General features: G+C 40.2%; 53 protein-coding genes (1 of these 53 running past the window's edge). 26 read left to right on the plus strand and 27 right to left on the minus strand.

Annotated elements, in window-relative coordinates:
• Positions 1 to 1,160 precede the first annotated feature (1,160 nt).
• Entirely contained in the window at positions 1,161 to 1,805 is a 645-nt protein-coding gene (locus QUE46_RS09415) for a hypothetical protein (protein WP_286244563.1), read from the minus strand.
• A gap of 105 nt (positions 1,806 to 1,910) precedes the next feature.
• On the opposite strand from QUE46_RS09415, the gene QUE46_RS09420 reads away from it, so the two are divergent.
• Positions 1,911 to 2,792, plus strand: a complete 882-nt coding sequence (locus QUE46_RS09420; RefSeq protein ID WP_286244564.1) for a helix-turn-helix transcriptional regulator — start codon at positions 1,911 to 1,913, stop codon at positions 2,790 to 2,792.
• On the opposite strand, the gene QUE46_RS09425 is transcribed toward QUE46_RS09420, so the two are convergent.
• From QUE46_RS09425 to QUE46_RS09470, 10 genes are all read right to left on the minus strand, one after another.
• Positions 2,781 to 4,058: an NAD(P)/FAD-dependent oxidoreductase gene (locus tag QUE46_RS09425; protein ID WP_286244565.1), complete on the minus strand. Its 1,278-nt coding sequence runs from the start codon at positions 4,056 to 4,058 to the stop codon at positions 2,781 to 2,783. The genes QUE46_RS09420 and QUE46_RS09425 overlap by 12 nt on opposite strands.
• An 18-nt stretch (positions 4,059 to 4,076) precedes the next feature.
• Positions 4,077 to 4,385, minus strand: a complete 309-nt coding sequence (locus tag QUE46_RS09430; RefSeq protein ID WP_286244566.1) for a 2Fe-2S iron-sulfur cluster-binding protein — start codon at positions 4,383 to 4,385, stop codon at positions 4,077 to 4,079.
• Between the two features lie 39 nt (positions 4,386 to 4,424).
• A complete protein-coding gene (locus QUE46_RS09435; protein ID WP_286244567.1) occupies positions 4,425 to 5,597 on the minus strand; it encodes a cytochrome P450 in 1,173 nt (390 codons plus the stop codon).
• A 202-nt stretch (positions 5,598 to 5,799) separates the two neighbouring features.
• A complete protein-coding gene (gene aldA / locus QUE46_RS09440; RefSeq protein WP_286244568.1) occupies positions 5,800 to 7,248 on the minus strand; it encodes an aldehyde dehydrogenase in 1,449 nt (482 codons plus the stop codon).
• Between the two features lie 4 nt (positions 7,249 to 7,252).
• The gene (locus QUE46_RS09445; protein ID WP_055014411.1) at positions 7,253 to 8,017 is read right to left on the minus strand and encodes an SDR family oxidoreductase; all 765 of its coding nucleotides are present in this window, start codon (positions 8,015 to 8,017) and stop codon (positions 7,253 to 7,255) included.
• Between the two features lie 11 nt (positions 8,018 to 8,028).
• Positions 8,029 to 9,051 carry a zinc-binding dehydrogenase gene (locus QUE46_RS09450; protein WP_016709222.1) on the minus strand — a complete coding sequence of 341 codons (1,023 nt, stop codon included), beginning with the start codon at positions 9,049 to 9,051 and terminating at the stop codon, positions 8,029 to 8,031.
• A gap of 10 nt (positions 9,052 to 9,061) precedes the next feature.
• Positions 9,062 to 10,171, minus strand: a complete 1,110-nt coding sequence (locus tag QUE46_RS09455; protein ID WP_286244569.1) for a mandelate racemase/muconate lactonizing enzyme family protein — start codon at positions 10,169 to 10,171, stop codon at positions 9,062 to 9,064.
• A gap of 176 nt (positions 10,172 to 10,347) precedes the next feature.
• Positions 10,348 to 11,334 carry an SMP-30/gluconolactonase/LRE family protein gene (locus QUE46_RS09460; RefSeq protein WP_286244570.1) on the minus strand — a complete coding sequence of 329 codons (987 nt, stop codon included), beginning with the start codon at positions 11,332 to 11,334 and terminating at the stop codon, positions 10,348 to 10,350.
• Positions 11,324 to 13,645, minus strand: a complete 2,322-nt coding sequence (locus QUE46_RS09465; protein WP_286244571.1) for an agarase — start codon at positions 13,643 to 13,645, stop codon at positions 11,324 to 11,326. The genes QUE46_RS09460 and QUE46_RS09465 overlap by 11 nt, the downstream gene beginning before the upstream one ends.
• A 140-nt stretch (positions 13,646 to 13,785) precedes the next feature.
• Complete coding sequence (locus QUE46_RS09470; protein ID WP_286244572.1) at positions 13,786 to 15,123, minus strand: RICIN domain-containing protein; 1,338 nt, start codon at positions 15,121 to 15,123, stop codon at positions 13,786 to 13,788.
• 1,003 nt (positions 15,124 to 16,126) lie between these two features.
• Here QUE46_RS09470 and QUE46_RS09475 point away from each other — a divergent pair.
• Positions 16,127 to 17,776: a diguanylate cyclase gene (locus tag QUE46_RS09475; protein WP_286244574.1), complete on the plus strand. Its 1,650-nt coding sequence runs from the start codon at positions 16,127 to 16,129 to the stop codon at positions 17,774 to 17,776.
• Between the two features lie 246 nt (positions 17,777 to 18,022).
• A complete protein-coding gene (locus QUE46_RS09480; protein WP_286244575.1) occupies positions 18,023 to 18,679 on the plus strand; it encodes a carbonic anhydrase in 657 nt (218 codons plus the stop codon).
• 89 nt (positions 18,680 to 18,768) lie between these two features.
• On the opposite strand, the gene QUE46_RS09485 is transcribed toward QUE46_RS09480, so the two are convergent.
• Positions 18,769 to 19,653: a LysR family transcriptional regulator gene (locus tag QUE46_RS09485; protein WP_286244576.1), complete on the minus strand. Its 885-nt coding sequence runs from the start codon at positions 19,651 to 19,653 to the stop codon at positions 18,769 to 18,771.
• Positions 19,654 to 19,752: 99 nt separating this feature from the next.
• On the opposite strand from QUE46_RS09485, the gene QUE46_RS09490 reads away from it, so the two are divergent.
• Complete coding sequence (locus QUE46_RS09490; RefSeq protein WP_286244577.1) at positions 19,753 to 20,376, plus strand: glutathione S-transferase; 624 nt, start codon at positions 19,753 to 19,755, stop codon at positions 20,374 to 20,376.
• 214 nt (positions 20,377 to 20,590) lie between these two features.
• Positions 20,591 to 20,845 carry a hypothetical protein gene (locus QUE46_RS09495; RefSeq protein ID WP_286244578.1) on the plus strand — a complete coding sequence of 85 codons (255 nt, stop codon included), beginning with the start codon at positions 20,591 to 20,593 and terminating at the stop codon, positions 20,843 to 20,845.
• A 470-nt stretch (positions 20,846 to 21,315) separates the two neighbouring features.
• Here QUE46_RS09495 and QUE46_RS09500 read toward each other — a convergent pair whose 3' ends face one another.
• A complete protein-coding gene (locus QUE46_RS09500; RefSeq protein WP_286244579.1) occupies positions 21,316 to 23,406 on the minus strand; it encodes a pyridoxamine 5'-phosphate oxidase family protein in 2,091 nt (696 codons plus the stop codon).
• 368 nt (positions 23,407 to 23,774) lie between these two features.
• Between QUE46_RS09500 and nirB the strand changes: the two genes are divergently transcribed.
• The 4 genes from nirB to QUE46_RS09520 all read left to right on the plus strand — a co-directional run bounded on the left by nirB (position 23,775) and on the right by QUE46_RS09520 (position 29,092).
• Positions 23,775 to 26,351, plus strand: coding sequence for a nitrite reductase large subunit NirB (gene nirB / locus QUE46_RS09505; protein ID WP_286244580.1), 2,577 nt, complete (start codon positions 23,775 to 23,777; stop codon positions 26,349 to 26,351).
• On the plus strand, positions 26,338 to 26,691 hold the full coding sequence (gene nirD, locus QUE46_RS09510) for a nitrite reductase small subunit NirD (protein ID WP_286244581.1): 354 nt from the start codon (positions 26,338 to 26,340) through the stop codon (positions 26,689 to 26,691). The genes nirB and nirD overlap by 14 nt, the downstream gene beginning before the upstream one ends.
• An 11-nt stretch (positions 26,692 to 26,702) precedes the next feature.
• The gene (gene cobA, locus QUE46_RS09515; RefSeq protein WP_286244582.1) at positions 26,703 to 27,569 is read left to right on the plus strand and encodes a uroporphyrinogen-III C-methyltransferase; all 867 of its coding nucleotides are present in this window, start codon (positions 26,703 to 26,705) and stop codon (positions 27,567 to 27,569) included.
• Between the two features lie 269 nt (positions 27,570 to 27,838).
• Positions 27,839 to 29,092 (plus strand): nitrate- and nitrite sensing domain-containing protein, encoded by a 1,254-nt coding sequence (locus tag QUE46_RS09520; RefSeq protein WP_286244583.1) that lies wholly within the window; start codon positions 27,839 to 27,841, stop codon positions 29,090 to 29,092.
• A 31-nt stretch (positions 29,093 to 29,123) separates the two neighbouring features.
• Here the strand turns inward: QUE46_RS09520 and lepB are convergent, their stop codons facing one another.
• From lepB to aceK, 4 genes are all read right to left on the minus strand, one after another.
• Positions 29,124 to 29,774 carry a signal peptidase I gene (gene lepB / locus QUE46_RS09525; RefSeq protein ID WP_286244584.1) on the minus strand — a complete coding sequence of 217 codons (651 nt, stop codon included), beginning with the start codon at positions 29,772 to 29,774 and terminating at the stop codon, positions 29,124 to 29,126.
• A gap of 139 nt (positions 29,775 to 29,913) precedes the next feature.
• Positions 29,914 to 30,168 carry a DUF2999 family protein gene (locus tag QUE46_RS09530; RefSeq protein ID WP_004586776.1) on the minus strand — a complete coding sequence of 85 codons (255 nt, stop codon included), beginning with the start codon at positions 30,166 to 30,168 and terminating at the stop codon, positions 29,914 to 29,916.
• 104 nt (positions 30,169 to 30,272) lie between these two features.
• A complete protein-coding gene (locus QUE46_RS09535; protein WP_286244585.1) occupies positions 30,273 to 31,235 on the minus strand; it encodes a zinc-binding dehydrogenase in 963 nt (320 codons plus the stop codon).
• Between the two features lie 51 nt (positions 31,236 to 31,286).
• A complete protein-coding gene (gene aceK / locus QUE46_RS09540) occupies positions 31,287 to 33,062 on the minus strand; it encodes a bifunctional isocitrate dehydrogenase kinase/phosphatase (protein WP_286244586.1) in 1,776 nt (591 codons plus the stop codon).
• A gap of 240 nt (positions 33,063 to 33,302) precedes the next feature.
• Between aceK and QUE46_RS09545 the strand changes: the two genes are divergently transcribed.
• Positions 33,303 to 34,250 (plus strand): LysR family transcriptional regulator, encoded by a 948-nt coding sequence (locus QUE46_RS09545; protein ID WP_286244587.1) that lies wholly within the window; start codon positions 33,303 to 33,305, stop codon positions 34,248 to 34,250.
• A gap of 1,108 nt (positions 34,251 to 35,358) precedes the next feature.
• Entirely contained in the window at positions 35,359 to 35,790 is a 432-nt protein-coding gene (locus QUE46_RS09550) for a hypothetical protein (RefSeq protein ID WP_286244588.1), read from the plus strand.
• A 12-nt stretch (positions 35,791 to 35,802) separates the two neighbouring features.
• Here QUE46_RS09550 and icd read toward each other — a convergent pair whose 3' ends face one another.
• Complete coding sequence (icd, locus tag QUE46_RS09555; protein WP_286244589.1) at positions 35,803 to 37,053, minus strand: NADP-dependent isocitrate dehydrogenase; 1,251 nt, start codon at positions 37,051 to 37,053, stop codon at positions 35,803 to 35,805.
• Between the two features lie 166 nt (positions 37,054 to 37,219).
• Between icd and QUE46_RS09560 the strand changes: the two genes are divergently transcribed.
• The gene (locus QUE46_RS09560) at positions 37,220 to 38,023 is read left to right on the plus strand and encodes a hypothetical protein (protein ID WP_286244590.1); all 804 of its coding nucleotides are present in this window, start codon (positions 37,220 to 37,222) and stop codon (positions 38,021 to 38,023) included.
• Here QUE46_RS09560 and QUE46_RS09565 read toward each other — a convergent pair.
• Positions 38,020 to 38,565 (minus strand): dienelactone hydrolase family protein, encoded by a 546-nt coding sequence (locus QUE46_RS09565; RefSeq protein WP_286244591.1) that lies wholly within the window; start codon positions 38,563 to 38,565, stop codon positions 38,020 to 38,022. The two genes, QUE46_RS09560 and QUE46_RS09565, sit on opposite strands and share 4 nt — an antisense overlap.
• Positions 38,566 to 38,935: 370 nt before the next feature.
• Here QUE46_RS09565 and QUE46_RS09570 point away from each other — a divergent pair, with 370 nt between their 5' ends.
• Both QUE46_RS09570 and QUE46_RS09575 read left to right on the plus strand, forming a co-directional pair.
• A complete protein-coding gene (locus QUE46_RS09570; RefSeq protein ID WP_024033460.1) occupies positions 38,936 to 39,103 on the plus strand; it encodes a hypothetical protein in 168 nt (55 codons plus the stop codon).
• Positions 39,104 to 39,234: 131 nt separating this feature from the next.
• The gene (locus QUE46_RS09575; protein ID WP_286244592.1) at positions 39,235 to 40,095 is read left to right on the plus strand and encodes a transporter substrate-binding domain-containing protein; all 861 of its coding nucleotides are present in this window, start codon (positions 39,235 to 39,237) and stop codon (positions 40,093 to 40,095) included.
• A gap of 26 nt (positions 40,096 to 40,121) precedes the next feature.
• On the opposite strand, the gene QUE46_RS09580 is transcribed toward QUE46_RS09575, so the two are convergent.
• The 5 genes from QUE46_RS09580 to QUE46_RS09600 form a co-directional block, all read right to left on the minus strand.
• The gene (locus QUE46_RS09580; RefSeq protein WP_286244593.1) at positions 40,122 to 40,700 is read right to left on the minus strand and encodes a YceI family protein; all 579 of its coding nucleotides are present in this window, start codon (positions 40,698 to 40,700) and stop codon (positions 40,122 to 40,124) included.
• A gap of 1 nt (position 40,701) precedes the next feature.
• On the minus strand, positions 40,702 to 41,250 hold the full coding sequence (locus QUE46_RS09585; RefSeq protein ID WP_286244594.1) for a cytochrome b: 549 nt from the start codon (positions 41,248 to 41,250) through the stop codon (positions 40,702 to 40,704).
• 113 nt (positions 41,251 to 41,363) lie between these two features.
• The gene (locus tag QUE46_RS09590; RefSeq protein WP_286244595.1) at positions 41,364 to 42,200 is read right to left on the minus strand and encodes a ScpA family protein; all 837 of its coding nucleotides are present in this window, start codon (positions 42,198 to 42,200) and stop codon (positions 41,364 to 41,366) included.
• Between the two features lie 5 nt (positions 42,201 to 42,205).
• Positions 42,206 to 42,826 carry an L-threonylcarbamoyladenylate synthase gene (locus QUE46_RS09595; protein ID WP_004586789.1) on the minus strand — a complete coding sequence of 207 codons (621 nt, stop codon included), beginning with the start codon at positions 42,824 to 42,826 and terminating at the stop codon, positions 42,206 to 42,208.
• Positions 42,823 to 43,677, minus strand: coding sequence for a PHP domain-containing protein (locus QUE46_RS09600; RefSeq protein WP_286244596.1), 855 nt, complete (start codon positions 43,675 to 43,677; stop codon positions 42,823 to 42,825). The genes QUE46_RS09595 and QUE46_RS09600 overlap by 4 nt, the downstream gene beginning before the upstream one ends.
• A 449-nt stretch (positions 43,678 to 44,126) precedes the next feature.
• On the opposite strand from QUE46_RS09600, the gene QUE46_RS09605 reads away from it, so the two are divergent.
• The 6 genes from QUE46_RS09605 to trpA are packed head-to-tail and all read left to right on the plus strand — an operon-like array spanning position 44,127 to position 50,715.
• Positions 44,127 to 45,695 (plus strand): anthranilate synthase component 1, encoded by a 1,569-nt coding sequence (locus QUE46_RS09605; protein WP_286244597.1) that lies wholly within the window; start codon positions 44,127 to 44,129, stop codon positions 45,693 to 45,695.
• Position 45,696: 1 nt separating this feature from the next.
• Positions 45,697 to 46,299 (plus strand): aminodeoxychorismate/anthranilate synthase component II, encoded by a 603-nt coding sequence (locus QUE46_RS09610; protein ID WP_286244598.1) that lies wholly within the window; start codon positions 45,697 to 45,699, stop codon positions 46,297 to 46,299.
• Between the two features lie 11 nt (positions 46,300 to 46,310).
• Positions 46,311 to 47,348: an anthranilate phosphoribosyltransferase gene (gene trpD, locus QUE46_RS09615; protein ID WP_286244599.1), complete on the plus strand. Its 1,038-nt coding sequence runs from the start codon at positions 46,311 to 46,313 to the stop codon at positions 47,346 to 47,348.
• Positions 47,341 to 48,705: a bifunctional indole-3-glycerol-phosphate synthase TrpC/phosphoribosylanthranilate isomerase TrpF gene (gene trpCF / locus QUE46_RS09620; protein ID WP_286244600.1), complete on the plus strand. Its 1,365-nt coding sequence runs from the start codon at positions 47,341 to 47,343 to the stop codon at positions 48,703 to 48,705. The genes trpD and trpCF overlap by 8 nt, the downstream gene beginning before the upstream one ends.
• 7 nt (positions 48,706 to 48,712) lie before the next feature.
• Positions 48,713 to 49,897 (plus strand): tryptophan synthase subunit beta, encoded by a 1,185-nt coding sequence (gene trpB, locus QUE46_RS09625; protein ID WP_286244601.1) that lies wholly within the window; start codon positions 48,713 to 48,715, stop codon positions 49,895 to 49,897.
• Positions 49,894 to 50,715 (plus strand): tryptophan synthase subunit alpha, encoded by an 822-nt coding sequence (gene trpA / locus QUE46_RS09630; RefSeq protein ID WP_286244602.1) that lies wholly within the window; start codon positions 49,894 to 49,896, stop codon positions 50,713 to 50,715. Before trpB ends, trpA begins: the two co-directional genes overlap by 4 nt.
• Positions 50,716 to 50,778: 63 nt before the next feature.
• Here the strand turns inward: trpA and QUE46_RS09635 are convergent, their stop codons facing one another.
• Both QUE46_RS09635 and QUE46_RS09640 read right to left on the minus strand, forming a co-directional pair.
• Positions 50,779 to 51,357: a type 1 glutamine amidotransferase domain-containing protein gene (locus QUE46_RS09635; protein WP_004586797.1), complete on the minus strand. Its 579-nt coding sequence runs from the start codon at positions 51,355 to 51,357 to the stop codon at positions 50,779 to 50,781.
• A gap of 291 nt (positions 51,358 to 51,648) precedes the next feature.
• The gene (locus QUE46_RS09640) at positions 51,649 to 51,918 is read right to left on the minus strand and encodes an HU family DNA-binding protein (protein WP_286244603.1); all 270 of its coding nucleotides are present in this window, start codon (positions 51,916 to 51,918) and stop codon (positions 51,649 to 51,651) included.
• 171 nt (positions 51,919 to 52,089) lie between these two features.
• On the opposite strand from QUE46_RS09640, the gene ispZ reads away from it, so the two are divergent.
• Together ispZ and QUE46_RS09650 are read left to right on the plus strand one after the other, a co-directional pair.
• A complete protein-coding gene (gene ispZ / locus QUE46_RS09645; protein ID WP_286244604.1) occupies positions 52,090 to 52,665 on the plus strand; it encodes a septation protein IspZ in 576 nt (191 codons plus the stop codon).
• A gap of 67 nt (positions 52,666 to 52,732) precedes the next feature.
• Positions 52,733 to 53,374: a CPBP family intramembrane glutamic endopeptidase gene (locus QUE46_RS09650; RefSeq protein ID WP_286244605.1), complete on the plus strand. Its 642-nt coding sequence runs from the start codon at positions 52,733 to 52,735 to the stop codon at positions 53,372 to 53,374.
• Between the two features lie 69 nt (positions 53,375 to 53,443).
• Here the strand turns inward: QUE46_RS09650 and QUE46_RS09655 are convergent, their stop codons facing one another.
• The gene (locus tag QUE46_RS09655; RefSeq protein WP_286244606.1) at positions 53,444 to 54,868 is read right to left on the minus strand and encodes a sodium-dependent transporter; all 1,425 of its coding nucleotides are present in this window, start codon (positions 54,866 to 54,868) and stop codon (positions 53,444 to 53,446) included.
• 186 nt (positions 54,869 to 55,054) lie between these two features.
• Here QUE46_RS09655 and QUE46_RS09660 point away from each other — a divergent pair, with 186 nt between their 5' ends.
• From QUE46_RS09660 to QUE46_RS09675, 4 genes are all read left to right on the plus strand, one after another.
• The gene (locus tag QUE46_RS09660; RefSeq protein ID WP_286247719.1) at positions 55,055 to 55,357 is read left to right on the plus strand and encodes a YciI family protein; all 303 of its coding nucleotides are present in this window, start codon (positions 55,055 to 55,057) and stop codon (positions 55,355 to 55,357) included.
• Positions 55,358 to 55,512: 155 nt separating this feature from the next.
• Entirely contained in the window at positions 55,513 to 55,776 is a 264-nt protein-coding gene (locus QUE46_RS09665) for a hypothetical protein (RefSeq protein ID WP_286244607.1), read from the plus strand.
• 3 nt (positions 55,777 to 55,779) lie between these two features.
• Positions 55,780 to 56,454 carry a response regulator transcription factor gene (locus QUE46_RS09670; RefSeq protein ID WP_089347888.1) on the plus strand — a complete coding sequence of 225 codons (675 nt, stop codon included), beginning with the start codon at positions 55,780 to 55,782 and terminating at the stop codon, positions 56,452 to 56,454.
• Positions 56,448 to 57,671, plus strand: partial view of an ATP-binding protein gene (locus QUE46_RS09675; RefSeq protein ID WP_286244608.1) — the 5' portion only. Its footprint extends 114 nt past the window's final position; only the first 1,224 of its 1,338 coding nucleotides appear in the window; its start codon is at positions 56,448 to 56,450; its stop codon lies beyond the right edge, outside the window. The genes QUE46_RS09670 and QUE46_RS09675 overlap by 7 nt, the downstream gene beginning before the upstream one ends.

Genomic DNA, 57,671 nt, shown 5'->3' on the forward strand with positions numbered 1-57,671 from the left:
ATAATATAAAAATTAAACATTTTATACATTTAATTGAGTGGTATAATATTTATGCTATACAACTCTACTAAAGTAGGCACTTATTTAAGGAATAACTGTTATAAAAATGAAAACTAAGCGTAATCACTCACTTGAATTTAGAATTGCACGCTTGCAGCAAACAGCTTTTAACTATGATTCGTTATACAAAACGCATGGTATAAAAATGTGCTGATGGCACTGCAAGTAAAGTGTGTTTATGGCAAAATCGGGAGATGACTTTTACTGTATTTTATCTCGTGGCCGTCGGTTAGTTGATGTATCTGAATACCCTTATCTGTCCAGCTGTTTACCATACCACCACCAAAATTATGATGAAAGAACCGCTTGTTGGGGGTACGTGAGAATGGTATCAAGACTTTGGCTACCGGCATCGTGATAACTACATGCATTGCGCTAAACCGAACAGCTGTATGATGGCAATTAATAAAGCAACGAATGCAAATGAATTACTTACAAGTTTTAAAGGACTCTCATCATTGAAAGAAAGTGAACTAAATCCCTGTCCGAAATCCGATCTTTCGAGCAAGAACAATTGGATAGACAAGAAGTAAGCATGATTAAATTAGTTAAATTGTTTTGCGATGTAGATGATTTTTGCAAAGTATTTATACCTCAAGGGAACAACAATTACTCGAAGATGGTGTCCAAGAACGTCTACATACATGGCTTATGACGAACAGTGAAATTATAACTATTGTCACATCACTGTGATTTTAAAAGTGAATACCTTGGGTCTGTTTATTATGTACAAGAGTGAGTTTCCTAACTTGCTCAGTTACAGGCGATTTTTAGCCGATATACCGAGAATACTTGTGCTTATGTGAGCTAATTTCACTAAACCCACACTCAAGTTAACTAACGTAGCGCTCAATACATTAGTTATCTCTTAAGCAGATATCACGTTAATTTAGTCATTCGTTAACAATAATAGCTACCATTGATACCTACACAATTAAGTGCTTCATCAGATACTCTTTCATGCGCACATTAAGCCGCCACTGCTGTGTTAATGGTATCGTCGAATTAAGTTTATTAGGCATATAAGGCCAAGGTCCAAATTCTGGGCAAATATAAAATGTTTTCTGCCCGCGTGCTTTTGCTAAATCAATAATCTGTTGTCACCACTTTACGTACAAGCTTAATGTTTCCTGCCATTGGGGGCTAAATGGGTCATTCACTTGTGCTGATTGAGTATGACCTACTCGAGCGTGAATATAATAACTGTGCTGTTGCGCGCGTTTTAGTGACCCTTGTTGTTCCTCTAGGTAACTTTCACTGACATTAGTCCAATGCGAAAAGTCAGCATTTAATTTTAGAGCTGGAAATTGTTGAAGATACGGCTCTGTAGCAAAGGCTGCAAAATTAAACCGTCCTCGGTGAGTCTCATGAGTAATTGTGATACCCAAAGTACGCTCTAACGCTAAAGCATCGTTGAGTAACAGGCTGTTTTGTTCAATGCTATAAAAGTCTTTTCCGGTATGTGAGTTTATAAACACAGGGGTGAGTGTTGCTAAAAAACGTAATCGTGCATTAAATTTAGCGCGGTATTGTGCAAACGATTCAACCTTAGGCGCAAGCCATTGTTGTGCTACCACATTAAAATTATCTACATTGGCGGCACGTTGAATTGTACTAATAAACTTTTCATCTGCTGGAAAGTTAATTTCTGCCCCAGCAAATCCAGCATCAAGTACCTTTGCTACAAATTCATCGGCTGCAGTCCCTTCACAACCCCAGTAAGGGCATAAAAACTTTAATTTCATAATATTGCCTTTTATCTAAATTCAGCATGCGCAGCTGTTACACAATCATTGCAGCAATAAATAATGCACGCTAAACTCAATTATAATTTGTTAACAATAAACCATATGCCAAAGCCAACAATCTATTGTGAACCATTTTCTATTAAAGACGGCTATGAGTTTGAAATTCATCACGTTAGTTATCTTCAGCACGATGCTTACTCGTGTTTTATGCACTTTCATCAAGTGCATGAATTTATATTTTTTGAACGCATCGATGGCACTTATTTTTACCATCAAGGTGAATCAACATTAGCTGATTATGAAGCCGTGTTTACCCCCGCCATGGAAACCCATGACTTTGAGCTCAAACCTCGCTCTAAATCTTGGTACATAGTGCAATTTATGCCTGCTCGCCTAAACGATCCGGCTTTAGGTGAATTTACTGAGCTGCTTAAAACCGGTTTACATTTAAGCTTTAGTATTGAAATACAAAAAAGAATTCATAAATTACTCGCGTGGATGCTGAGTGAGTTTAACGAAAACCCTAAAAGTAAAACCTGTACTCAACTATTTAATAGCTTAATTACGATGGTGTGCGAATACGGTAAAAGCAGCTTATCGGCGCAGCAAAAACCATTAAGCGGCTCAGCCAGCTTTAAAAAGCTGACACCAATAATTAATGAACTTAAAACAAACCACGGCTTAACCCTGTCACTTGAGCAAGCCGCGGGACTTTGCCATTTATCGCCGTCGTATTTTTCGCGGGTATTTAAAAAGCACTTTAGAGTGCCTTATTCTGATCACCTTATGCAGCACAAGCTATACAGCGCTGCACGCCTGCTAGGACAAACAGATGTATCGGTGACCGAAATAGCGTACGATTTAAACTTTTCCAGCCCGTCGTATTTTATTAAGCAATTTAAGCATCACTTCAAAGTGACCCCCTACCAATATCGGCAACAATATCGCCAGCAATTACAGCCCTCTAGCCAGCTACTCACTTAGTAATAATGTTTTTGTAAGTGCCGTTGTGGTGTCTTTTAATACCTGTTTATTAACCTTTAAATTTTGTTTAATTGTTTGCAAACCAAGTACATAAGCTTTGCTATTGTTAACCGCTTCAACACATAACAATTGCTCAGTATTGAAGTACCACACCGAAAATTGTGTCGGTGAATCTTCACGAACAATTAATTCGTCATACCCCTGTGACAAACCAACAATTTGCAATTTGTACTCGTATTGATCTGACCAAAACCAAGGCACCGCAGGAGCTAACGGCGCTTTATTCGTTAGACACTGCGCCACAGATTTAGCTTGATCAACGGCATTTTGTACTGACTCTAAACGGATCCAACGTTGATAAATTTTGCTAAAGTGCGTTGTACAATCACCAATTGCGAAAATATCAGGGTGAGACGTTTGGCAAACATCATTCACTTTAATGCCTTGCTCAATCGCCAAACTCGCATCACTGGCCAATTGCGTATTTAGCCTAACGCCGACTCCGAGCAAAATAAAATCTGCGGGATAATGGCTACCATCGCTACACACAACCAAGTGTTTATTGCCTTGGTGCCCTATTTCGACAACGTCTTTGCCTGTGTGTAGAGCTACGCCTTTATCTAGGTGCAGCTGGGTTAAAAAGTCAGACATCACGCTTGATGTAACACGTGATAATATTTTATCTTGTTTTTCAATCACGGTTACATCAGCGCCTAATGCAACAAACGATGACGCTGATTCAAGCCCAATATAACCGCCACCAATAATGGCAACCTGTTTGTTTGTACTGTTATTTAAAGCAGCTTTAATTGCTTTGGCATCCGCAAACGTTCGCATTGCAAAATACTGTGGGTTACCCGCCTCATCAAGGGTATCGCTCAATCCAGGTATGGGCGGAATAAAAGCAGAACACCCCGTTGCTAGCACCAATTTATCAAACGTAAGGCGGCTGTCATCATCGAAGGTAATTACGTTTACTTGCTTATCGATGGCTGTTACCGTTTGCCCTAGTCGCAGTACTAAATTGTTATCTGTGTAGGCTTTTTCAGCTTTAAGCGGTGTTGATAATGTGTCACTTGCTTGCAATGTTTTTTTAGACAATGGCGGCCTGTGATAAGGTAACTCAGGATCACTATCTATTAAGGTAATACTTCCAAGCCAGCCTTGCTGGCGTAAATTAAACGCAAGGTTCACACCTGCGTGACTAGCGCCTATTATCACTATATTTAAATCAAGTAAATGGGTTGGTGAGTGTATATTTTGCATAATAAATTACTCAACTATCTAGTTAGCAACAACAAAGGTCATGCCATCGAGATCTTCAGAAATTTCAATTTGACAACATAAACGACTAAATTCAGTCACGTTATCATCAAGTTCTAGCATGTCGCTTTCGATTTCATCTGGTGCGCCTATTTTTTCAAAATCATCAGGCGCAACGTAAATATGACATGTTGCGCATGAGCATACGCCACCACAGTCACCATCAATACCTGCAACGCCATTAGCGGCAGCTAACTCCATTAATGAGCCGCTGCTTCCTTCAACCTCAACAGCGCCATTGGTTTTTGTCATAAAAATTACTTTAGCCATCGTTCTATCCTCTTATTCTTGCACTTGCTACAGTGTTCGTTACTTTGCTTTTATACTGACTTGTAGGCGGTTAAAGCCTACCTTGCGTGAAAACTCACCGAGCTTTTCAATGTTTTCATCGGCTTTGATTATGTCTATGCTGGCTACTTTACTTGCCAGTGATAACACTAATTGACGTAATAATTGTCGTGCATGAGTGGCCCCTAAACAGTTGTGATGACTAAAGCCAAAACTCACATGAGGGTTTACTTTTCGATCAAAATCAACGTTATTAGGATTTTTAAACACGCTTTCATCGCGATTTGCCGATGCCCAACATAGTGATATACGGCTATCCGCTTTTATTGCATGCTCACAGACTTGAGTATCTTCGGTTGCAACACGCCCCATCTGTGTCAATGGTGAGAAGTAACGAATAAGCTCTTCAACAGCACGATTGATGATTTCAGGCTCATCATGAATACGCTGTAAGTCACTGATATTTTCGCTAAAGTAAGCAATTGAATTGGTCATGGCATTTATTACCGTATCGCGGCCACCAGCAAAGGTTAGGATCATGACGCCTTTAACTTGCTCTTTCGTCATTTTTTGACCATTCACTTGCGCGGCAAGTAATACTGAGTACAAGTCATCACTTGGGTTAGCAATGGCTTTATCTATTTCATGATCAATATAGTCGTAGAGAATATTAGCTTTATCGCCATCTAAATCACTGTCTTCACTGCGAAATACATGAGTCCCCCAATCAATCCAGGTTTGCGCTTTATCCATCGTGGTATTTAATAACAACGTCAGCGCTTTCGATTGCAGTGGCAATGCAAATTCACTCACAATATCCAGTGTTTGCGCACGCAAAGCACAGTCAATTGTGTCATCAATGATTTGCTGTAAACTAGCTTGATACGCATCGTCTAACGGGCGTTTAAACCATGGGTTTAATAACTCACGAAAGCCACCATGCTCTGGCGGGTCGACTTCAAAAGGAATTTGCCGTGTTTCACGAATTGCCACTTCAGATGGAATAACAATCCGCCCAGGTTTAGCACCTGACTGAAACACCGCACAATTATGCGCGGCTTTTCGTACATCTTTTAAACCTAAGAGCATATTTACGGGATCATTCTGATCGTCCATTTGCCCAATGCCCGATGCATTACGTTGCTCTTTGAATGCATCAGGAAAATCACTCACACCTGTAATTTTTGCTGTCATGCTGAAATACCTTACGACCAAAAATGTAAATTTAATGCATCATACTAGTCCGATATTCTTAGCTTAAATACGCAAAATAGATTAAAAAATGGTAGTTTCATGTCCTTTTTAGCATGACGTTAATTAACTCACAGGCAAAAAAAAGCCGATGCGTTTGCATCGGCTTTAGGTGGGCAAATGTGAGAGAATCCACCCCGTCTAATTACTGCTCATTTAAATAAACGGTTTTCTTCTCAAGATATTGTTCTAAACCGTATTGGCCATCTTCACCGCCCATACCGCTTAGCTTCCAGCCATTGTGGAAACCTTGATGTTGTTCACCTAAACCACGGTTAACATACACTTCACCCACTTCCATTTCTGCAATTGAGCGATGAATGTATTCCATAGATTTAGTGTATAAGTACGCTGAGAGTCCATATTCACTGTCGTTGGTATAAGCAATGGCTTCATCAATACTGTTAATTTTGATGATTGGTAATACCGGCCCAAAAGTTTCTTCGTGCACTAAAATGTTATCTTGCTCAACATCAACCAGTACCGTTGGCTCATACCAATTGCCGCCTTCAAACCCTGCTACTGTGGCAACTTTACCACCAGTTACAAGCTTAGCGCCTTGTGCAATGCCTTTTTCAACAATTGAGTGAATATTATTAATTTCACTTTGGTTGACCTTAGGTCCCATCTCAGATGTTGGATCCATTGGGTCGCCTACTTTAAGGGCTTGCACTTTTGGAATGAATTTTTCTATAAAGCTATCGTAGACATCGCTGTGAACATATAAACGTTCGGCACAGGTACAAACTTGACCACAGTTAGCAAAACGCGCTACCACAGCATCATCAACGGCTTTATCAAGATCAGCATCTTCCATCACAATAAACGGTGCTTTACCGCCAAGTTCAAGCATCACTGGGGTTAAGTTTTTACCGCTTGCTTGATGAATAATTTGCCCTGCACGGGTACTACCGGTCATAGTGATTAGCTTTGTCAGCGGGCTTTCACATAAGTGTTGGCCAACAACTGAGCCCGTACCATTAACAATGTTGATCACACCAGGCGGAATACCTGCTTGATTGGCAATTTCACCCAATTCCATCGTAGCTAATGGTGTTTCTTGGGTTGGCTTAATGACTATTGAGTTGCCGGTAATAAGCGCAGGACCAATTTTACGCCCCGCTAATGCCAACGGAAAGTTCCATGCAGTGATTGCTACAACCACACCACGGGGAACTTTATGAATGTAGATTTTTTCGTTTTCGTGATCAGAAGGAATGATATCTCCTTTGATCGTCAACGCATTATCACAGGCATATTCAATAAATGTGGCTGTAACATTGGCTTCCATACGCGCAACATCAATTAACTTGCCTTGCTCTTGGACTAATAGCTCAGCAAGGCGCTCGTTATTATCACGAATACCTTGGGCAAAACGGCGTAAAATTGTCGCACGTTCACGCGATGTTTTTTGTGCCCACTGAGTTTGTGCTACCGTGGCTGTTTCAAGCGCAAGTTGTGCGTCTTCAACACTGCCTTTAGGAATGACACCCACTTGCTCGCCGGTACTGGGTGAGAGCACGCTAATGGTGTCGCTATTTGATGAGCTAATATACTCACCATTTATAAAGTTTACATTGTTTTTTATTGTCATGGTTTTATCGTCCCATCCAGCCGCCATCAACTAATAGAACACTACCGTTCATGTAGTTTGAGGCATCTGATGCTAAAAATACGGTTGGCCCTTTAAAGTCATCAGGTGTTCCCCAACGACCTTGTGGTATACGATCTAGAATCGATTTTGCACGCTCAGGGTCATTTCTTAATGCTTCGGTATTATCAGTGGCAATATACCCTGGTGCAATGGCATTCACATTAACACCTTTACTGGCCCACTCGTTAGCAAGTGCTTTGGTTAATTGACCAATCGCCCCTTTACTTGCTGCATAACCAGGTACAGTAATACCGCCCTGAAAGGTTAATAATGACGCAGTAAAGATAATTTTACCTTGCCCACGAGCCACCATTTCTTTGCCTAATTCACGGCTTAAAATAAATTGTGAATTTAAGTTAATCTCAATGATTTTATCCCAATATTCATCACTGTGCTCCACCGCCGGATCACGTAAAATTGAGCCTGCGTTATTGACTAGAATATCAATTTGAGGGTGTTCTTTTTTCACATCATTTATAAAAGCATATAAGCTCTCACGATTAGAAAAATCACATTGGTAAGCATAAAACATTTGCCCACGAGCAAGCACTTGCGTTTCAACATCTGATCCTGATTTTGCTAAACTCGCTGATACGCCAATTACATCAGCGCCGGCTTCAGCCAATGCAAGGGCCATTGCTTTACCAATACCACGGCTACAACCTGTGACTAATGCTGTTTTACCTTTAAGACTGAATTTATCTAACATGTTATTTTCCATTACTTAATTTGGCAAGAAACAAGGGCTTTCATACCCGTAGGGTTATTGTCCATGCTAGCAAACGCTGAGCTAATATCAGCCAGTTCACTGACCGAAGTAATAAATGGTTCTAAATCAATTTTGCCGCTAGCAACTAAATCAATCGCCATTTCAAAATCAGCATCTTCATAAACACGTGCACCAACAAGCTCTAGTTCACGCCAAAAGAATTGGAACAAATCAACTGGCGGCTTTTGAGAATGGATAGCAACCATACAAATACGGCCACGTACTGCTGCAATTTGGGTCATAGCTTCAACTGCAGGTTGCACACCCGATACTTCAAAAACAACATCAGCGCCTTTGCCATCACTCCATTTAGACACATATTCTTGCAAGTCTTGTTCTAGTGGGTTGATGGTTTCAATATCAAAACGCGCAGAAAACTTACGACGCTCGTTATTTACTTCAGAGATCAACACGTCAGCACCGACACTTTTAGCAACCAAAGCCACTAACTGACCAATTGGACCGCCGCCAATCACCACTGCTTTTTCACCGGCTTTTAAGCGTGAACGCGAAATATCATGACAGGCAACAGATAAAGGCTCAATTAATGCGCCTTGCTCAAGTGTTACGTTGTCAGGTAGTTTATGAATAGTACGCGCTTTTACTGTCCATGAATTTTGAAATGCGCCAACTGAATCAATGCCCATAAATTTCAGGTTATGACATACATGACTATGACCGGCATTACATGCAGGACAATCACCACAGTAATCAAGTGGGCGTACAACGACACGATCACCCACTTTTAAGTTAGTCACATTGCTACCAAGCTCTGCAACCACACCTGAAATTTCATGACCTATGGTATGCGGTGGGTTAACGCGCTGATCCATTACGCCATGATAAATATGCATGTCGGTACCACAGATGCCAACAAAACCAACATCTAAACGTACTTCATCTGCTTGTGGCTTTACTTGTTTTCCTTCGACGATGCGAAATGACTTATTGCCAATATATTCTGCTGCTTGCATGGTAAATACCTTATGATTGCTTAACTAAATGAGGCTTAACTAATTGCGCGTCAAACTCGACACCGGTACCAATTAAATCTGGTGCACAGGCTTCGCCGTTATCAAGTTGCAATGGTCGCGTGGTGTATTCATCTATCGGGAATGAGTGTACTTCTAAGAATCCCGCATGAGGTTGTGAAGCCAATAGCGATACATGTAATTCATGCATACCGTGGCTACAAATCGGCAAGTTGTGGGTATACGCTAAACTAGCAACATGTAACCACCCTGTGATACCGCCGATATTTGAGGCATCGGGTTGTAAAAAACCAAGTTTTGCTTGATCAATCGCATAACCAAATTCATGTAATGTATGTAGGTTCTCACCCATAGCTAAAGGAATTGAGGTCGCTTGCGCAATCCGTGCAAACCCTTTGTAATCATCTGGAATTGTTGGCTCTTCAAACCAGGTTATATCAAACTGCTCAATGGCTTTTGCAAAACGGATAGCATGTTCTACATTCATCGAGTAATTAGCATCAACCATTAACGTTTTATCAGCACCAATTAGCTCACGAACGGCGGCCACTCGTGCCACATCTTCTTTATAATCTTGTTTGCCTACTTTAATTTTTACCGCATTAAAACCACGGTCTAAGTAACCTTGAATATTCTTAAGTAGCTTTTGCTGATCAAAGTTAAGATCTATACCACCGGCATAACACGCGGTTTTATCTCTGTGTCCACCAGCAACTTGCCAAAGTGGTGCTGATAAGCGCTTACATTTGATATCCCACAATGCAATATCTACTGCAGAGATTGCAAAGCTTAATAAACCACCGCGGCCTACGTAATGTAGGTCCCACTGTAGCTTATCCCAAATTGACATAATTGCTGATGAATCAGCCCCGATCAAACCAGGTTTAATTTCGTCATTTAATAACGAATAAATAGCGCGGCCACCTTTACCGCCAGTATAGGTGTAACCCATACCTTCGTAACCGTCTTTGGTCATTACACGCACTGCGATAACTTCAAAATGAGTATGATCACCGTGTTTAGCATCACTTAACACCTCAGCGAGAGGAATTTGGTAATACTCTACTTTTATATTTTTTATTGCTCGCAATGAATCTCTCATCTAGCCACCAGTTTAGTTTACAAGATACTGTCTATTGTTAACAATCTACAACAACATAAATTTATTGTAAAGGTAATATAGTTAATAAAATGAAAATAACTTTGCCGTAGACGTGCAGCTAAGACTGGCCTAGCAAGTTAAGCAGCAACCACTTAACTTGCTAGTGATCTAAACGATTATTGAAGATCAGTGTTTAAAGAAAATGACAATAAATGTGTATGAGCGGTTATATACACACGGTTTTGTTGGGCATTAAATGCTAAGTTTGCGCTGATGGTAGGCAATGATACTTTGGCTAATAGCTGAGCGTTTTCATCAAACAACCAAAGCCCACCAGGCCCTGTTGCAAATATAATCCCAGTGGGATGAATTTTTAATCCATCCGGTAGACCATGGCTGTTATCTGCCACTGCGGGCAATTGATAAAATAACGCTTTATTTTTAACAGTGCCATCTTGGTTTAATTGATATCGATACCAAGCGGGTTTATCAGGATTTGATGCCGCCACATACAGTGTTTTTTCATCCCCAGACAACGCAACCCCATTTGGGTAAATTAATTGCTTATCAAGCACATTAAGTTGGCCTTTTGCATTCAATGAATATACCCCTTGGAAGCTTAGCTCTTTAGCGGGATCATCAAACTGCTTAGCCAGTCCATAAGGGGGATCACTAAAAAATAGAGTACCTTGCTGATTAAAAATACCATCGTTTGGGCTGTTGAGCTGTTGCCCTTGATAACGACTCACTAATTCGCGATAGTTTGTTTTAGGATCATTAACCGACGATGCCATAGTGACAATTTTTCGTGAGCGTGATTGTAATAACACCAACTCATTGTCGTTATTCAGGACTAGGCCATTTGAGTAACCGCTATCGGCTAAATAAAGGTGCACACCTTGCTCAGGCTGATAGCGATAGACTCGGTGGGTGGGAATATCTGAAAACAACAAATACCCGCCCTCTTCAACCCATACGGGCCCTTCAAGCCACTCAAAGCCGGTAGCCAGTGTTTCGATTGGTGTATCTAAATTTAAAACCTGCAACGCCCTGTTATCGTAGATTTCATACGGGCCTTGTTTTATCACTGGCTCTGCATCTACAGCGGTGCTAATAAGCACAGCTGTAAGCACTACCCAAGCCTGAATATAACTAGTTAGCATTATTTGTATACCTGCGTTGATAAAGTTGCTGATTAACTTCTTTAGCAGCATTAACAAGGGGCATGTAAGGTATATCTGCCACATTAACAAAGCCAACGTTATAATTTTCGCCATCATAGGCACGCCCTGTTAATGGCGAATCTATATATTGAAACCAATGCGCCCCGACAAAATATGGATTATCGATCACGCTATACATATATTGTTGGTATTTAACACCGCGGTCGTGTTGCGATTCGGCATGAATAAGCCCTGGGTTTAATAGCCCAGAATCTAACGCCCCATTATGAAATTCACCAATAATGCTTGGCTTATCAATGTCTGCTAAAAAGTGCCAAAAATCATCATTGAGCCCTTCTCGGTAGTAGTTATAGCTAACCACATCAGCATGAGCAGCTGCTGCGTTACGAATTTCTGGCGTCATGCCCCAGTCAGCAAAACGAGCTCCCATATAGAGATGGTTTGGTAAGTGTTTTGCTGTTGCTTGCTCTACCACGGCAAAATATTGGTTAGCATAATGAAATAGCATAGTGGAAAAATCAGCTTCGACTTGCTTGTTGATATTTTTGACTGTAATGCCACTAGAAAACTCATGCCACGATGCAATACTGCTGTTCCAGCTAGCATTCAAAGCAGCTATATCTTGGTACTTATCTTTCATCAGTTTTACGAATTCAGCTTTAGTAGGGCTTTTTGTTGCATCTACAGATAATGTGTTGATCACTAATCCATATTGCGAATTAACTGAGCCCATCATGCCCCAGCTTTTTTCATTATCAATAAAAACACCAACACACCATGGACTATTGTTCACTTGCGCTGCCACGGTTGCTAAGGTGATATCCGCGCGCTTAATAAAAACAGGATCAAATGGATCAGGTAACGGGCTCCAATAATCATTACCACTGCTTACTGTTTTAAAATCACCGATGATCCAAGCATTGGCAAAGTAAGGAAGTCGGTTTTGCTGATAGTAATCATCATCAAGCCAGTTACCAAACGAGGTGAACCCCCACGACAACATACGATCAGTCGTGGTATCGCGCCATTTTTTCATTAATGTTTGCTCATCACGTGTTTGGTATTTGCGCTGTAAGTTTGCTCGATAAAAACTAAATGTTTCACCTTTTTTAACTGCCCCACTATGCACTTCACGGCGATAGCCATAATTGTCGGCAAGAGGATCATCACTGTCAGGCAACCAATTAAACATGTTAGCGCGCAGCTCAGAGCTGATATAACGTGATGGCCACGCAGCCTTTGGTGCCGTATTTAAGCCGATTGAATCCTCAGGAGTCAGATCACCCGCCGCCCTTTGCTTAATGTACTTTTGGTCAAAGTCGTAACCTGTAATTGTGGTGGTATTCGCTAAGCGTACATTGGCAATACCGGTTGAAAAAAATAAATAACCTTGCGGGTCAACTAAACTCCATTTGCCTTGGTACTTTTCGGTTCTGAAGTAGCCAGTTGCTTTAAGTTTTGGTCCCGCTTGCCAACCACTAAACGTTGAGCGCCCCTCAACAGGTGACTTTTTCAGTTGTCTTTGCTCTTGCGCTGAGATTGCAAGTAATTGTTCTGTGGATGAAACTTTGTTGTTAAAATCACGCTTGGCATTTTGGCCAAACTCATCCACCAAGCCTACTAGGTATTCGGTGTCAAAGTTGGTTGGCTTTATTAGTCTTACATTATCGATTAGTAATTGCTTATCCGCTAACAAACCTTTTGTGCCAAACGTCACCTTGGTTACTTTACTAACATCAATGTTTTTTTCACCCCCTCGGTACAATACCGGGGTATAACTACTATGCCAACTAGGCGGGTTGGAGCGTATACCCGACTCTGTATTTAAATCGGCCCCTTTTAACTCAATATAATAAGTATTATTTGATTCAGCTGGCACCACTACACTGCGACTTTGTGCTCTACCGTTATCATCCACTGTTTTTATATATAACTGGGTAGACGCCTTATCAGGGTTTTCTATATCAAGTGCAAAAGCAAAGTTGCCTAACGCTTGCCAATTCCACGTTGAGCTATTTACAAATTCAATATCGCTTTCGTGATGAGTTTTGGCTGCAAATATAACCTGTAACTTATGATTACCTTGCTGTTCAATTAGCTTAGTCGTGGCATTGTGATGCTGTAAAAAAGACTGGTATTCAGGTTTTTCGAAATCCCACAGCATGTGCTCTTTTTTTGTTGTGTCGACTGCGGGCGTGTTTTCTTCGAGTTGATTATTAGTACAACCTGACAACATAGTGCCTAGCAGTAATACAGATGAGATATAAACATTCTTGTGTGTGTTTTTCATAGCAAGCCTATTCTTTTATTATGAAAGAACCGCTTTTGCAATAAAAGCGGTTAGGTACTATGTAGAATAATTACACAACACAAAACTAATAACAATTAATTGTTAACAATTTTGTGTTTGTAAAAAATATATGCTGCTTTTTACTCAATCAGTTGAAAACGCTGATTATCGCCATTATAACACTGCCACTGCACAACTGACGCGCCATTGGTTTGTAATTTACCTGCTATATCAATACATTTATTACTTAAGCTTGATCTAAGCTCAAAGTAGCCATCTCCTGTATTGTTCAGTGTAAAGCGTTGATTGGCTTTTGTGTGATCACACACCCACTGTTCAACCCCAGCGCCATTTGAGGTACTTGAATTTGCAATTTGCATACACAAGCCAGTTAATTGTGAGCTGATAGCATATTCGTTATTTGTGAGTTCAACGAGCTCAAATGCTTGGTTTTCGTTATTAGAATTACAATTCCATTGCTGATAAGTACTGCCGTTATTCATTGCACCGTTTGTAATATCGATACACTTTTGACTGTGTTTTGCTTTAATTTGCGCGCCACTAGTAACAGAGCTTGTATTTGCTGCATTTACGGGTTTATACACGCGCACCCAATCAACGTACATTTTATTTTTACTGTCATCAGCTAGGTCTGCATCAGTTGCAATATTACCCGCTTCTGAGCGCCAATCATGATCTTCAGTATCAATAATAATATAAGCAGATTGATCCATATTATGTGTGTTCTTATTTAACGTAGCCCCAGAGTAGTCTTTGTCTTTCATGACCACTTGTGCCCAAGAACCATCTGGCGTTTGCTGGCCATCAATATAAAATGTGACATCTGTTGGACTTTTCCAATACACACCAAAGCGATGAAAGCCTTCTCGCCAGTATGTTCCCCAGCTTGGCGTATTATGGGTTTGGTCATTGTAATCACTGATTATTTGATTTGTTTGTTGATCGCGAATAAAAACATGGAAGTTCGTCGACATGTTTCTAGCAAACCATTCATCACGCGCACCACCGTATACTTCTAGTACATCAATTTCGCGTTCATCATTATCGCTAAGCAACCAAAAATTTGAAGATAACTCTAGGTTACTCACCTTAATACTGGCTTCTAAAAAGATTGGGAAAGTGACTTTCGTTTTTGAAGTGATCACCCCAGCATTGACTTGATCAGTACCTGCACGACGTGAAGCACTAATAATTAAATTACCATCAGAGACCCAAGACTCATCACGTTGCCAATAGGTCAAGCCTGGACCTGTCCAGCTATTAAAGTAGGTATCGTTCCATTTACTGGTAAATGCCGCCGGCTTCCCTGTGTAATTAAAAGAGTCTGAGTAGGCTTCTTGTAACTGCCAGACTTTACCATTGTCAGGCGCGACTGGTAATGGAATTGCATCCCAATCGTTGGCCATTAAATTTGTAGATGTTAAAACACAGCCGATCAACAAAAGGTTATTTTTCATTTTTGCCTCTTAAAAGTTAGATGTTGTCATTTTGGTCACACAATGTGACCAATACAGACTAGTACAAATAAAAGACAAAACAAACAAATTGTTAACAAAATATTTTTAACAATACACAGTGCGTTATGGTCAATTTCTCCCACTTTAGGCATGACTAACTTGTTATGCGTGTCTCAATAAAAAATACTTCAACAATAATGGAAAAGCTTTTATGGTGCTAAAAAATATAATAATTAAGGAGCTACACTATATTATAATACTAAACTTTGGTGCGTTACTGCTGGTAAGCTGTAGTAAACCTATAAATAAAATCAACTCAATTTCATGATAAAAGCAGCCTTATTAATATGACTAAACTTATGACTACTCACTATCATGTGACTGAGAATTTGATTAAAAATTTCAACCTTGAGATATCAAATCCAAGTAACTATGCACCTTTAAATATTTATGCCAACGACGGCTCCTATTTGAAAATCGAAACATAGGCAAACAAATTCTAAGTGCATTCGTAGGGTTTCCTCAGCAAGGTGACACGACCCTAACCTTCAAGACCAATGTAAATCACAAAGGACACTTGATTTAGCGCATTATTTGCTCTTTAGAAAACTATTTTTACCACTAAAAATTAATTAATAGATTCAACTACAACTTAGTTGATTAAAGCGATACCTACTCCCTGTGCCCACGCCGAAATCGGTGGTTCGAATCCACTCAGTCGTACCAAAATTATTCATTCCACTGAATCAAATTAATTAACCAATTAATAGTTCAACCATAGCTCAGTTGGTTCGAGCGCTACCTACTTTAAATCCTAGCTATGAATGCAAACACCCGCGGTGTTTATAAATTCGTGTCAACAAAAGCGCCCTCATATTACTTATTTATTAATTCATTTTGTTATTCAAGGCCAAATTAAGTCATTATTTAAATGCAATGACTTTGTTTGATTTATATACTATTTGTTTACAATTTGATTATAATCGCTTAGTGGGTTTTTATAGTGAGTTTAGGTATGGCGCGGGCTGGTATATTAACAGTATTTTTTTTCTGTGCTTTTTTTAGCCCGCTAACACATGCTTATCCACTTAATAACAATAACACTACCATAGAGGATGATAACCTGTGGCGTCCTGTTACAGCATTCAATACGCCTCCTTCTGCACAGCAAGTTATTACATCACATAAAAACAGTACCGAAACAAGTAGTTTGCTCGGTAAAAGTGGCGCTGTTGTAACAAAAATTGCACTTAATAGCCCCACCGCTGGAGATTGGTATGTCCTGCCACAAGCCAACTTCATTGATATAGGCTTAGCCTATTGGCAAACTGATCAAGGGAATATAATTAAGCTTGCTGACTTTTCCCAGTCTCATGTTAATCAACCGGCTATTTTAATGCATGGCCAAGCATTTAAACTGCCCTTCTTTGCGCCAAGCAGTGGTTATTTATGGATATATTTAGAAGCCAAACACTACCCCACTCCGGTTGACCTAAGCATTTTAAGCGAAGGTGTATTTTTGCATCATCAGTTTTATATAAACTCATTAAGCCTTATTGCCATATCTGTCATGCTTACTTTAGCAATGATGGCGTTTGTAATGTTTTTAAGAGTAAAACAAAAAGTGGCTTTATTTTGTGCTGGCTATGTAGGTTTACACGGCCTTGGCTGGGCGTTTGCCTCGGGTGCTGTAAATACAATTTATGCCAGCCCTACTTTTAATAAACATTACTTAGGTATGTATTTATTTGCCTTTGCTGTGAGTTACGCAGCAGCATTTACCTACCAACTGTTTAACTTCGATAAAGAAAAAGCCAATAAGCTTGGGAGTGCTTTAAAATACTTTACTCTTGCTGCATTTGCATGTGGCATCTGCAACCTATTAATGCCCTTTTATTTAGTGTTTTATGTCGCGCACTTTTTAGCAGCAGTATGGATTATGCTTAGCTTAACCACCGGGTTTGCCATGCTTAGCCTAAACGATTTTAGAGCCAAGTACTTTTTATTTGGCAACATGCTCTATAGCCTGTCATTAGTAGTATACGTTGCGTTTCATTTTGATTTAATAAATGCCTCCTCTTCAGAAATTTTTGTATTAATTGCCTTAGCAATAGATTGTGTGTGTATTGTGTTGTCTTTGTCTGAATGGCTAAAACTAAAACAACATGAATTTAGTACTTTGTTGTACGAATCACGCTTTGATCCTCTTACCCAAGTTGGCAACCGATTATTATTAAATGATGAGCTAATTAAACTTGCACATAGCCCTTACATTATTGTGTTTATAGATTGTGATGGAATAAAAAAAATAAACGATGGGCTAGGCCACGCTAAAGGTGATGCGTTTTTAATTAATGCAGCAAAATTAATGACACAGCATCTAGCGCAAGACGGCACCATATTTAGAACCGGGGGCGATGAATTTATTTGGTTATGTAAAGTTAAAAATAAATCAAATCTCCCCCAACTAAAAACCACACTTACCCAAAAGCTCACTGCATTACATCGCACTATTCAACAGCAATGGCCGCAATCGGGTATTAGTTATGGTATTGCATCTAGCGATGAGTGCCAAAGCCATACCGAATGTTTAACCTTAGCGGATCAGCGCATGTATAACCTAAAGTCGGCCCATAAACTAAAAGTAAGCTAAGTAATAAACCAATTACACTCCCTATTAACCGAATTGCTACATTGGGTTTAGCTCGTTAAATGTGCTTAATATACTTATTTTTTGCTAAAAATCTCATCCTCATGTCGCCCTCTTTTTAATTACATGAAATTTATTAAACAGCTAAACAGTACAAAAAAAATAAGAACAAAGTTATACTGGCGCTAATTTGTCTGGCGAATAAAGCTATAAGTAATACGATTAAATTACCCCAATTAGGAGTTGTACATGGAACATATTATTTCGGGCGTGGCTAAGTTTCAAAAAGAAGTTTACCCATCAAAAAAAGCAGCGTTTCAAAAACTAGCCAATGGTCAAAACCCAGAAGTGTTATTTATCACCTGTGCCGACTCACGTATCGATCCTAACCTAGTGACTCAAACTGAGCCTGGTGAATTATTTATTTGTCGTAACGCGGGCAATATTATCCCACCACATAGCAATCAAACCGGTGGCATGACTGCCTCAATTGAATTTGCTGTGGCAGCACTGGGCGTATCACACATTATTGTTTGTGGGCACTCAGACTGCGGTGCAATGAAAGGCGCTATAAATACTGAGGGCTTATCAAGTTTACCGCACGTTAAAGAGTGGCTTGGCCACAGCCGCGTAGCAACTGAAGTTGTAAAAGAAAAATGCGGTTGCGCAGAGCTAAACAATAATGACCACTTAGGCTTGGTAATCGAAGAAAACGTGGTACAACAATTACAGCATATAAAAACACACCCTGCTGTGGCTGCAAAAATTGCAACCGGTCAGGTTAAGCTACACGGCTGGGTATATGATATAGAATCTGCTGAAATTAAAACCTACGACGAGGCTACTGGCGGATTTAAACCTGTTAAAGATACCTACATAGAAACCCTTGCTAAACAAAGCAAATAACTTACTTCACCTGCTTACTCTTATTTTTGTTTAATAAGAGTAAGCCCCATTTTTATTTATAAAATGAACCTCTGGCGTTTATATCTCAGTTAACTAAATTTTTCGAATAAAAAATCAACAAAGCTTTTAACCTTTTGCGCTACAAATTTTCTATGTGGATAAATTGCAAATAAGCCAAATTCAAAGGTTTTATATTCTGCCATTACTTGTACAAGTTTGCCCGCAGCAATATCGTCTTTTACTACTATTTCAGGAATGAGGCCAATACCACCACCAGCTAATACAACTTCTTTTACCGCGCGTGGATTATTTACAGCAATACGTGAACTAACAGTGGCTGTGAGCGCCTCACCAGTTGGCGATACAATCGGCCAGTGTTTGCCTATTTTAAAGTTACTATCAATTATCGTTGCATGGCGCTCAAGTTCTGCAACATTTTTTGGCGCGCCAGCGTGTTCAATATAATCAGTCGACGCACATAAAATTAACGGGTAGCTCGTAATTTGCCGCGCAATTAAATTGGAGTCAGATACACTGCCAATTCTGATTGCTAAATCAACACCCTCTTCAAGTAAGTCTATCGTTTTATCAGAAAGCACTAACTCTATACTTAAATTAGGAAAACGATTCATTAACTCAGGTAGTAATGGCGCAAGATTTGTTTCACCAAATGACACTGGTGCACTTACTCGTAGCTTCCCGTTTACTGTAGCGCCTTGGCCTGATAAGTTATCAAGCATTTCGTTATAGCTTTCGATCACTGGAACCACGCTTGCATAATAGCTTTGCCCAGCTTCGGTAATAGATATTTTCCGCGTAGAGCGGTTAAATAACCTAACCCCTAACTCTTGCTCTACAATACCCACGTATTTACTCACCAGTGCTTTAGAAAGCCCTAGCCTGTCACCTGCAGCTGTGAACGAGCCCGTTTCAACGACTGCAATAATTGTTTTAATGCCAGTAATAGTATCCATGATTGTCAATATATCATTGACATAAAATCATCACCAGTGCGGTTTTTCATTTTTGTATTTAGTGCAAAATAAATGCACTAAAACCAAATGAGAGACATTATGAAAAACTTAACTTTATACCGTTTTACTTTATCTGGGCATTCACATCGCGCAGAGTTATTTACATCGCTTTTAAAACTTGATGTCAATATGGTAGATGTTGCACTGCAAAACGGCGAACATAAACAGCCCGATTTTCTAAATATGAATATTTTTGGTCAAGTACCAGTGCTTAAACACAACGACGACATCATTAGCGATTCAAACGCTATTTTAGTGTACTTGGCACAACAGTTTGACGAAAAAAGAACCTGGTACCCAGAAGATGTGTTAACCCAGGCGCAAATCCAGCGCTGGTTAAGTGTTGCTGCGGGGCTTGTCGCTTCAGGGCCATGTTCCGCGCGGTTAGTTACTGTATTTGGTGCCCAGCTTGATCATCAAAACGCAATAAATATTGCTCACACATTATTTAAAACAATGGATGCGTACTTAGAAAATCGTGAGTACCTAGTAGGCACACAGCCTACTATTGCCGACATTGCCAATTTTTCGTACATAGCACACGCACCAGAGGGCGGCGTATCGCTTGAGCAATACCCAAATATTTTAAGGTGGCTAAACAACGTTCGTAAGCTTGATGGTTTTATAGCAATGCCTGAAACAAAAGCGGGTTTACTCGCTTAGTTTTAAGTTTTTAATAGTGTTTACAAGAGGCAAATTAAGCCTCTTTTTTAATTAAAATTATCTACTTAACAAATAAATCTTAATTTTGACAACTGCTCAAGGTGTTTGCTAATAATGGGTACATATATTAGTAGCTTATATACTTCGATAATAGAGGCCGATAAGCTAAAACGATAGTGTAATCATAATACGCAATACCACGGAGTGTTCAAAAATGGATATAGATTCACATATTACTCAACTTGAAAAGAAAAATAGAAAAATGTTTGGCTCAGTTCACTTTTTATTACTATCGCTCGTATTTTCAACAGCCATATTGGCTTTACTGTTTTTTACTGAGCCACTAATTGCAATTGCAGCTTCTGGATTTATTGCTTTTTTTCTACACTATTTTTACGCTCAATTAGCCTTTAAAAGACTAAACTCTCGTATCACTTTATTACAAACAAAAATAAGCCATAGTGAATAAAAAATGTTTGTTAATAAATAAGTTCTCCACCCATTATAAAACTTTATGTTTTTTGTCAGCTCACTCAATAATTCACAAGATAAACGCATATGGAGAGTACTGGTTACTCACAATACTCCAAAAAGGAGTTTTTTGCGGCCCTAGAAAGTATCGACTATGAGTTATACCCATCCGCATAATTGAGTATTATTGCTGATTGGTATTACACCCTGCTAATGCGCTTAATGCTGATAGCACGCTTTTAACTGAGTTTGATGTAACCGATAACGAAATAGTAAAGCGATATAGTGACGATAGCTAATAGCTTCAATTTTCAAGTTGTGCTTGTTCCTTCTTGCTAATAGTTATTCATCTTCAAATACTGATTTAGGAAATAAGATGGCTTCTATCAAAACTGCACATCAAAAAGCCAGATCATAACCAAAGATGTGTTATCACACCATCACTGTTTAATAACCGCAGCTTGAGAGCTACAGCTCTATATCAAGCACCTCAACGCCTTTAGCAGGTACGGCGCAGCAAATAAGCGCCTGTCCTTCCTCTACTGGGTAACTTACGTTATTTCGATAAGCCACACTGCCTGTATTTATTTTAACTGCGCAACTGCCGCAGCTGCCATTTCGACAGCCAAATTCAGGTTCTAAACCATGGGATTCGGCTACATTAAGTAAAGAGTTGTCGCCTTTATTCCAGCGTTGTTCAAAGCCTGATTTACTAAATTTTATGACGGTGTTATTTGCTTCCTCAACGCTCACTGCGTTGTTAGGCGTTTCGCTCGTTTTGAGCATTTTGCGCTTAATAGCAGAGGGTCCAAATGCTTCCGCAAATATGTTTTTATCCTGTACACCGAGTAATAAAAGCTCATTATATACATGCTGCATAAACGCTTCAGGACCGCATAAAAAGAATTCATAATCATCTAGCGGTAAGTAACTCCTAAGCACATCAGCATTTATTCGCCCTTTTAAATCAAAGCCATCATCCTCAACTTCATTAAGCTCAGACTGAGATAAAAGTGAGTAATAAGCAATTGCGCCACCGCTAGCATCAGCAAGTATTTTTAGCTCATTATAAAATGCGCGCTGCTGGCTGTTTTTAGCACTATGAAAGATATGTAAAGGCCGTGCATGACGGGGTCTTACGCTTTCACCGGCAATGTATTTAGCCATTGATATCATGGGTGTAATTCCTATGCCGCCACCAATAAGTACCGCAGGTTTAGTGCTCGTTGGGTCAATAAAAAATTGTCCTTGCGGGTATTTAGCCAAAATAACGTCGCCTACTTTAACGTGGTTATGAAAGTAATTAGACACCTCACCTTTAAGTTCTTTTTTAATCGATAATCGATAAAAATTTTCATGCGGGCTCGATGAAACAGTGTAAGTTCTAATAGCAGGTTTGCTATTACTGTTTTTGCTGGGTATTTGTACGGTTAAATGCTGCCCAGCTTTAAACTCTAACAAGGTTGTATTGTTATCACCTTCTAAATAAAAAGAGGTAATTACATCACTTTCTTTCTTTATTTTAGTTACTTTAAAAGGCTGCCATGTATGTTTTAGTTTTTCGGCTTGTTTGTTTTTTTCAGCTTCTAGCCATGTACCTGTCATTTTTGTGTTTGGGGAGTAAGCTTCAAATTTAGCTGTAAAAGGGAGTAAATCTTTAAGCCACATTCCTTTAGTAAGAGTAAATTTCCAACCTCGGTCTGCGCCAATAAAACCTTCAAGCTCTGGATCCCCATCCCATAAAATTTCAACACTGCCGGTAAGCATTAATATATTTCCCGTGTCAAAATCAGGAAATAATAAACCCGCTTTTGGGTTTACTAAAAAATTACCCAACGTATTAAAAAAATTATTACCTGCATAATCTGGAATCGTTAACGTGTTACCTTCACGCTTTACAAAACCCGGCATCCCCCCACGGTGAGACACATCAACGCCCTCAATTTTTGGACTGTTTTTTGTACTTATAAAGCTTGAAACAAAGAACGTATCACTGGTATTTATTAACTTAATTGCCGCATTATCAAGTGAACTAAATTCAACTTTTTGTATTGTATTATTTTTGCTAAAAGGGTCCCTATTAAATGTTAAGTTACGTGTTTGAATATACTGTGGACAATTACCGAAGGATTGATCAACATTAAAACTAACTTGCTCATCGCTAATTACCTCACCTACGCGTACGTTTACGCGGTTGCGCCTACGCGTACTTAGTTCAATACCTAATAAACCAATTGGCGAGCCTGTAATACTTAACGCGCTATGCAAGGGATCGTTTTTATCAACAGCGTGTGTCATTAATAACGATTTGGATGTTGGAGTGCTTAAAAAACCAGGTTTACCTGAAACAATGGAGGCCCACACATCGGCGTTTTCATCAACACTGCCAGCCACCACAAATGGTAACTGCTCAAAAAACGATTGATACTGCTCTGGCATATATGAACGCACGGCACGCTTGCCAAATGTTGCCATTGTTTCTCGTTTTCCAAGTTTGTCTTGTATTAATAGCTCGCCTGTATGAAATGGTGATTCATTTTTTGTGTCTATATTTTGCATACTTAACCCCAATGCTATGAATAGGGCAAATTTAGCGCAATAAAGCACTTATGATAATGTGCCTTTTATTGACTGATAATTCATATTTCAAAGACAATTCTGCACACTCTTAGTGCTTGCAGTGCACCACCCCGATACAGCAAACTGATTTATAACAAACTTAAATTAAGCAAAGCATTTAAAAACAAACACTTAAAAATATGGCCACTTTTTTGCTTACATTAAAATAACAAAGCACGTATTAATAACGACATATATTAAGGTTGAGAAACCAACCGTAGGCAAAGAAGCCCGCTCATAATTGCATTACCTATGTGATTATGGCGGGCTTTTTTGTTTTTAAATTAACCGTCACTGAGGGGATACCAATGCAAACACCGACTAAAATACTCATTATTGGTAATGGGATGGTTGGGCACCATTTTGTAGAGCAAATGCGCCAAAGCGACGCTAATGCAGACATTACCGTACTGTGCGGAGAAGCAAATTTAGCTTATGACCGTGTTTACTTATCCAGCGTATTTGATGGTAAAACAGCCGCCGATTTAGCCCTAACCACCTTTGATAATTATCAGCAATTAAATATCAATGTGCATACTAATCAGTGGGTTAATAAAATAGATAAAACAAACAAGGTAGTTAGCACTCAAACTGGCAATAAGTTTAGTTACGATAAGCTTATTTTAGCAACAGGGTCGTACCCGTTTGTACCGCCAATTAAAGGGAATGACCAACCTCATTGCTTGGTTTACCGTACCCTAGAGGATTTAGAGCAAATAAAAGCAAGCGCTGCTCAAAGTAAAAGCGGTGTTGTTATAGGTGGTGGTTTATTAGGACTTGAAGCGGCCAATGCAATTAAGCAACTTGGGCTTGATACTCATGTAGTTGAGTTCGCCCCCCAACTTATGGCTGTTCAACTCGACTCTCAAGGTGGCACGCTATTAAAAAACAAAATTGAAAAATTGGGCGTGAGCGTGCATACCGCTAAGGCCACCAGCGAAATAGTAAAAGGCGAAACAAGCCGTTACAGATTAAATTTTTCAGATGATACGTTTTTAGAAACCGACTTAATTTTGTTCTCAGCCGGTATTCGCCCTTACGATGAGCTAGGTAAAGTAGCTGAGCTCGAATTAGGAGAGCGAGGCGGTATCGTAATCAATAATCAATGCCAAACTTCAGACCCTGACATTTATGCCATTGGCGAGTGCGCCCTTTGGGACAAAAAACTTTTTGGCTTAGTAGCGCCTGGCTATAACATGGCACGAGTTACAGCAAGCCAACTAACAGGCGGCAACCTTGAGTTTTTAGGCGCCGATATGAGCACAAAATTAAAACTACTCGGTGTAGAGGTAGGTTCTATTGGCGATGCTCACGCTAAAACCCCCGATTGCAAAGAGCTAATTTATCAAGATCCTATTCGTGATTGTTATAAAAAAATTATTTTAAATGAGGCCGGTAACAAGTTATTAGGTGCAGTGCTTGTTGGCGATACGAGCGATTACGACACACTGTTGCAGTACATGTTAAACGACATGGAATTACCCGCACACCCTGAGTGCCTCATTTTACCGGACAGCGAAGGAGCACCTGTTTTAGCGGGAAATGCCCTGCCCGATACCGCCACTATTTGTTCATGCCACAATGTAAGCAAAGGCGATATAGTGGGTGCCATTGATGGCGGCTCATGTGATTTAGCTGCAGTTAAGGCGTGCACCAAAGCCGCCAGCGGCTGTGGTGGCTGTGCCGCATTATTAAAATCGGTAGTCGATAGTGAACTTGAAAGCCGTGGCGTTGAAGTAAATAACCATGTGTGTGAACATTTTGCATTTTCGCGCCAAGAGTTACTGCATTTAGTAAAAGTAGAAAGCATTAAAACTTTTGATGATTTGCTCGCTAAACATGGCAGTGGTCATCACGGCTGTGAAATATGTAAGCCCGCCGTGGCCTCTATTTTAGCCTCAACGTGGAACGACTTTATTTTAGAGCCTGCTCATGTTGGCCTGCAAGACACAAACGACACTTACCTTGCTAATATGCAAAAAGATGGTTCCTACTCTGTAGTACCTCGTATAGCGGGTGGCGAAATTACTCCCGACAAACTCATTGTTATTGGCCAAGTTGCCAAAGACTTCAACCTGTACTGTAAAGTCACAGGTGGGCAGCGTATTGATTTATTTGGTGCACGCCTTGAAGAACTTCCTATTATTTGGCAAAGGCTTATAGCAGCCGGTTTTGAAACCGGTCACGCGTACGGTAAATCGCTCAGAACGGTTAAATCGTGTGTTGGCAGTACGTGGTGTCGTTATGGTGTACAAGACAGTGTTGGCCATGCGATTGCGATTGAAAACCGCTACAAAGGTTTACGCGCACCGCATAAATTTAAAATGGCCGTATCGGGCTGTACTCGCGAATGCGCTGAGGCACAAAGTAAAGACATAGGCGTAATAGCGACCGAAAATGGCTGGAACTTATACGTGTGTGGTAATGGCGGTATGCGCCCACGCCATGCTGATTTATTTGCTACCGATTTAGATACCGAAACACTCATTAAATACATTGACCGTGTGATCATGTTTTACATTAAAACCGCCGATAAGCTACAGCGCACCTCAGTGTGGATGGAAAATTTAGAGGGCGGATTAGATTATTTAAAAAGCGTAGTAATAGACGACAGCCTAGGTATTTGCCACGAACTTGAAGCGCAAATGGCGCTTATAACTAAAACTTATGCCTGCGAATGGAAAAAAGCAGTCGAAAGTCCTGAAGCCTCAAAACGGTTCCGCCAATTTATTAATAGCCCAGATGCTGATAGCAATATTTTATTTGTACAAGAGCGCAACCAAATTCGCCCCGCAACTGAGTCTGAAAAACGTAACCAGCAAAATTCAACAAACCGTATTCCCGTAGTGGAAATTGAGCAGGAGCAAGCTGATGTATTGGCATAAAATTGGAACAACCGACGACCTAGTTGCTAATAGTGGCGTATGCGCATTAGTAAACAACCAGCAAGTGGCCATATTTTATGTTCCACAAAATAGTGAGCCTGTATTAGCCATTAGCAACTACGACCCGATAGGTAAAGCCAATGTACTATCGCGCGGCATTATTGGCTCTATTGATGGCAAGTTAGTAGTCGCCTCCCCTTTGTATAAGCAACATTTTTGTTTAAACACCGGCGAATGCCTAGAAGCAGAGGCAATACAGCTCCCCATATTTGAAGCCAAAATAGACAATGGCAATGTCTTTGTTAGCGCTGAGCCAAAAGCCATTACAGCGTTAGCATAAGGAGCAATAAAATGAGTGTCCTTTCGTATTTTTCAGGTATTGACAGCCCATGGCTAAACAAGTTTGTTAATAAACTAACTCAAGATACAAAGCACAAAGCTAAACATCAAAAAAACGGCCAAGTGTATTTAATAGGGGCAGGCCCTGGCGATGCTGAGCTTATAACTGTAAAAGCACAGCGCCTCATTACAGCAGCCGACGTGGTGTTGTACGACAGCCTAGTTAGTGAAGCGCTTTTAAATACCTTGCCTAAACACGCACAGCGAGTGTATGTAGGTAAACGCGCAGGAAAACACTCTATGCCACAAGCGGCCATTAGTGCCCTATTAGTAAAATACGCACAACAAGGATATAAAGTTGTACGTTTAAAAGGGGGTGATCCGAGTATTTTTGCACGTATTAATGAAGAAGCAAACGCCCTATCAGAGCACAATATTAATTTTGCTATTGTCCCGGGCGTTACCACCGCGTGTGCAGCCTCGGCGTATACAGGTATACCGCTTACTGCTCGCGATGTGGCCCGAAGTGTCACATTTTTAACGGCGCAATTTGCCGATCCTAATAAGCTCCCTAATTGGCACAACTACACCTATGTAAAAGGCTCTAATAACCCCACGCTAGTCGTCTATATGGGCTTAGGACGTTTAGACGCTTTAAGTACTGGTTTGCAATCAGTTGGCTGGCCTAAAACAACCCCTATCGCATTGATAGAAAATGCCACCACCAACAAACAAAAAATAATAACCAGCACGCTTGAGCAAGTTATAAGTGAGAGTACGCCACACACATTCACGGGCCCTACACTAATTATGGTGGGCGAAGTAATTAATCATAAAATGGCTATTAAAACAGCATTATTACATTGCACCGACGTATAACTTCCCCCTCTGGTGTTTGCTCTGTGCAGTTTACAGAGTAAACACTTTTTTTCCCCAATTCATGAAGGGCGCAATCGAGTGCAAAAACAACTATTTTTGCACCAAAAAGGTTTATTCCTGTAATAAGAACAGATACGTTAAAATGGGAACAAATAACAAGTATGGCTTTAAGCGGCTGTTTTAATTTAATTTTAAATTCTATCGAAAATTTTTTAAATCATTGGAACAGTGGTTGCACTTTATATACAAAAAAGTGTGGAACAAGTCCTATGTTATCGAGCAATCCTCTCACAAAACAGTTTTTATTAGCAGCAAAATACCAAGAGATTCATGCATTAAAACAGCTTCAGAAAAGCTGTGCATCGCTTACTAAGCTGGGCGATTTTATACATCAGTTACAAAAAGAGCGCGGTATGAGCAATATTTATTTAGCCTCTAACCGCAAACGGTTTGCCTCGCAGTTAAAACAACAAATTAGCTTAACAGAGCAAACGCAAACGCAGTTTTACCACTCAATTAAAACCACTTTTATTACCGATAACGCAGACACGGGTCACACCCGTTTGTACAATTTAATTACCCATAGTTTGCAATCGTTAGAGGCGCTGCCACAGCTGCGCCTGCAAATAACAAATCAAAACATTACCCCAGTTCATGCTACCCAATCGTATACGCAGTTTATTTCGTGTTTGCTAAATATAATTTTAGAAGCCGCCGATGGCGCCAGCGACCCGCGCGTTACACGATTGCTAGTAGCTTACTTTAATTTTATGCAAGGTAAAGAATACGCCGGACAAGAGCGTGCGTGTGGCGCGCAAGCGTTTGCGTCAAGTAAGTTTACCGTTGAGCAAAAACAACAGCTTGCTCATTTTGTTCAACAACAGCACCACAGCTTTACGTTTTTTAACGAATACGCCGACGAACACGTATTAAAATGCTACCGCTCGTTAACTGATCACCCCGTAAATAAGCAGGTGGATCAGTTACGTGGGCTTTTACAAAATTTAGATGACGAAAACGCGCAGCCGCTGTCACAGCTGAGCGAGGTGTGGTACGAGGTAACAACAACGCGTATCGATATTATGCACAAAATTGAGCAAAACCTCAGTGACTACCTCATTGACTCTGCAGCAATGCAAATAGCCAAGGCGCAGCGTACTTTGAATTCAAGCAAACAGGTTATAAGCAGCCTAGAAGAGCAATACATACCAATGACCGACGGCCAACTCGCATTTAAACAAAATACCCCCCAAAATACCGCCGCTAATAAACTCAATAGTAATAAAAGTATGTACGACTTAATCATGGAGCAAAGCCAACATATTAAGCAAATTAACCAAGCTTTAGTTGATGCTAAACGGGTAATAACAGAACAAAAAATAATACATCAAGCAAAGTATATTTTAATTGAGCAGCTAAGCCTTAGTGAAGAGCAAGCGCATAAAAAGTTGCAAAAGCAAGCAATGGACTCGCACTGCTCGCTTTATACTATTGCGCAAAAAATTGTAGAGCTAAGCGATTAACATTGGCCGTGTGGTTAGCGCCAGACCCACCTCAAAGTAAGGGTTTTAAAAAGCGGTTTTTACGGGGTAAATAATAATCATCGTAGTCAAGCGACACAATTATGCGCTCTGCTTTACCAAGTAGTTCGCTGCGTGGGATTAAACCAATTACACGCGAGTCAGCACTGTGGTCGCGGTTATCACCCATGGCTAAATAATAATCTTCAGGAATAGTAACTTCATTAAAACCCGATAGCTGCGAAGGCGTATGCGCAACACGTATCGCGTGCTTATGGCCATTTAAATCTTCTATTTTATCTAAAGAATCAATATTGCTTTGCAAGTTATTGTATTTAATTTTAACGCCATTAATGACAAGCTCATTGTTGTAAAGCGCTACCGTATCGCCTGGCACACCAATTACGCGCTTAATTAGCCGGTTATCAGCAGCTTGTGAGTCAAATACAATAATATCGCCTGTTTGTGGGTCGGCTAATTTAATTAAAGGAATATGCGTAAAAGGGATGCGTATATCGTAAGCCATTTTATCGGTTAAAATTCTGTCACCCTCTAAAATAGTGGGTTTCATTGAGCCAGTCGGTACTTCGTACCAATCGGCAACTGCGCTTCTAAACACGCTCATCAGCGCAATAAATAGAATTAACGAACGGTTATTTTTCCAAAATTTATAAAGTGGCTTCATACCTAGTCCCTACATATCTTAAGTAATAGTATGACTAGCTTAATAACAAGCAGTTCCATGAAGAATGTAACAAAAAGTGTGTGGAACTTAAGGCAAGATTACCAAGGCTGATGCCTTGGTAATGAGTAACTTGTTGGGCTTATTGCTGGTTTAGCTTGTCTTTCGCTTCTTTTACTTTTTCAAAATCCAAGCCAAGTTCGTCGGTGGCTTCTTTAATTAAGTGCGGCTGAGTCATAACCACAGCCATTAGTTGCTGTAGTTTTTCAGGTGGAATACCAAGCTCTTGAACAAGCGCCATAGCCATCATTGGGTTTTGAGTAAACGCTTCAAACAATGCTTTTACTTTTTCGTCGCTTACATTGTGCTCTTTAAGTATTGCTAGTATTGGGTTCATTTTTAACCTTGTGTATTTTGTAGGTATTTTATATTTACTAAATTATATTAGCTGAGCCATGCATTAACAACGGCCAACACACGCCTCAGTGTTACATCGGGTGGTTATTCTACAAGTAATACCACTTTACCGGCATTTTCATTACGCTCTAAAATAGCATGCGCTTCGTTTGCATCGCTCCAAGGGAGTGTTTTATACACATTAAAGTCGTATTTTTTAGCGGCAATATCATTGTAAAAACGTCCCACTAGGTCATCGCGCACTTGGCGTTTAAACTCAATGCTGCGATTTCTAAGTGTTGATGCATGAAACGAAATACGCTTGCGTAATAATGCTGCAAAATCAACCTCGGCAAAACGCCCGTCTAAAAAAGCGAGCATAATAATTTGGCAATCCATAGCAGCAATAGCCGCATTTTTATTTAAATAGCTGCCCGATACAGGGTCAACAATTACATTTGCTAAAAGCTCATTTGCTTGCATATATTCTACAAAGTCAGTTGTTTTGTAGTTAATGGCATGATCGGCGCCAAGGGTTTTTGCATGCTCGCATTTTTCATCCGAGCCGGCAGTAATAACCACCGTTGCACCTGCACTTTTAGCCATTTGAATAGCCGCACCACCTACACCACTTGCCCCTGCATGAATAAGCGCAGTTTGCCCTTGTTGTAATTTACCCAGTTCAAAAAGCGCACCAAATGCTGTTAGGTACACTTCGCTAATAGCTGCACCTTCAACCATGGTTAAATCATATGGCAATACCATTAATTGTTTAGCATCTATGGCAACGTATTCGCTGTAAGCCCCGCCTGCGCACAAACTAAAAACACGTTTATTAAGCCAGCTTTTATCAACATCAAAACCAAGCTCAACCACTGTGCCTGCGCACTCTAAACCTAAAATGGGGTTATCCCCTTTTGGCGCTGGGTATTTACCTTGGCGCTGCATACAATCAGCGCGATTTACACCTATAGCAGAAACCTTGACTAGCACTTCGTGGCTTTTTAAAACCGGTTTGTCGGTTTCACTAAATGCAAGGGTGCCACCCTCATGAGAAATATATTTCATTGTTGATCCGTATTAAGGTTTATAATAGTTAAGACATGGGGTTAGTTATTATTATTTAAACCGCCAGCTTTGTTTATACGGGTACACATCAGGCAAATAGCCTGATTTAATTTGTTGTTGGCAAGCTTGCCAAAATTCAGCTAAAAACAGATCGTTATGCTCACCGTTAAAATAGTTAAATGCCGTTTCGTTTGCACTAAAAAACACCTTAAACTGACTGGGGAAAATATCGTTTTCTGCTATATCAAAATAACTGTTGGCGCTTAGCTCCTCCAGGTCGTTTTGTGCACTAGGTACATCTCTAAAGTGGCAATCAGTCAATGGGCAAATTTCGTCAAAGTCGTAAAAAACCACACGCCCCCACCGGGTTACACCAAAGTTTTTCATTAGCATATCGCCTGGGAATATATTTGCGCCGGCTAAGTCTTTAATCGCTTTGCCGTAATCGGTCATAACCTGTTGTAATGCTTTATTAGAGCAGTGATTAATGTATAAATTAAGCGGCGTCATTTTTCGCTCAACATATACATGCTTTAAAATAAGCGCCTTACCCGATATAACCATGCTGCTGCCAATTTGTGCCTTCATTTGCTTAAGTAACTCGTCGCTAAAGCGGCTTAAGTCAAACGCTAAATACCTAAATTCGTGTGTATCTACTAAGCGCCCTACGCGGTCGGCTTGCTTTACAAAGTTGTACTTGGCTTTTACTTGCGCTTTGGTGGCTGTTTTTGGTGCACTAAATTTATCCTTTATTACTTTATAAACGTAGTCTAGCCCTTCAATGGTAAATACCAGCATAACCATGCCGGGTGTACCTGGTGCTGTATCGTATTTTAAATTAGTCGGACTATTTTTAGTGGTATCAACTTTGTAACGATAAAACTCTGTTTTAGCGTGCTTAATAAAGCCAATAGCGTTAAATAACTCAAAGCGTTTTTTATGAGGCATCAGCACGCTTAAGTAATCTACATAACGTGCGGGTTGGTCGGTATCAACCATAAAATAAGTACGAGCAAAACCAAACAGTAAACTTAACTGATCGGCGCCCATCATTACGGCATCAAGCTTTAACCCTTTATTAGTATTTAATATAGCGATAGCAAAAGGCATATTATCGCCATTTTTAGCAATACAGCGCCCTATTAAGTAGCAGGCTTTGTTTCTAAAAAATAATGAGTTTGCATATTCTATAAACCCGTCGTTTAAATTTATAAGCTCATACACTTGTTTACATTGCTGCTTTGCACCGGCCATTAATGTTGTTTGCAATGCGTGTAAATCGGCGTCTAAATGACTAAAAGGTACTCTAAATGCTTGGCGAGTAATGAGCGTTTTTACAGCGTAGTTAAACCCATCTTTAAATGATATTCGGCTGACTAAATTTTCATACGAACGCGGCTCGCTTCTGTATTTTGCTTTTAATACAAACAAGTGTACGGTACGAATTTTTTTATCGTCCCAAATTGCACCAAAGGTAGAGTTAAAAAAGGTATGCGCAATAGGTTTGTTTTCATGGTTTTGCACCATATCGCCATATATATTTTTAGCAAGCTGCCATGTTTGCGGGCAATTAAGTTCGGCATAAGCAATAACGCGTACGGCTTCACTGACATTTTTTACTTCCCGTTCGTACACTTGTAGGCGCTCTCGCATGGCCGTTTGCACATCGTGATATTTTTGTTGTTCAAACCGGCTTTGTGCACCTAACGTAATATTTAAAAACTGCGCAAACATGGCCTCAAAGCCTGCAAAAACAGCGCGGGCCAACTTAGTAGCTATAACTTGCTGTAGCGCATTATTGGTTTGATTAGTTAACGGTTTTGACATGGTTACAACACTTTTATTTTTACCACTTATAGCGGTTATTTTTTATTAATTGTTTACACCTTAGCAAGCAGGCATTAATTTAGGTAATTAATTAAGCATATAATTAAAATTTATTGGGCGTATGACCTTTCGAGGTTAATTTTGCAGTCGTGTATTTGGTTTTAAGCTAGGCAAAGTACATGTAGTGTGGTGACTCCCCATAAATGTACTTTAACGCTGCATAAAGGCCAACACGCCCATATGAATATAAGAAATGTCGATCTTAACCTTCTCGTTTATTTAAATGTGTTAATAGATGAAAAAAGTGTTTCAAAAGCGGCTAATAAACTCGCACTAACACAGCCTGCCATGAGTAACGCACTTAAACGCTTACGTGATTTATTTGACGACCCACTACTTGTACGTGCCGCAGGCTCTATGACCCCCACCAGCAAAGCACTTAGCTTAAAGCCTGAAATAGAGTCGCTTTTAAAAATGGCAGAGGCGATTACTCAGCCCAGTGAGCAATTTAACCCTGCAACGGCAGAAGTGACTTTTAGAATAATGGCAAACGACTACATGGAGTCGACCTTAATTGCTCCGTTTATTACCGAGCAACTAGCTAAAAACCCGGGGATTAATTTTGATGTGCTTAGCCCAAGCGATGTAAACCTGCAAGATATGGAAAAAGGCACTATCGATTTAGCCATAAACCGTTTTAATGGCCTACCACGCTCGTTTCATCAAGCCAGCGTTTGGCGAGATAATTACTGCTGTTTAACCCACCCTAAAAATACCTTTTTAAAGCATTCAAGCCTTGATGATTACCTACAAAAAGAACACATTTGGGTAAACCGTGCTGGCTGGGGACCAGAAGCCGCCGTTACTAATAAGTCTGGCAAGCAAAAGCTAGGCTGGGTAGATGAAGCACTTTGGCAGCTAGAACAAACGCGTAAAATCCGGGTGTTTACACGCCACTACATGATTGCAAGTTTGCTATGCCAATCAGAGCAACTTATTGCTACTTTACCGCGCAGGCAGGCTAAATTATTAACCACGCATACCGATTTAGTCATTAGCCCAGTACCGTTTCAAATAGTACCTATTGAGGTAAAAATGATATGGAGCCCGCTACTTCACCATGCTCCCGCACACCAGTGGCTTCGCCGTGAGTTACTTGAGTTTGCTAAAACAATTGCTGATAGGTAGTTTGTAATTTGTGTTTAATTTAAAATTCTGAATACAGCTCAAAATATATTAAAAAAGTATTTAAGGAAAATCACTATCAACATTGATTACTCTAATTATTCACTTAAAGAATTACATGAAGCACTTGAAACTATTGATACAAACAAATACCCACAAAGATACAAACGCCTAATAAAAGAGCTAAACACCCCAAAGAGAGTGGACCCTAAGGTTATAAAGCAATTAGAAATAACAGAGCAAAACTTAAAGATAGAAACCAAAGCATACGTAACTATTTTACTAGGCTTGTTTTTCATTCTATGGAGCTACTTTACTTATAATGATGGCGTTATACATAATAAAGGAGGAGAACGGGTAATTGCTTCTATCGAATCGAGCCCCAAAAAATTCTATTTTATTATTTTTGGTGGAATAGGCTTAGGGTGTATAACCGTCGCGCATGGAATAGAAACGTTAGTAAAGTATAAAAAAACGCTCAAAAATAACAATTTTGAAAAATAAAAAAGAATACCCTTACCTATGTGAAAGCCGCCTTAGCTATATTTATAGATGTGTTGAATGTGGTGCTTTTATTAAAAAAGGAATGCAAGAGTGCTACCGATGTGAACATATTTTTTCAAAAGACGATGTTGATATTATGATCAAACAGTATCGTAAAAATTATAAAAAAAACTGGCATCATAAACTTTATTTTGTCGTTTTTATCACAGCTATTATATACACATTGCTCTTTTAAAAATAAAAAAGCACCATGGTATTCAACTTTGGGAAAATACCATGGTACTTTTGAAATCGTAGAAATAGGAGTGAACCCTACTCTTTATATTTAGCAACCTTGATGCCAACCCACCATAAAAATAAAAAACCTTAAAAATCAAGCACCTAATTAAATTATAACTTTAATTGTTATTTCGTTTGTCCCAGTTTTGTGCATTTTTATAGGTTTTTGCACCACTTTAATTACGCATGTTAAGTGGGGTAAAGTGCTTTTTGGCTAGTTGTTATTTACTATTGATAAAATCAATGTCAGTTATTGAAAACAACAATTTCATTAATAATACACTTAGCGCTAAAGTGAAGTTAAGCCAACAAACTAAGAGTAATGATTATGACAACATCAAGCTTCACACAACAAGACGGGTTATTTATTGACGCTAATTTACATCAGTTTATTACCCAGCAGTTATGCACTAAAACCAATGCTGCTGAGACATACCAAGCACTTGCTACCTTGGTTGATGAATTTGGTTGTAAATGCCGTAAAACAAAGCACCAAGCAGATGACATTTTAGAAGTAGATACGCTACTGCATGCGTACCAGCGTAAAAACCACCCGCTTTGCCACGTAGATGCACAAACAACCGAGGCAGTACTTGATGAATACTGCTGCCAAGTACCGGCTATTATTGTAGTTGCATTAATGGATACGCTTAGCGGTACGCAGTGCGATGAACCTAATGCACACGATATTTACCACCGCGCTGCACAGCTTACTAATCGCCCCTGTGTACACAAGGCAAAAACAGCCACAGCGGCCTAATAATGGAGTTGCTTAAAAATACTCGATAACCTTTTGCGCAAAGTCACTGCAGCTTAGGGTTGTCGAGTTATTACTATTTTGCGCTAAATCAAAGGTTACATTACCGTTTTTGAGTGCTTGTTCGAGCGCTTCTTCAATCAGCTTTGCTGCCTCATCCCAGCCCATAAACTTAAGCATTAAAACGGCACTTAAAATACTGCTACTTGGATTTGCTTTGTTTTGCCCTGCTATTCTCTCAAACGTGCCGTGGGTTGGCTCAAAAAATGCCACATCGTTATTTAAATTAGCAGCCGGCATAATGCCCACTCCGCCAACTTGTGCGCTGAGCATATCTGCTAAAAAGTCGCCATTTTGGTTTGTGGTTGCTATCACATCAAATTGCTCTGGGTTCATTAAACATTGTTGCAGCATGTTATCGGCTATCACTTCTTTAATAATTAAAGGCGATTTATTCGCGCGTGCTATTTCAAGCCAGCGTCCGTTTTCGTGTGCAGTAGCATTAAACTCATTTTGCGCTAAGGCAAACCCCCAACGTTTAAAGGCGCCATCGGTAAATTTAAGTACATTTCCTTTATGCACAAGCGTTAATGATTCACTATTATTTTTAAGGGCGTATTTAATTGCATAGCGTACTAAGCGCTCGGAGCCTTCTTTAGATATATTTTTTATACCTATGCCACACTCTTGCGAAAACCTTAGCCGCGTTACTCCCATTTCTTCACATAAAAAGTCGAGCATTTTCTCGCTCTCTACGCTGCCGGCTTGCCACTCTATTCCTGAATATACATCTTCGCTGCTATCACGCAGCACTGTTATGTTAGTTAAAAATGGATTTTTTAACGGCGATGGCAACGCACTTAACCCTTTAACAGTGCGCATATTTACAAATAAATCCATTTCGTGCCTTAGCGCTACATTTAATGAGCGAAAACCGCCGCCAATAGGTGTAGTTAAGGGCCCTTTAATTGCTATTTTACAGGCACGAACTGCGTTAATAGTTTCCTCTGGGAACCAATCGCCATCATATAACTTTGCTGCTTGCTCGCCGTTATATACTTGCATCCAGTGAATTTTTCGCTCTTTTGCATAACAGTGTGTAATGGCATTATTCACCACGTGCTGCATGGCTGGTGTGACCTCTTGCCCTACTCCGTCGCCATTAATATAAGCAATAATAGGATTTACAGGCACATGCCATTGGCCTTTAGCATCAATAGTAATATTTTGTCCGTGCTCAGGGATTTTAATATGCTGATAAGCCATGGTAATACCTATACTAAAAATAGTGTTAGCTGATTAAATCATGCTTGATTGAGCATGTATGCAATTTGCTTTTTATAATTGATATTAGTTAAAAAAATAGCAAGTTACCTGTGCTTAATTATGTAAATAATGGGTCTAGTATCAAGCGCGTATTTAGGAGGTATAAATGAAGTTATTTTGGCTATTATTACTATTAATGGGGTCATTAAAAGTCTCAGCCGTTGATGTGGTTATTCATAATTTAGACTCGTTAACGACTAAGGGCCAAAAAACGGTATCTATTTGGATAAATCAAAGCCTTAAAAAAACACAAAATACCTTAGGTCCATTGCAACAAACCACCCTCCCTATTTATTTAAAACCACAATATTTTGCTTTTGAACCCGTGCCATGGGCTAGCGTAAAACGCCATAACCCCGATGGGCTTGAGCTGCATATTGACCGCTACGCAAGTTTAAATGCATTTACAAAAGATTGGACGCTCTACCATGAGCTTTCACATTTATATTTACCATTACTACCTTACTCTGGCTTTTGGCTCAGCGAAGGGTTTGCTAGTTATATGCAAAACGTAATAATGCGCAACAGCGGTGTAATTAGCCAAGCGCAATTTGTTCAACGTCTAAATGCAGGGTTTGAGCGAGCACGTTTACAAACTAAAACAAAGCAACAGCCGCTTAATAAGCTTTCAAGTGATATGTGGAAACAACGCGCGCAACAACGCGTTTATTGGACGGGAGCTGCATTTTTTGCAGAGGCCGATTTAGCCCTTCAGAAACAAGGTAAAAGCGTTGCCGCTATAATAAAACAGTACCAAATATGCTGCAGAACTGCGCGTGCGAGCGCTAAAACGCTCATAAAAGAGTTAGATAAGCTCTCCCGTAGTAGTATTTTTACTACCTTGTACGCGCAATATAATACGCGCACCGACTTTCCTGTTATTACTAAAACCCAGTTAAATACACTTTAAAGGCTTTTAAAAAGTTCGCAATACTCATCATACGCTTTGCCATCGTAATTAGTTGAGTAGGCATTCATAAACCCGTGTAAAAACGCTGTTTTGTTACACGTAACTTGGCTTTTACAGGCCAGTGCACTTATCACTTCATCTACATTAAAGTGCATTTCTGTACGTGGAAAAATAAACCTACAAGGCACTCTTGCCTTAATATCTGTGTGGTTTCTGATTTGCGAAGGGTAGAAACCTATCAGCTTTTTTAGATGTGGATTGCCTGTTAATAACTGTGCGCGCCACGCGGCACTTGCGCCTGCACTAAACCCTATGCAGGCTGTTGGCTCCGTAAGGTTATTAAATACATTTAAGAGCTTAGCTACGTAATTATCATGGCCACAGTCATTTATAAATTTATTATAGTAATGCTCTTCACTATCAAAGGGTTGCAGTTCTCCTTTATAGGGGTCTATAACCACCGTATTGGCTTGTATGATATCTAACAACCTCGCTAAAGGTGCTGTTAAACCATAAATATCGCTGACTATTATGTAATTCATACTTACCTTTTTAAGGTTAAAACCCATGCGTTTAAGCAGTTGATAAAATTAAGTATAAATAATTTTTAAATAAATAGCTTGCACACATTTTTTATTTGGGTTACCTTTCCCCTCTGGTTTAAATAAACCATCGCGGTTAACCTTTTTACCCTGATCCAGTAAGCCCCGCAAAACGTATATTTGAGAGCTTAGTTATTGTACGGCGAGAACCCCTATTAATACCTTGATGATTTTTTTAATATCATCGCAAAAGTGTCATAAAGATCGTCAACACTGTAATGAAGCTAAACACAACATCGTTAATTTATTAACTGCATTTGGCTATAAATAATAGCGCAGAGTAAATAACAAGAATAAAGTGAGTTTTATTATGTCTTATAAATACAATGGATCTATGATCCAAATTGCCCATCCGGTGCAATCAATTTCTGTAAACAAACAACGTGTTATTTTTAGTGATACGCAAGGTTTGAAAAACGCAATGTTTCAAAAAGCGAGTGAAGCGCGTGAATTTGTAAAATGGTTGAAAGCCAACTAATCATTGCAAGCAATTAACTGCTTAAATAGTTAATGTTAAAAAAATGTGCCAGCTTTGTAGCTGGCATTTTACTTTGTTGCACTAAATTGACTACAATAACAATAATTTCATTGTTTTAGGTAGTTGTAGTAATGCTCCGTGCATTTTTGTGTATCACCTTGTATTTAAACATTTCTTCGCACAGTTACGCCCACACTATTAACTGGCTAACCCATGACTTTGCGCCCTATTACATTTTAAATGGCAAATACCAACACCAAGGACGTGATGAAAGCGTTATAACCTTGCTAGAGCAACAACTTCCCCACATCACCTTTAATCGTCTTATTATCCCCTCTGGCAAAGTAACGCAAGAACTAGCCAATAAATCGGCCACGCATTGTGCCCTGTCACTTTATAAAAATGCATTTAGAGAACAGTTTATTCACTTTAGTGAGCAAAGCTCAACCACGGGCCTTTCACCTTCTGTTGCTATGCATAAAGGCTTGGCAAGCTCGCTTGAAGTGCCTAATGAGGAGGCCGTATCTTTGTATGATTTATTGGCAGAGAAAAAGCTTACCTTAGGTGTGTCTATGAACCGCTCATACGGCGAACAACTCGACAGCGTAATAAATAACACTCCTGATGTTGATATTGTTATTCGCCCAACGCGAAATAGTTTAGCCAGCCTTACCTATATGCTTAATTTAAAGCGCTTAGACATTTTATTAGGTTACCCAAGTGAGCATCATTACTTAGCTAAATCTATGTACTTTGAAGAAAACCTTACTCAACGAGCGATTGTTGAAGCGCCGCCGTTGAGCTATGGTTATATTGGCTGCACTAAAAATGAACAAGGTGCTAAAAACATTCAACTATTAGATGAACAATTAAAAAAAATTAAGCAAACCGAGCAATACCACCAAGTAATGTTACGCTGGTTGCCCCCACATTTAAAACCCTTATTAGAATCAAGAATTCACGCTACAAAAAACAAAAACGCTACTAACTAAAGTGGCGTTTTAATTTAATCTACGCTTTATTTTTTACGCACACCTTCAATAGACAGCCCAATGTCAACATGGGTAGACGCCGGCCCTAAATTATAATCAATGCCGTAATCGGCCAGCTTTAAGCTGGTTTCGCCCTCAAAGCCAGCACGGTAGCCACCCCAGGGGTCTTGCCCTTCACCTACTTTATCCATTTCAAAGGTAATGCGTTTAGTTACGCCATGCAAAGTAAAGTCGCCCGTTACTGTGGCTGTATCACCATCGGTAAATTTCACATTGGTGCTTTTAAATGTTGCTGTTGGGTATTTATCTACATTTAAAAAGTCTTTACCGCGTAAGTGTTTATCACGCTCAGCATGGTTAGAGTCTAAACTTGCTGTATCTATATTTACTAAAATATTAGACCCTGTTTGCGCTTTAGCATCGTAACTAAAGCTGCCATCAAAACGGTTAAATCGACCGTGCAGCCAGCTGTAGCCTAAATGCTTAATTTTAAAGGTAACAAATGCATGCGCCCCTTGCGTATCAATTACATAATCTGCTGCATTTGCAGTAGCCGATAACATCATTACACTCGAGAGAGCTGCACTTACTAGTCGTTTTTTCATGTTAGTATTCCTTTGGTTTGATCATTCTCGTTAAGGTTTTATCTTTATCAATAAAGTGGTGCTTTAATGCCACCAGTACATGCAAAACAGCCAAGCCAATTAATGTACACGCACCGTAGTAATGAATTTTTCCGGCAATATCGGCTTGTCCATCAAAGTTATAATCCAAAGCAGGTACATTAAATATCGAAAAAACAGCGATTGCTCTGCCATCAGCGGTAGAAATCAAATAACCCGCCACGACAATGACTGCTAAAATTAGGTACATAACAATATGCGCGGTATGCGCAATGTGGTTTACTGTTTTATTTTGACTAAGGGGGCGAGGTTTAGCGCTGAATACACGCCACAAAATTCTAAAAATAAGCACTGCGGCGAGCGTTATACCTATACTTTTATGTAAATCCAGTGAACCTTTATACCAGCTGTCGTAATAGGTTAGCTCAACCATGTATAAGCCCAAGCCAAATAAACCAAACACGGTCAAAGCCATCAACCAGTGTAAAATAATGGCAATAAGGCCATAAGATGTGGGCGTATTTTTAAACATGTGGGTTCCTCTAAATTCAATAATTTAAGAATATAGAGGGTGAAGAAAAACTAAAATAGCGTATACAAACAGCATCTGTGCATATACGCACACATAGGTTGAGCTACAGGTTTTTACAAGGGCGTGTCGGTGAGGTTTATGTAAATTACGCTATCAGGGGTGACTTGCAAGCAGCTAATTAAGCCTTCTTTTATAAGCTCAAGCATAGCAATAAAGCTAACCACTACACCACTTCGCCCTTCACTAAGGGTAAATAAATCGCTAAACGGCAGCGCTTTTTTTGCGTTACTCAGCTGGACTAAAATTTGGCTCATCCGCTCACGGGTAGAGAGTACCTCGGCTGACACTTGGTGGTGCTCAAATGTTTTGGCGCGCGCCATTAAATCACTCAGTGCTAACATTAAATCTTTTAATTCAAGCTCTGGCAGGTTTTTGGTGGTATTTTCACTAACCGGCATGCTCGCATGTGCTACAAAAATATCACGGCCTACGCGAGGTATAGCATCTATATTTTCGGCTGCTTTTTTAAACTGCTCGTATTCTTGCAAACGCTTAATTAGCTCTGCGCGAGGGTCTTCCTCTTCTTCGAGCTCCTCGTGCACTGGCAATAACAGACGCGATTTTATTTGCGCCAATAACGCCGCCATTACTAAGTACTCACCGGCAAGCTCTAACTGAAACTCACTCATCATTTCTACATAACTAACATATTGCTCAGTAATGCTAAAAATAGAGAGTTCGAGTACATCCAACTTGTGTTTTTTAATTAAATACAACAGTAAATCAAGCGGGCCTTCAAAAGTTTCTAGGATAATTTCAAGTGCATCGGGCGGAATGTATAAATCTTCGGGTTTATCTACAACGGCTTTGCCATGCAAAAAAGCCAGTGGCAGCTTTTGCTGCACTGGCTCACTTTGAGTATTTTCAACGCCCGGTGTTGTATCACTCACACAGGTTACTCAAACGGGCTGGTGTCGCCACACCCTACACGCAAAATATGAATATCATCTTCTGATAGATCAATAACCGTGGTTGCTTGCTCTGCAAGGTGTCCGCCGTCAATAATTAAATCTACGTGTTTATCTAAACGCGTTAAAATTTCATCAGGGTCGGATTCTGTAAACTCTTCTCCAGGTAAAATTAACGAACACGACATTAACGGCTCCCCAAGCTCTGCAAGTAATGCACAGGCAATAGGGTGCTCTATAACGCGCATACCAATGGTTTTTTTCTTATCGTTTAATAACCGCTTTGGCACTTCTTTTGTGCCTTTAAAAATAAAGGTATATGGCCCTGGCGTATTATTTTTTATAAGCCTAAACATTTGGTTATCTACGCGGGCATACGTTGCAAGCTCAGATAAATCACGGCATACCAGCGTAAAGTTATGGTGTTTTTCTATACCACGAATACGCTCAATACGCTCTTTTGCTTGCTTATTACCGAGGTTACACCCTATCGCATAGCCCGAATCTGTTGGGTAAACAACAACCCCGCCCTGTTTAATAATATCAACCGCTTGGCTGATCAATCGTGGCTGTGGGTTTGCTGGGTGAATATGAATTAATTGACTCATGATAATGCTCCTTCTTGTCCTTCCCACACTTGCCAAACCCCTTGGCAGTCTTTGGGTAAGTATAAGTTTTTACCTAGCTCTAAATAACTAGTTGGAAAATGAAAGTCAGAACCTTGCGAGCACAGTAAACCGTACTCTTGGCTCAATTGCCCTAAAAATTGGCGTTCTGTAGGTGCTTGTTGCGGCTGCGCAACTTCCATCGCATCGCCCCCGTCACTTTTGTATTGCACAAGTAACTTACGTAACCATTTATTAGACATTTGATAACGCCCAGGGTGTGCAAGTACTGCAACCCCTCCCGCAGCATGAATGGCGCTAATGGCTGTTTGCATATCACACCAAGCGCTTGGAACATAACCTGTTTTACTGCGCCCTAAGTATTTTTTAAACACCCCGGGGAAATTTTTAGCGACTCCCCGCTCTATTAATGCACGCGCAAAATGAGCACGGGTAATTTGGGCGTTTTCTGCCAGCGCCATGGCTTGCTCGTAAATGCCATCAAAACCATTTTTTGCCAGCCTTTTACCTATTTCGATTGCGCGTTCATCACGCTTTTGCTGCTGCGCTAATAGTAATGATGTAAGGGCATTGTTGTTTATATCAATATTTAGCCCAACAATATGTATTTCAAAGCTTTCCCACTTGGTAGAAATTTCTACACCAGAGATAAGCTTAAGCGGTAGGTTTTCTGTTTTGATAAACGCTTTTGCCGGCGCAATAGCGGCCACGGTATCGTGATCGGTTATCGCAAACACATCAATGTTTTTTTCTACGGCGCGGTTTAATAATTGCTCAACTGTTAAATGTCCGTCTGAATGCGTTGTATGGCTGTGTAAATCGTATTTTATCAAAAGAAAACTGCTTAAATTTAAAGGTAATAGATGCTTATATAAGTATAACAACTTTTTTGACTAAATTGTTTTAAATAAACACTTGACACAAAAGCGCTAAATACGTTTTACTGTAGCCACTTTAAGACACATTAAGAATTAACAACAATGATCAACTCAATTCAAAACACTATTTGGTGGTGGCACTCATAATTTTTGGGTGATGAATTGTCGTGTCTAGCAAATATTCAAAACCCGCAACTATGCGGGTTTTTTTATAACTAAATTTTACGTATTTAATTTTTTATTTTGAGGCAAAAAAACATGAATAACGGTCTTACTCTTACACATCGTTGGTGGTGGCGCCTGATATAGCGGGACGGTAATGATCTGTTTGTAATTTAGATATCGTTATTCAAACCCCGCATTGCAAAAGCATTGCGGGGTTTTATTTTTTGAGGGAATGAGGTTTGATTTTTAGTCATATAACTACCACACCAGGCGAAGTGACAAGCATAACGCAAATACGTGACTACATTAGTAGCCCACTTGCACTTTATGCAGCACTTGATAAGCCTAATTCGCTACTGCTTGAATCAGCCGAAATTGATTCTAAAGACAGTGTTAAAAGTTTAATTTTAGTTGACTGCGCGCTGCGCATTGTTTGCCAAGGTAAAACCGTCACGGTTAGTGCTCAATCTAATAACGGTAAACAGTTATTGCCGTATTTAAGAGCCAATGTACAAAGCTGTGATGCAACCTTAACCGACACAAGCCTAACCCTTGAGTATAAAGGTGGCGCTAATGACATTGACGAGGCAAGTAAACTGGTTGCCGACAATGCATTTAGCGCATTACGCACCTGTATAAACAGTATCAAAAGCACCACCGAAAACCCGTTTTCGGTATTTTTAGGCGGTGTATTTGCCTACGACATGGTGGCTAATTTTGAGCAGCTAAGCGACGTACCCGATGGTGAAAACACTTGCCCAGACTACGTTTTTTATTTAGCCGAAACCTTAGTCGTTATCGACCATCAAAAACAAACCACCGAGCTTATTGGTAATGTGTTTAATGGCCCCGACGTACACGCTAATTGTTTTGAGGTAGGTAAAGAGCTAGAACGGTTAAATGCCTTATGCGACAAAGCAGAAGAATTTAGTGCCCCTATGCAAACAGGCACCTGCGATGTAAGTGTTGATATAAGCGATGAAACTTACTGCGAACAAGTAGTTAAGCTTAAAAAGAACATTGTTGATGGTGATATTTTTCAGGTTGTGCCTTCGCGTACGTTTTCATTGCCCTGCCCTGATTCATTGCACGCGTATAGCCAACTTAAAAAGCAAAACCCAAGCCCGTATATGTTTTATATGCGCGATGAAGACTTTGCTTTATTTGGCGCATCTCCTGAATCGGCACTTAAGTACGAAGTGCACAGCAAACAAGTTGAAGTTTACCCTATTGCCGGTACTCGCCCACGTGGAAAATTTGCCAATGGCGCAATCAACCCAGATTTAGACAGCCGTATAGAGCTTGAACTAAGAAACGATCAAAAAGAACGTGCTGAGCATTTAATGCTGGTTGATTTAGCCCGTAACGATGTAGCGCGCATTAGTGTAGCCGGCACACGCCATGCTAAAGAGCTATTAAAAGTAGACCGCTACTCGCAAGTAATGCACTTGGTTTCTCGCGTGGTGGGCACATTAAAGCCGGAGCTTGATGCACTGCATGCTTATCAAGCGTGTATGAACATGGGCACACTGGTAGGCGCTCCTAAAGTACGTGCCGCCGAACTTGTACGCCAAACCGAAGGCAAACGCCGCGGCAGCTATGGTGGCGCAGTAGGTTATTTAACTGGCGATGGTGCAATGGATAGCTGCATTGTTATTCGCTCAGCGTTTGTAAAAAATAATACCGCGTATGTACAAGCAGGTGCAGGTGTTGTTTACGATTCTTATCCGCAAGCCGAAGCTAACGAAACCCGCGCTAAAGCCCAAGCGGTGATCACCGCCATAAAATCGACTTATGAGGCGGTATAAAATGAGCACAGCAAACCCTATGAAAATATACTTTTTAGATAACTTTGATTCGTTTAGCTACAACCTTGTTGATGAACTAACCATGCTGGGCTGTGAGCTTGTGGTATACAGAAATAACATAAGCGCAGAGGTTATTTTTAATAAAATGCGCCAAGAGCCAGGGCAAGTATTATTAGTGCTTTCGCCAGGGCCTGGTGCACCCAGTGATGCAGGTTGCTTAATGGAATTAATCGAACTGGCTAAAGGCCACTTCCCTATGCTAGGTATTTGCCTAGGACAACAAGCACTTACACAAAGTTACGGCGGAGTAATCGGCCATGCGGGGGAAACCGTACACGGTAAGTCATCAATCATTGATTTAAACCCGCACCCAGTGTTTGAAGGAATGGGCAACACCATGCCTGTAGCACGTTACCATTCATTAATGGCAACCAAGGTACCTGAAAATATTGAGGTAATTGCACAATTTGACGATATTCCTATGGCTATATATCACCACGACGATAAAGCCTTAGGTTATCAATTTCATCCTGAGTCAATACTTACGCCAAATGGTGCGATGCTACTTCAACAAAGTGTTGCGTACTTAACGCGCACCAACTAATAGAGGACATTATGAGTACACAAGCAAAAGAGACCATAAATGTTCAATACGCTATTGAGCAACTTATTCAAGGCAAGTCGTTAAACTATGCCCAATCAAACGCTTTATTTAACCAAATAATGCAAGGTAACATGAGCGAAATAGAGCTCACTGCATTGCTAATTAGCCTTAAAATAAAAGGCGAAGTAAGCGATGAAATTGCCGGCGCTGCTGCGTCAATGCGTCAAAACGCTGTTGCCTTTACTACCGCTCGCACGCAACTTGCCGATAGCTGCGGCACCGGGGGCGATGGCTCAAACACTATTAATATTAGTACTACCGCAGCTATTGTTGCAGCTGCCGCGGGTATTAATATGGTAAAACATGGCAATCGCAGTGTATCGAGTAATTCAGGCTCAGCCGATTTACTCAAAGCACTGGGCATTAATATTGATATGAACCCAGAACAAGCTGCAAAATGTCTTGAGCAAACCCATTTTACCTTTTTGTTTGCACCGCATTATCACAGTGGTGTACGCCATGCGATGGGCGTACGCACTGCACTTAAAACACGCACCATTTTTAATATTTTAGGCCCTCTTGCTAATCCAGCGGCACCACAAGTGCAATTACTAGGTGTTTACGATGAATCTTTATGTATGCCAATGGCGCAAACACTCAAAACATTAGGCACTCAGCGCGCAATGATAGTGCATGGCTCAGGCACTGACGAAATTGCTCTGCACGGCCCAACCAATGTAGTTGAGCTAAACAATGGCGAAATAACGCAGTACACATTAAACCCAAGCGACTTTGACCTTGCAAACTATTCACTTGAACAACTAGCCGGTGAAGGCCCACAATACAACGCAAATGCTAGCCTTGATATTTTACAAGGTAAAGGCAGTGATGCGCACAATGCTGCAATCGTGGTCAATGTGGCTGCACTTTTATACCTAAGCGGTAAAGTACAGTCATTAAAAGAAGGCGCACAACAGGTACAAACATTACTAAGTTCAGGCACAGCCATGAACACATTAAATGCAATTATTGAGGTAAGTCATGGCTAATGTATTAGACAAAATTGTTGCTGATAAAAAACAAGAGCTTATAGAGCGTAAAGCCGCACGCCCCCTAGAGAGCTTTAAGCACCTTGCCGTTCCAACTAGTCGCAGCTTTTATAAAGCGTTAGCAAAACCGGGAACGCAATTTATTTTAGAATGTAAAAAAGCATCTCCGTCAAAAGGGCTAATAAGAGAGCCGTTTGATTTAACCGAGATCACCTCTGTTTATAAAAAATACGCCACCTGCATGAGCGTGCTTACAGATACTAAGTACTTTCAAGGTAGCTTTGATTATTTAGAATTTGTGCGTAGCCAAGTAGAGCAACCACTTATTTGTAAAGATTTTTTTATTGATGAGTACCAAGTGTACATGGCACGTATTTATGGCGGCGATGCTATATTACTAATGCTTTCAGTACTTGATGACGAGCAATATAAAACCCTACATGCAGTTGCCGACTCGCTTAACATGTCGGTATTAACCGAAGTAAGTAACGAAGAAGAAGTGCACCGTGCCCTTGCACTCGATGCACAAATCATTGGTATTAATAACCGTGACTTACGTGATTTAAGCACTGACTTAGCCACCACCGAAAAACTACGTAAACTCATCCCACAAGATAAAGTGGTTATTTCAGAGTCTGGTATTTACACTCATCAAGATGTTAAACGTTTAGCGCCATTATGTGATGGTTTTTTAATTGGCAGCTCTTTAATGGCTGAGCGCGATTTAGAGCAAGCCTGCAAAAAAGTGATTTTAGGTGATAACAAAGTGTGCGGCTTAACCCGAACACAAGACGTACAGGCCGCTTACAACAACGGCGCAGTGTACGGTGGACTCATTTTTTACCCTAAATCGCCTCGTTATGTTGATTTAGATTGTGCGATTGAGCTGAGCCAAAGTGCACCACTAAAATTTGTCGGTGTATTTGTTAATGCAAGCCCGCAGCAAGTGGTACAATACGCGCATGAGCTAAAACTTGCCGCAGTACAATTACATGGTCAAGAAAGTGACGATTATATTGCAACACTGCGTACACAGTTACCTAAAGGGTGTGAAATTTGGAAAGCACAGGCAATTAAAAACACGTTGCCAACTCCAGCTAAAGGCGTAGACCGCCATCTTTATGATACCCACAGCGATACACAAGCCGGTGGTACAGGTAAAGCATTTGATTGGGCAGTACTGCGCGACGCAACAACCCCTTTTATGCTAGCGGGTGGCTTAAATCCAGACAATATAAAAGATGCGCTTTTACAAGGTGCCCTAGGCCTTGATTTAAACTCAGGCGTTGAAGAATCTGCGGGTAAAAAGTGCCCTATCAAATTACAAAATGCTTTTACAAGCATCAGAAATTATTGAGGTTATAATGCAAAATCCAGCTTATTTTGGCGAGTTTGGCGGTATGTTTGTACCTGAGCTACTTGTCCCTGCGCTTAAGCAGTTAGAGAACGAATTTAACAAAGCACAAAAAGACCCCGAGTTTGAGGCTGAGTTTACAAAGTTATTAAATGAGTATGCCGGTCGCCCTACGCCGCTAACATTAACGCGTAATTTAATTAAAAACCCTAAAGTAAAACTTTACCTTAAGCGCGAAGACTTATTACACGGCGGCGCACACAAAACCAACCAAGTACTTGGTCAAGCGTTGCTGACTAAACGCATGGGCAAAAAAGAGGTTATTGCCGAAACTGGTGCCGGCCAACACGGCGTGGCAACAGCGCTAGCCTGTGCATTACTTGGTTTGAAATGCCGCATTTATATGGGTGCTAAAGATGTTGAGCGCCAGCAGCCTAACGTATTTAGAATGAAATTAATGGGCGCAGAGGTTATTCCGGTAACAGCCGGCTCTGGCACATTAAAAGATGCAGTAAACGAAGCACTACGCGACTGGTCTGCAAACTACCAAGATGCGCATTACTTACTTGGCACCGCAGCGGGCCCTCACCCGTTCCCTACTATTGTACGAGAGTATCAAAAAGTAATTGGCGAAGAAGCCAAACAACAAGTACTAAAAGCAGAAGGACGCTTACCAGATGCCGTACTTGCGTGTGTTGGTGGTGGCTCTAACGCCATTGGTATGTTTACTGACTTTATAGACGAGCCAAGTGTAAAACTTATTGGTGTGGAGCCTGCAGGTAAAGGGTTAGATACCCACGAGCACGGCGCTACAATTTGTAAAGGTACTAAAGGTATACTGCACGGTACCTATACGTACATTATGCAAAATGACGATGGCCAAATTGAAGAGTCATACTCAGTATCTGCCGGTCTTGATTACCCAGCGGTTGGGCCACAGCATGCGTTTTTACACGAAACAGGCCGTGCTCAATATGTGGGTATTACCGATACAGAAGCCCTTGACGCGTTCCAAGCACTTGCTAAAAACGAAGGCATTATTCCAGCTCTTGAATCAAGCCATGCTCTTGCTTATGCGCTTAAATACGCCGAAGAGCAAACAGAAGAAAGCATTTTAGTGGTTAACTTAAGTGGCCGTGGCGACAAAGATTTAACCCACGTACACAGTGTTTTATCACAAGGAGGTCAACTATGAGCCAGTTAAATACAGATCGTTACGGTAAAACCTTTGCTGCACTTAATGAGCAAAAACAAGGTGCATTTGTGCCATTTGTTACCATTGGCGACCCAGGTAAAGAGCAAAGTATTGCGATTATTAAAAGCTTAATTGATGGCGGCGCGGATGCACTAGAACTAGGTATTCCGTTTTCAGACCCAATCGCCGATGGCCCAGTTATTCAAGCTGCAAATATTCGCGCGTTAGAGGTAAACATTAATACGCAAGATTGCTTTGATATTATTAAAGAAATACGCGATTACAATGCAGATATCCCAATTGGCTTATTATTGTATTCTAACCTTGTGTTTAAACGCGGTTTAGAAACATTTTATAAAGATGCTAAAGCGGCGGGCGTAGACTCTATTTTAGTTGCTGATGTACCACTGCATGAATCTAAAATGTTTAGAAAAGCAGCCATGGCAAACGGTGTAGACCCAATATTTATTGCGACACCCAATGCCGATGACGACACCCTGCGCCAATGTGCATCTTATGGCCGTGGCTACACTTATTTACTATCGCGTGCGGGTGTTACCGGTACCGATACTAAAGCGCAAATGCCAGCGGGTAACATAGTAACTAAGCTAAAAGAATACCATGCAGCCCCAGCTTTATTAGGCTTTGGTATTTCAACACCTGACGATGTAAAAGCCGCGCTAAATGCCGGCGCCGCTGGTGCTATTTCAGGCTCGGCCGTTGTTAAAATTATTGAAGCCAACCTTAATGATTTAGACGCGATGACAGCACAGTTAAAAGCGTTTGTAGCTGATATGAAAGCGGCCACCGCGTTGTAAAAGCTTAAAATTTACACATTAAAAAAGGGCATGTTAAATGCCCTTTTTTATTAAGCTCTAAACTTAATGAGCTTGATGCTTACCTTCTAAAATTTCTTCAATAAATTTTGCATTAAATGCTTCTAAATCTGCAGGACTGCGACTTGTTACTAAACCTTGATCTACACTCACCTCTTCATCAACCCAGTTTGCACCTGCATTGATCAAATCACTTTTAATGCTCGGGAATGATGTAACGGTACGATCGCGTAATTTATTAATTTCGGCAAGTAACCAAGGTGCATGACAAATAGCTGCGACGGGTTTGTTTTTCTCAGCACCAAAAAAACCGTCTATAAACGCTTTTGCGTGCTTATCTTGGCGTAACGTATCGGGGTTAAATAAGCCTCCAGGCAGCATAAGCGCATCGTAATCGCTGGCACTGGCATTTGTAACAAGCTTATCTACGCTTACTTTGTCGCCCCATTTATCTTCATCCCAGCCGGTTATTTCACCCTCTTTTACCGACACAATATCGATATCGGCGCCAGCATTAAGTAAAGCATCACGTGGAGATAATAGCTCACTTTGCTCAAAGCCATCGGTGGCTAAAATAGCAATTTTTTTGCCTTGTAAACGAGTGCTTGTTTGTAATGTAGACATATAGATCTCCTTATTGCGTTTAATAAAATGTTTCTATCACCCTATTAAAAGCATAACCGATGCCAAACTTAACTAACTGAAAGTAATGAATATTATAAATTTAAGATATCAAAGCTATGTAAATCATTTAGAGGGTTTGAACAATCTACATAGCTTAATTTAAAAGTGCGTATTAAAAATAAACACACACGCTTTGCTTATATTATTAAATAGCTAGGCGTTTACTTATAGCCGGTAAATTAGTTTGTAGGCGTACCATTTCAGCAAGTACTTTTCACTAGTAGCGACTATTTAAAGGCGATCTTTTAATGCTTTAGCAGGTTTGAATACAGCCTTGTTAGCGCCTTCTATTTCAATACTTTCGCCTGTTTGTGGGTTACGCCCAGTGCGTGCTGGGTAGTAGCTTAAAGCAAATGTACCAAACCCATTAATTTGCACTTGGTCGCCTTCAGATAAGGATTTAGTAATTACTTTTTGTAAGCTAGTAAGGGCTGCTTGCGTGTCTTTTTTTGTTAGTTCACTGCGTTTTGCCATTTGGGTAACAAGTTGTGCTTTGTTCATTGTAGGCTCCTAAATGCACACTTAATCACTGTTGGTTAAGCGTGGGAATATGATGATGGATAATTAAAGCCACGCAGGCTAAGGCTTACAGGGCAACAAGTCAACCTTGTAGTTGCCTAGTGTTATGTGGTAAAAACTTCCCTGACTTTTTTTGTATAATTTAGGTAGTATATGCACGCATTGATTGAATACATCCCGCTAATATTATTTTTTGCGGTATTTAAATTAGTTGATATTTACTGGGCAACAGGCCTTTTAATGGTCACTACGCTTATTCAAGTTGCGTATAGCTACTTTAAGCATGGCCATGTACCTACTCGCCAATGGCTATTTTTTGCTATAGCAGCGGTGTTTGGCACATTAACTTTAGTACTCCACGATGAACAGTATATAAAATGGAAAGCCACGCTAATTTACGCCGGATTTAGCCTCACCTTATTAATTAGCCGTTATGTACTTAATAAAAATCTTGTTAAAAAAGCCCTGAGTTCAATCCTCGAAAACGCTAACGACTCTAAACAGGCGATTGAAGTACCTGAGCCTGTGTGGAATAAGCTTAACTTAATGTGGGTTGCTATTACCGCAGGTATTGCAGTACTGAATATTTACATTGCGTATAATTTCTCACTCGATTTTTGGGTAAACTTTAAAGTGTTTGGCTTAATGGCCATTACTTTTGTGAGTATTTTGATCACTATTTTTGCTTTGTATAAGTACTTCCCTGATGAAGAAGAACCTGCAAAGTAAAACACCTTCGTCATAAAAATGTCGTCTTTGCTTGATAGCGTGTAAAAAAAATCAATCAGAGACGACCTTGAACGCCAATCAATACCGCTGGTTTGAATTTACCCTTATATTTGTTTTATTGCCTTTAATAGGCTTTACCCTTCGTAATTACCTAGCTAACTGGTTAATACCCGCACTGATTGTTTTAATGAGTGTGTGCTGCATGTTGTTACTGAACGACCCTCATTTTAAGCGCTTTAGACTCACAAGCCTTGGGCAGTTTTCTACGGTAAAACGCCGTTTATTTAGCTTCTTTTTTTTAGGCGCGCTTTTTTCAGGCGTGTTTTACGGCATTATTCATCAAGAAAACTGGTTTAGTATGCCACTGCACTCATTTTATAACTGGTTACTTTTACTACTTCTATACCCGCTGCTGTCGGTATTACCACAAGAGCTAATTTTCAGAACCTACTTTTTTCATCGCTATAAACGCATTATGCCCAAAAAAAGAGTCCGTATAGTAGTAAGCGCAACGGTGTTTGCCCTTGCCCATATTGTGTATGCCAATTGGCTGGCTGTAGGCTTAGCATTTTTAGGCGGGTTATTATTTTCGTTTACCTATGCGCAAAGCCGCTCAACCATAGTGTGTGTAATTGAGCATAGTTTATGGGGCTTGTGGATGTTTACACTGGGGATTGGCAGTTCATTAGACTCAGGAGCTATCAGCTAACAACGTTTGGTTGCAAATTTAACACAAAAAAGCCGCGTTAATACGCGGCTTTTGGCAACTTTTTTAAGCCTAAAAACCAAATAACTTAAAGGCAAAAAACTTAGTCGCTACTGTGTTTATAAATATGGCTAATAAAATAATCGGAATAAACGTAGAAAGCGAAAAGTTAACGTATTTTTCCATAAAGCTGCCGGCGTAATTTGGTGAGCCTTGGCTTAGCTCGTCTGTTAAGCGCGCTTTTTTCCAGCGATACATAACAAACAAACATACCATTAAACCATTTAGTGGCAATATAGTGTCGTAAAATACATCATAAACAATGTCAAAAAAACTTTTATTACCGCTGCCATAATTAGTAAACGAGGTTAGGCTATCAACCATACCAAACGACATAGTACACAATATAGTTAACACACCGGTAGCTAACGTTAAAATACCTAATGCTTTTTTACGGCTGATCCCTTTACGGTCGCTAAGCGTTGCTGTAGGTACCTCTACGATTGATACAAGCGAGGTAATCGCTGCAAAAAACACTAATAAAAAGAACGAAAACGCCACTACAGACGCGCCAAAGTAACCAATATCATTTTGTAGTGCTAATAAAATTTTAGGTAAGTATACAAATATCATCGATACAGACGAGTCAGAAAGTGCGGCTGGGTCGGTATTAGGATCAAAACTAAATATTGCCGGTAACACCATTAAACCAGCAACAAATGCTACTAATGAGTCGGTAATAGCCACCATTTTAGCACTACCAACAATGTCATCTTTTTTAGATATGTAAGAGGCGTACGTCATCAAAATACCCATACCTAACGATAGTGAGAAAAACGCTTGGCTTAGTGCACCATTAAGCACGCTGGCGCTCATTTTAGAAAAATCAGGAATAACATAATATTTAACACCCGCCATGGCGTTATCAAGCGTTAATACATACGCAACAAGGGCAAGCAACATAACAAATAAAGCCGGCATTAAAAACTTAGCGGCTTTTTCTATACCTTGCTTAACCCCACCCAATAAAATAAGGTTAACAATAATAACTACCACAGCCATATAACCAAAAACAGTGTAGCTATTTATAAAGCTGCCAAAATGGCTAGGATCTGCCAACGCATCTAAATTACCCATGGCCGTTTGGCTTAAGTAACCAAAAATCCACACAGTAATAACCATGTAAAATACGGCAATCATAAACGGCGTTAATACCGCCAAAAAGCCTGCAAACTTCCATTTTTTATCGTTATTTGCCAGCGCTTTGTAAGAACCTAGTGGATCTTTTTGCGCGTTACGACCCATGGCCATTTCAGCCATCATGACCGGCAAACAAATAAAAGCAACAAACAAAGCGTATACAAGTAAAAATGCACCCCCACCATTTTTAGTTGCCGACACAGGAAAACCTACTAAGTTGCCAATACCCACTGCCGAACCTGCTGCAGCCAGTATAAAGCCAAGACGGGAGCTAAAATGCTCTCTATTATTGCTCATGTATTAACCTTGTTATTTTTAAGTTATTCAAGCGACTCTACCAGTGTTGTGCCGCGCTTTTCAAGCAATTACACACTAAAAATAATTAATAACTGTAAACCTAGCTTTAACGGTAATTTGTTCACCAAGTATCAACGTTGTGCTAGTATTTGCGTTATTAAACTTAACATTTTTTTGAGAATGACTATGTTGTACATGATTTATTCAACCGACGTTGAAAACAGCTTACCGCTTAGAAAAGAAGCCCGCCCCGCCCATTTAGCACGCTTAAGCGAACTTTACTCTCAAAACCGTTTGTTTGTTGCCGGCCCACTGCCAGCAATCGACAGTGAAGACCCGCAAGATGCTGGATTTACAGGCTCATTAGTCATTGCCGAATTTGAGTCACTTGAAAAGGCACGTGAATGGGCAGCCGCTGATCCGTACGTTACAGCCGGCGTATACGCAAACACTGTTGTAAAACCATATAAAAAAGTATTACCAGCGTAACGAACACCCTGAATTTAAAACGTTATTTAATTCAGGGTTGGTTCACAGCTAATTAATTAAGCTGGCTAACGTAAAAGCGTATATTGGACGTTTTTACTTGAGTTTTAGTAGCTTAGTTAATTAGAATAGCTGGGTTTGATCTAGGAGTTCCCGTCATGCGTGTATTATTAACCCTTGGTTTAATTGCCTGTATTAGCGTCAGTGGCGCCGTACACGCAAGTCCAACTGTTACCAAAGCAGTTAAAAAAACTGAGATCAGCAAAAAGAAAGCCGTAATACTTGCAAAAGAAGAAACTGACGGTAAAACCTTAAAAATTACAGAACAAGCAAAATTTTATACTGTACGTATACTCAAATCTGACGGCCACGTCGTTGATTTACATATAAATAAAAAAACCGGCGAAGTGAAAAAGGATTAGCAAATGCGAATTTTAGTTATAGAAGATGATTTACACTTAGCAGACAACCTACGTAATGCTTTAGAGAAAGAACGCTACAGTGTTGATTTATGTCACGATGGCGAAGCTGGCCTATTCCATATTACAGAATACCCGCTAGATATGGCGGTGGTTGATTTAGGCTTACCAAAAATTGACGGTATTGAGCTAATCAATAAAGCACGTGCACAAGGCGTGACTATCCCTATTTTAATTTTAACAGCGCGCGACCGCTGGCAAGACAAAGTTGAAGGCCTAGATGCAGGTGCCGACGACTACTTAACCAAACCGTTTCATGTTGAAGAATTAATTGCGCGTTGTAACGCACTTATTCGCCGCAGTGCGGGTAAAGCAAACCCAGAAATGACAGCGGGTCCAATTAAAATTCATACTCGTTCGCAACAAGTGTGGGTTGATGACAAAGAACTTAGCCTTACAGCTTATGAGTACAAAGTACTTGAGTATTTAATGGTTAACCCGCAAAAAGTAATTTCTAAATCAGAACTTACTGAGCACATTTACGACCAAGATTTCGATCTTGATTCTAACGTTATCGAAGTATTTGTACTTCGTTTGCGTAAAAAATTAGACCCTGAAGGCACATTAAACCCAGTAGAAACACTACGTGGGCGTGGTTACAGGCTTAAAAGTCAGTGGTAGCATCGCAAATATCGCTTAAAATAAGACAAGGATTTATCCTTGTCTTTGTTTTATTGGTGGCACTGCCTATTTTGTTTTACTCGATTGGTAAAGCGTATTACGCCTCATTAGTCGAAACCACCGAAAAAAATCTAGAAGCCCACTTATACTCCCTTATTTCTGAAGTCGACTTTACTGAGCGCGGCATTATTATGCCCAGCACAATTTTAACGCCTGAGCTTAATAACTTAAATTCAGATACCTACGCAATGATTTACCGCGATGATGTACCTGTATGGCACTCAGAGTCGGCAGTAAATGTAAACTTTAAACCCGAGTACATAGAGCCTAAAGCAGGTGCGGCCGACTTTAGACGTGTTGTTTACAACAATGCGGTTTACTGGCAGTTAAGCCTAACGGTAATTTTAAATAATATTGACCAATCTGAGCAGGCACGGTTTATATTACTCAAACGAAACGATGCATTGCTAAGGTTAATGGATGGCTTTAAGCAAACCTTAGTCGATTGGATGTTTATAATGGGTATAGCGATTGCTGCTTTAATGGCAATTGGCTTTATTTGGAGCGGCCGGCCTTTACAACGTCTTGATAAAGAAATAAAAGCCATTGAGTCGGGCGATATTCAAGAAATTAAAGGCTTGTACCCTGTAGAGCTGCAAACAATTAAATCAGACCTAAACTTATTATTAGAATCTCAGCAACGTCAAAAAGAGCGTTACAGGGCCTCTTTAAGTGACCTAGCACATGCATTAAAAACACCCCTTGCGGTATTAAAATCAAGCCCGCTTGCAAACGATGCCGATGCCCAAGAGCAACTTGATAGAATAAATGTGATGATCGAGCATCAGTTAAAGCGTGCCGCTACTGGTGCCTCAGACACATGGAAAAAACAAACCCCAGTTAAACCTGTTATTGATTCTATTTTAAGTGCAATGGCCAAGGTATACCGCGATAAAGACATTATTTTTAATTGCACTGTAACCGATAAAGATTACTTTTTAGGGGATCAAACAGATTTAATGGAATTACTGGGTAATTTAATTGATAACGCCTGTAAAGCATGTCGCTCGCAAGTAGAAGTACAAGTCATTCAAAGTAAAACACTGTGCATAGGCATTAGTGACGATGGGCCAGGTGTACCCGAGGATAAACGCGAGTCTTTATTAACCCGTGGTACCCGCCTAGACACTTATGAAAGCGGCCACGGTGTGGGTATG

Source organism: Pseudoalteromonas sp. MM1 (assembly GCF_030296835.1).
Lineage (GTDB): Bacteria > Pseudomonadota > Gammaproteobacteria > Enterobacterales > Alteromonadaceae > Pseudoalteromonas.

What these genes read in the sequence shown, in the direction of transcription:
- QUE46_RS09415 (WP_286244563.1), bottom strand. Translation starts at nt 1,805, where the DNA reads ATGAAATTAAAGTTTTTATGCCCTTACTGGGGTTGTGAAGGGACTGCA.
- QUE46_RS09420 (WP_286244564.1), top strand. Translation starts at nt 1,911, where the DNA reads ATGCCAAAGCCAACAATCTATTGTGAACCATTTTCTATTAAAGACGGC.
- QUE46_RS09425 (WP_286244565.1), bottom strand. Translation starts at nt 4,058, where the DNA reads ATGCAAAATATACACTCACCAACCCATTTACTTGATTTAAATATAGTG.
- QUE46_RS09430 (WP_286244566.1), bottom strand. Translation starts at nt 4,385, where the DNA reads ATGGCTAAAGTAATTTTTATGACAAAAACCAATGGCGCTGTTGAGGTT.
- QUE46_RS09435 (WP_286244567.1), bottom strand. Translation starts at nt 5,597, where the DNA reads ATGACAGCAAAAATTACAGGTGTGAGTGATTTTCCTGATGCATTCAAA.
- aldA (WP_286244568.1), bottom strand. Translation starts at nt 7,248, where the DNA reads ATGACAATAAAAAACAATGTAAACTTTATAAATGGTGAGTATATTAGC.
- QUE46_RS09445 (WP_055014411.1), bottom strand. Translation starts at nt 8,017, where the DNA reads ATGTTAGATAAATTCAGTCTTAAAGGTAAAACAGCATTAGTCACAGGT.
- QUE46_RS09450 (WP_016709222.1), bottom strand. Translation starts at nt 9,051, where the DNA reads ATGCAAGCAGCAGAATATATTGGCAATAAGTCATTTCGCATCGTCGAA.
- QUE46_RS09455 (WP_286244569.1), bottom strand. Translation starts at nt 10,171, where the DNA reads ATGAGAGATTCATTGCGAGCAATAAAAAATATAAAAGTAGAGTATTAC.
- QUE46_RS09460 (WP_286244570.1), bottom strand. Translation starts at nt 11,334, where the DNA reads ATGCTAACTAGTTATATTCAGGCTTGGGTAGTGCTTACAGCTGTGCTT.
- QUE46_RS09465 (WP_286244571.1), bottom strand. Translation starts at nt 13,645, where the DNA reads ATGAAAAACACACACAAGAATGTTTATATCTCATCTGTATTACTGCTA.
- QUE46_RS09470 (WP_286244572.1), bottom strand. Translation starts at nt 15,123, where the DNA reads ATGAAAAATAACCTTTTGTTGATCGGCTGTGTTTTAACATCTACAAAT.
- QUE46_RS09480 (WP_286244575.1), top strand. Translation starts at nt 18,023, where the DNA reads ATGGAACATATTATTTCGGGCGTGGCTAAGTTTCAAAAAGAAGTTTAC.
- QUE46_RS09485 (WP_286244576.1), bottom strand. Translation starts at nt 19,653, where the DNA reads ATGGATACTATTACTGGCATTAAAACAATTATTGCAGTCGTTGAAACG.
- QUE46_RS09490 (WP_286244577.1), top strand. Translation starts at nt 19,753, where the DNA reads ATGAAAAACTTAACTTTATACCGTTTTACTTTATCTGGGCATTCACAT.
- QUE46_RS09495 (WP_286244578.1), top strand. Translation starts at nt 20,591, where the DNA reads ATGGATATAGATTCACATATTACTCAACTTGAAAAGAAAAATAGAAAA.
- QUE46_RS09500 (WP_286244579.1), bottom strand. Translation starts at nt 23,406, where the DNA reads ATGCAAAATATAGACACAAAAAATGAATCACCATTTCATACAGGCGAG.
- nirB (WP_286244580.1), top strand. Translation starts at nt 23,775, where the DNA reads ATGCAAACACCGACTAAAATACTCATTATTGGTAATGGGATGGTTGGG.
- nirD (WP_286244581.1), top strand. Translation starts at nt 26,338, where the DNA reads ATGTATTGGCATAAAATTGGAACAACCGACGACCTAGTTGCTAATAGT.
- cobA (WP_286244582.1), top strand. Translation starts at nt 26,703, where the DNA reads ATGAGTGTCCTTTCGTATTTTTCAGGTATTGACAGCCCATGGCTAAAC.
- QUE46_RS09520 (WP_286244583.1), top strand. Translation starts at nt 27,839, where the DNA reads ATGTTATCGAGCAATCCTCTCACAAAACAGTTTTTATTAGCAGCAAAA.
- lepB (WP_286244584.1), bottom strand. Translation starts at nt 29,774, where the DNA reads ATGAAGCCACTTTATAAATTTTGGAAAAATAACCGTTCGTTAATTCTA.
- QUE46_RS09530 (WP_004586776.1), bottom strand. Translation starts at nt 30,168, where the DNA reads ATGAACCCAATACTAGCAATACTTAAAGAGCACAATGTAAGCGACGAA.
- QUE46_RS09535 (WP_286244585.1), bottom strand. Translation starts at nt 31,235, where the DNA reads ATGAAATATATTTCTCATGAGGGTGGCACCCTTGCATTTAGTGAAACC.
- aceK (WP_286244586.1), bottom strand. Translation starts at nt 33,062, where the DNA reads ATGTCAAAACCGTTAACTAATCAAACCAATAATGCGCTACAGCAAGTT.
- QUE46_RS09545 (WP_286244587.1), top strand. Translation starts at nt 33,303, where the DNA reads ATGAATATAAGAAATGTCGATCTTAACCTTCTCGTTTATTTAAATGTG.
- QUE46_RS09550 (WP_286244588.1), top strand. Translation starts at nt 35,359, where the DNA reads ATGACAACATCAAGCTTCACACAACAAGACGGGTTATTTATTGACGCT.
- icd (WP_286244589.1), bottom strand. Translation starts at nt 37,053, where the DNA reads ATGGCTTATCAGCATATTAAAATCCCTGAGCACGGACAAAATATTACT.
- QUE46_RS09560 (WP_286244590.1), top strand. Translation starts at nt 37,220, where the DNA reads ATGAAGTTATTTTGGCTATTATTACTATTAATGGGGTCATTAAAAGTC.
- QUE46_RS09565 (WP_286244591.1), bottom strand. Translation starts at nt 38,565, where the DNA reads ATGAATTACATAATAGTCAGCGATATTTATGGTTTAACAGCACCTTTA.
- QUE46_RS09570 (WP_024033460.1), top strand. Translation starts at nt 38,936, where the DNA reads ATGTCTTATAAATACAATGGATCTATGATCCAAATTGCCCATCCGGTG.
- QUE46_RS09575 (WP_286244592.1), top strand. Translation starts at nt 39,235, where the DNA reads ATGCTCCGTGCATTTTTGTGTATCACCTTGTATTTAAACATTTCTTCG.
- QUE46_RS09580 (WP_286244593.1), bottom strand. Translation starts at nt 40,700, where the DNA reads ATGAAAAAACGACTAGTAAGTGCAGCTCTCTCGAGTGTAATGATGTTA.
- QUE46_RS09585 (WP_286244594.1), bottom strand. Translation starts at nt 41,250, where the DNA reads ATGTTTAAAAATACGCCCACATCTTATGGCCTTATTGCCATTATTTTA.
- QUE46_RS09595 (WP_004586789.1), bottom strand. Translation starts at nt 42,826, where the DNA reads ATGAGTCAATTAATTCATATTCACCCAGCAAACCCACAGCCACGATTG.
- QUE46_RS09610 (WP_286244598.1), top strand. Translation starts at nt 45,697, where the DNA reads ATGAGCACAGCAAACCCTATGAAAATATACTTTTTAGATAACTTTGAT.
- trpD (WP_286244599.1), top strand. Translation starts at nt 46,311, where the DNA reads ATGAGTACACAAGCAAAAGAGACCATAAATGTTCAATACGCTATTGAG.
- trpCF (WP_286244600.1), top strand. Translation starts at nt 47,341, where the DNA reads ATGGCTAATGTATTAGACAAAATTGTTGCTGATAAAAAACAAGAGCTT.
- trpB (WP_286244601.1), top strand. Translation starts at nt 48,713, where the DNA reads ATGCAAAATCCAGCTTATTTTGGCGAGTTTGGCGGTATGTTTGTACCT.
- trpA (WP_286244602.1), top strand. Translation starts at nt 49,894, where the DNA reads ATGAGCCAGTTAAATACAGATCGTTACGGTAAAACCTTTGCTGCACTT.
- QUE46_RS09635 (WP_004586797.1), bottom strand. Translation starts at nt 51,357, where the DNA reads ATGTCTACATTACAAACAAGCACTCGTTTACAAGGCAAAAAAATTGCT.
- QUE46_RS09640 (WP_286244603.1), bottom strand. Translation starts at nt 51,918, where the DNA reads ATGAACAAAGCACAACTTGTTACCCAAATGGCAAAACGCAGTGAACTA.
- ispZ (WP_286244604.1), top strand. Translation starts at nt 52,090, where the DNA reads ATGCACGCATTGATTGAATACATCCCGCTAATATTATTTTTTGCGGTA.
- QUE46_RS09655 (WP_286244606.1), bottom strand. Translation starts at nt 54,868, where the DNA reads ATGAGCAATAATAGAGAGCATTTTAGCTCCCGTCTTGGCTTTATACTG.
- QUE46_RS09660 (WP_286247719.1), top strand. Translation starts at nt 55,055, where the DNA reads ATGTTGTACATGATTTATTCAACCGACGTTGAAAACAGCTTACCGCTT.
- QUE46_RS09665 (WP_286244607.1), top strand. Translation starts at nt 55,513, where the DNA reads ATGCGTGTATTATTAACCCTTGGTTTAATTGCCTGTATTAGCGTCAGT.
- QUE46_RS09670 (WP_089347888.1), top strand. Translation starts at nt 55,780, where the DNA reads ATGCGAATTTTAGTTATAGAAGATGATTTACACTTAGCAGACAACCTA.